41 protein-coding genes and 1 pseudogene are annotated in these 42,812 nt (G+C 71.4%); 33 read left to right on the top strand and 9 right to left on the bottom strand.

The window, feature by feature from the left end; all coding sequences use genetic code 11:
• Window positions 1–243 precede the first annotated feature (243 nt).
• The 3 genes from GEV10_16055 to GEV10_16045 all read right to left on the bottom strand — a co-directional run bounded on the left by GEV10_16055 (window position 244) and on the right by GEV10_16045 (window position 2,637).
• Window positions 244–996 carry an ABC transporter permease gene (locus GEV10_16055; GenBank protein MQA79971.1) on the bottom strand — a complete coding sequence of 251 codons (753 nt, stop codon included), beginning with the start codon at window positions 994–996 and terminating at the stop codon, window positions 244–246.
• A gap of 10 nt (window positions 997–1,006) precedes the next feature.
• Window positions 1,007–1,969 (bottom strand): ATP-binding cassette domain-containing protein, encoded by a 963-nt coding sequence (locus tag GEV10_16050; GenBank protein ID MQA79970.1) that lies wholly within the window; start codon window positions 1,967–1,969, stop codon window positions 1,007–1,009.
• Between the two features lie 83 nt (window positions 1,970–2,052).
• A complete protein-coding gene (locus GEV10_16045) occupies window positions 2,053–2,637 on the bottom strand; it encodes a PadR family transcriptional regulator (GenBank protein MQA79969.1) in 585 nt (194 codons plus the stop codon).
• Window positions 2,638–2,893: 256 nt separating this feature from the next.
• On the opposite strand from GEV10_16045, the gene GEV10_16040 reads away from it, so the two are divergent.
• The 4 genes from GEV10_16040 to GEV10_16025 are packed head-to-tail and all read left to right on the top strand — an operon-like array spanning window position 2,894 to window position 8,095.
• A complete protein-coding gene (locus GEV10_16040) occupies window positions 2,894–4,438 on the top strand; it encodes a peptide ABC transporter substrate-binding protein (protein MQA79968.1) in 1,545 nt (514 codons plus the stop codon).
• A 15-nt stretch (window positions 4,439–4,453) separates the two neighbouring features.
• Complete coding sequence (locus GEV10_16035) at window positions 4,454–5,404, top strand: ABC transporter permease subunit (GenBank protein MQA79967.1); 951 nt, start codon at window positions 4,454–4,456, stop codon at window positions 5,402–5,404.
• Entirely contained in the window at window positions 5,401–6,297 is an 897-nt protein-coding gene (locus tag GEV10_16030; GenBank protein ID MQA79966.1) for an ABC transporter permease subunit, read from the top strand. The genes GEV10_16035 and GEV10_16030 overlap by 4 nt, the downstream gene beginning before the upstream one ends.
• Window positions 6,298–6,328: 31 nt before the next feature.
• Window positions 6,329–8,095: a dipeptide ABC transporter ATP-binding protein gene (locus GEV10_16025; protein ID MQA79965.1), complete on the top strand. Its 1,767-nt coding sequence runs from the start codon at window positions 6,329–6,331 to the stop codon at window positions 8,093–8,095.
• 77 nt (window positions 8,096–8,172) lie between these two features.
• Here the strand turns inward: GEV10_16025 and GEV10_16020 are convergent, their stop codons facing one another.
• Complete coding sequence (locus tag GEV10_16020; GenBank protein ID MQA79964.1) at window positions 8,173–8,751, bottom strand: GNAT family N-acetyltransferase; 579 nt, start codon at window positions 8,749–8,751, stop codon at window positions 8,173–8,175.
• On the opposite strand from GEV10_16020, the gene GEV10_16015 reads away from it, so the two are divergent.
• Both GEV10_16015 and GEV10_16010 read left to right on the top strand, forming a co-directional pair.
• Window positions 8,669–9,319, top strand: a complete 651-nt coding sequence (locus GEV10_16015) for a DUF4870 domain-containing protein (GenBank protein ID MQA79963.1) — start codon at window positions 8,669–8,671, stop codon at window positions 9,317–9,319. The genes GEV10_16020 and GEV10_16015 overlap by 83 nt on opposite strands.
• A gap of 58 nt (window positions 9,320–9,377) precedes the next feature.
• A complete protein-coding gene (locus tag GEV10_16010; GenBank protein MQA79962.1) occupies window positions 9,378–10,463 on the top strand; it encodes a DUF2961 domain-containing protein in 1,086 nt (361 codons plus the stop codon).
• Here GEV10_16010 and GEV10_16005 read toward each other — a convergent pair.
• A complete protein-coding gene (locus tag GEV10_16005; GenBank protein MQA79961.1) occupies window positions 10,456–12,612 on the bottom strand; it encodes a hypothetical protein in 2,157 nt (718 codons plus the stop codon). The two genes, GEV10_16010 and GEV10_16005, sit on opposite strands and share 8 nt — an antisense overlap.
• Before the next feature lie 99 nt (window positions 12,613–12,711).
• Here GEV10_16005 and GEV10_16000 point away from each other — a divergent pair, with 99 nt between their 5' ends.
• The gene (locus GEV10_16000) at window positions 12,712–14,097 is read left to right on the top strand and encodes an FAD-binding protein (GenBank protein MQA79960.1); all 1,386 of its coding nucleotides are present in this window, start codon (window positions 12,712–12,714) and stop codon (window positions 14,095–14,097) included.
• Here GEV10_16000 and GEV10_15995 read toward each other — a convergent pair.
• Window positions 14,062–15,054, bottom strand: a complete 993-nt coding sequence (locus GEV10_15995) for a hypothetical protein (protein ID MQA79959.1) — start codon at window positions 15,052–15,054, stop codon at window positions 14,062–14,064. The genes GEV10_16000 and GEV10_15995 overlap by 36 nt on opposite strands.
• A gap of 217 nt (window positions 15,055–15,271) precedes the next feature.
• On the opposite strand from GEV10_15995, the gene GEV10_15990 reads away from it, so the two are divergent.
• The 11 genes from GEV10_15990 to GEV10_15940 all read left to right on the top strand — a co-directional run bounded on the left by GEV10_15990 (window position 15,272) and on the right by GEV10_15940 (window position 29,040).
• Entirely contained in the window at window positions 15,272–16,666 is a 1,395-nt protein-coding gene (locus GEV10_15990; protein ID MQA79958.1) for an extracellular solute-binding protein, read from the top strand.
• The gene (locus GEV10_15985; protein ID MQA79957.1) at window positions 16,666–17,535 is read left to right on the top strand and encodes an ABC transporter permease subunit; all 870 of its coding nucleotides are present in this window, start codon (window positions 16,666–16,668) and stop codon (window positions 17,533–17,535) included. The genes GEV10_15990 and GEV10_15985 overlap by 1 nt, the downstream gene beginning before the upstream one ends.
• Entirely contained in the window at window positions 17,532–18,383 is an 852-nt protein-coding gene (locus GEV10_15980) for an ABC transporter permease subunit (protein ID MQA79956.1), read from the top strand. Before GEV10_15985 ends, GEV10_15980 begins: the two co-directional genes overlap by 4 nt.
• A 25-nt stretch (window positions 18,384–18,408) precedes the next feature.
• On the top strand, window positions 18,409–19,227 hold the full coding sequence (locus tag GEV10_15975; protein ID MQA79955.1) for a hypothetical protein: 819 nt from the start codon (window positions 18,409–18,411) through the stop codon (window positions 19,225–19,227).
• Window positions 19,228–19,273: 46 nt separating this feature from the next.
• Complete coding sequence (locus GEV10_15970) at window positions 19,274–20,029, top strand: SDR family oxidoreductase (protein ID MQA79954.1); 756 nt, start codon at window positions 19,274–19,276, stop codon at window positions 20,027–20,029.
• Between the two features lie 13 nt (window positions 20,030–20,042).
• Window positions 20,043–21,593: a hypothetical protein gene (locus GEV10_15965; protein MQA79953.1), complete on the top strand. Its 1,551-nt coding sequence runs from the start codon at window positions 20,043–20,045 to the stop codon at window positions 21,591–21,593.
• A gap of 266 nt (window positions 21,594–21,859) precedes the next feature.
• On the top strand, window positions 21,860–24,130 hold the full coding sequence (locus GEV10_15960) for an HAD-IB family hydrolase (protein MQA79952.1): 2,271 nt from the start codon (window positions 21,860–21,862) through the stop codon (window positions 24,128–24,130).
• Window positions 24,127–25,338: an alcohol dehydrogenase catalytic domain-containing protein gene (locus tag GEV10_15955; GenBank protein ID MQA79951.1), complete on the top strand. Its 1,212-nt coding sequence runs from the start codon at window positions 24,127–24,129 to the stop codon at window positions 25,336–25,338. Before GEV10_15960 ends, GEV10_15955 begins: the two co-directional genes overlap by 4 nt.
• 46 nt (window positions 25,339–25,384) lie before the next feature.
• Window positions 25,385–26,980, top strand: coding sequence for a DUF2088 domain-containing protein (locus GEV10_15950; protein MQA79950.1), 1,596 nt, complete (start codon window positions 25,385–25,387; stop codon window positions 26,978–26,980).
• Between the two features lie 32 nt (window positions 26,981–27,012).
• Window positions 27,013–27,948 (top strand): 1-acyl-sn-glycerol-3-phosphate acyltransferase, encoded by a 936-nt coding sequence (locus tag GEV10_15945; protein MQA79949.1) that lies wholly within the window; start codon window positions 27,013–27,015, stop codon window positions 27,946–27,948.
• Window positions 27,949–28,389: 441 nt separating this feature from the next.
• Window positions 28,390–29,040, top strand: a complete 651-nt coding sequence (locus tag GEV10_15940) for a cytidylate kinase-like family protein (protein MQA79948.1) — start codon at window positions 28,390–28,392, stop codon at window positions 29,038–29,040.
• Here GEV10_15940 and GEV10_15935 read toward each other — a convergent pair.
• Window positions 28,988–29,641 (bottom strand): hypothetical protein, encoded by a 654-nt coding sequence (locus GEV10_15935; protein MQA79947.1) that lies wholly within the window; start codon window positions 29,639–29,641, stop codon window positions 28,988–28,990. The two genes, GEV10_15940 and GEV10_15935, sit on opposite strands and share 53 nt — an antisense overlap.
• A gap of 183 nt (window positions 29,642–29,824) precedes the next feature.
• Here GEV10_15935 and GEV10_15930 point away from each other — a divergent pair, with 183 nt between their 5' ends.
• The 10 genes and pseudogenes from GEV10_15930 (at window position 29,825) to GEV10_15885 (ending at window position 37,856) form a co-directional block, all read left to right on the top strand.
• Window positions 29,825–31,243 carry an NAD-dependent malic enzyme gene (locus tag GEV10_15930; protein ID MQA79946.1) on the top strand — a complete coding sequence of 473 codons (1,419 nt, stop codon included), beginning with the start codon at window positions 29,825–29,827 and terminating at the stop codon, window positions 31,241–31,243.
• Window positions 31,240–31,560: pseudogene (locus GEV10_15925) on the top strand (VanZ family protein). Before GEV10_15930 ends, GEV10_15925 begins: the two are co-directional and overlap by 4 nt.
• The gene (locus GEV10_15920) at window positions 31,529–32,149 is read left to right on the top strand and encodes a YqgE/AlgH family protein (GenBank protein ID MQA79945.1); all 621 of its coding nucleotides are present in this window, start codon (window positions 31,529–31,531) and stop codon (window positions 32,147–32,149) included. Before GEV10_15925 ends, GEV10_15920 begins: the two are co-directional and overlap by 32 nt.
• 39 nt (window positions 32,150–32,188) lie before the next feature.
• Window positions 32,189–32,452, top strand: a complete 264-nt coding sequence (locus GEV10_15915) for a DUF3039 domain-containing protein (GenBank protein MQA79944.1) — start codon at window positions 32,189–32,191, stop codon at window positions 32,450–32,452.
• Between the two features lie 178 nt (window positions 32,453–32,630).
• On the top strand, window positions 32,631–33,530 hold the full coding sequence (locus GEV10_15910) for a zinc metalloprotease (GenBank protein ID MQA79943.1): 900 nt from the start codon (window positions 32,631–32,633) through the stop codon (window positions 33,528–33,530).
• Window positions 33,531–33,690: 160 nt separating this feature from the next.
• Window positions 33,691–34,650: a zinc metalloprotease gene (locus GEV10_15905; protein MQA79942.1), complete on the top strand. Its 960-nt coding sequence runs from the start codon at window positions 33,691–33,693 to the stop codon at window positions 34,648–34,650.
• A 117-nt stretch (window positions 34,651–34,767) separates the two neighbouring features.
• Entirely contained in the window at window positions 34,768–35,700 is a 933-nt protein-coding gene (locus GEV10_15900; protein ID MQA79941.1) for a zinc metalloprotease, read from the top strand.
• A 39-nt stretch (window positions 35,701–35,739) separates the two neighbouring features.
• Complete coding sequence (locus tag GEV10_15895) at window positions 35,740–36,099, top strand: hypothetical protein (GenBank protein MQA79940.1); 360 nt, start codon at window positions 35,740–35,742, stop codon at window positions 36,097–36,099.
• 19 nt (window positions 36,100–36,118) lie between these two features.
• Window positions 36,119–36,946 (top strand): TIM barrel protein, encoded by an 828-nt coding sequence (locus tag GEV10_15890; GenBank protein ID MQA79939.1) that lies wholly within the window; start codon window positions 36,119–36,121, stop codon window positions 36,944–36,946.
• A gap of 25 nt (window positions 36,947–36,971) precedes the next feature.
• Window positions 36,972–37,856 (top strand): 2-hydroxy-3-oxopropionate reductase, encoded by an 885-nt coding sequence (locus GEV10_15885; GenBank protein MQA79938.1) that lies wholly within the window; start codon window positions 36,972–36,974, stop codon window positions 37,854–37,856.
• Window positions 37,857–38,006: 150 nt separating this feature from the next.
• Here GEV10_15885 and GEV10_15880 read toward each other — a convergent pair whose 3' ends face one another.
• Together GEV10_15880 and GEV10_15875 are read right to left on the bottom strand one after the other, a co-directional pair.
• A complete protein-coding gene (locus tag GEV10_15880; protein ID MQA79937.1) occupies window positions 38,007–38,585 on the bottom strand; it encodes an isochorismatase family protein in 579 nt (192 codons plus the stop codon).
• A gap of 16 nt (window positions 38,586–38,601) precedes the next feature.
• Window positions 38,602–39,882 (bottom strand): nicotinate phosphoribosyltransferase, encoded by a 1,281-nt coding sequence (locus GEV10_15875; protein MQA79936.1) that lies wholly within the window; start codon window positions 39,880–39,882, stop codon window positions 38,602–38,604.
• A 95-nt stretch (window positions 39,883–39,977) separates the two neighbouring features.
• On the opposite strand from GEV10_15875, the gene clpS reads away from it, so the two are divergent.
• From clpS to GEV10_15850, 5 genes are all read left to right on the top strand, one after another.
• Window positions 39,978–40,268, top strand: a complete 291-nt coding sequence (gene clpS / locus GEV10_15870) for an ATP-dependent Clp protease adapter ClpS (protein MQA79935.1) — start codon at window positions 39,978–39,980, stop codon at window positions 40,266–40,268.
• Between the two features lie 13 nt (window positions 40,269–40,281).
• Entirely contained in the window at window positions 40,282–40,830 is a 549-nt protein-coding gene (locus tag GEV10_15865) for a DUF2017 family protein (GenBank protein ID MQA79934.1), read from the top strand.
• Window positions 40,831–40,859: 29 nt separating this feature from the next.
• A complete protein-coding gene (locus GEV10_15860; GenBank protein MQA79933.1) occupies window positions 40,860–41,285 on the top strand; it encodes a peptidase in 426 nt (141 codons plus the stop codon).
• A gap of 62 nt (window positions 41,286–41,347) precedes the next feature.
• Window positions 41,348–41,626: a molybdopterin synthase sulfur carrier subunit gene (locus GEV10_15855; GenBank protein MQA79932.1), complete on the top strand. Its 279-nt coding sequence runs from the start codon at window positions 41,348–41,350 to the stop codon at window positions 41,624–41,626.
• 11 nt (window positions 41,627–41,637) lie between these two features.
• Window positions 41,638–42,585, top strand: a complete 948-nt coding sequence (locus GEV10_15850) for a cysteine synthase (protein MQA79931.1) — start codon at window positions 41,638–41,640, stop codon at window positions 42,583–42,585.
• Window positions 42,586–42,812 lie beyond the last annotated feature (227 nt).

Raw genomic sequence — 42,812 nt, 5'->3', positions numbered from 1 at the left:
CTGGCAACACGGTGCACTCCCCAGCGGCTCGACGACGGGAGCCGTGTGACGCGAGAGTGTCACGCACGGTTCTACGAGCGGCGGCGGGTGCAACTCCCGCCGCCGACTCACCACCGGCTCAAGGACGAGAACACCGGCTGGTCCCTGAAAGCCCACCCCGACGGCACCGTCACCTGGACCACACCCGCTGGACGGCACTACACCCAACAACCCCACGATTATGGCGACACCTGAGGCAGGACCCTAGGCCGGGGAGCGGCGGAAGGCTCGGACGCCCCATGCCGTGCAGACGACGACGAGGCCTGCGGTGACGAGCGCCCCCACCATCACGGCGCCCGCGCCGTACCGGCCGAGCGTCAGCGCGCGCTCGGCGTCGACGACGTGACTCAGCGGGTTGAACCGCGAGACGACGTAGAGCCAGCGCGGGCCGGCGTCCATCGGCAGCAGGATCCCCGAGAGCAGCATCAGCGGTACGACCGTCGAGCCGAGTGCGGGCGCGAACTCGTACTCGTTGCGCAGGTGTGTCGCCAGGGCGTACGACGCCGCGCCGATCGCGACGCCCAGCGCCGCCAAGAGCAGCAGGCCTAGCAGGGCCGCAGCGAGCGGCACGCGGAATCCGAAGGCCAGTGCCGGGAGGACGAGGAGAACCGCCTGCGCCACGAGCATGACCACGTTCGACAGCACGCGGCCGAGCAGGAGGGCGAGGCGGCTCACGGGCGTCGCCCGGAGCCGTTCCTGGGCGCCTGACCGCTGGTCGGGGATGAGCGAGAAGCCGGCGTACGCGGTGGTGAAGAGGACGAGCTGGACCAGCAGGCCGGGGACGAACCACTGCCAGGAGGTCGCGCCGCCCGGTCCGCCGACGTCGGCGAGCAGTGGTCCGAAGAGGGCGAGGTAGAGCACCGGTTGGGCGACGCCGAACAGCAGGGTCGAAGGGCTGCGCAGGGTCGGGCGGATCGAGCGGACGAAGATGAGCCGGGTGTGGCGGAGTGCGGTCACGGTGACCTCTCTAGGCTGCGGCCGCCGCGCCGTCGGGTTCGCGCAGGCTGCGGCCGGTCAGGGTGAGGAAGACGTCGTCGAGCGTCGGCCGATGCGTCTGGACCGACGAGACCGTGACGCCGGCGCGGTTGAGGTCGCGCAGGAGGAGCGGGAGGGCGGTGTCGCCCCGTGGCACGCGGAACGTCACGCGCTGCCCGGCGGGCTCGACGTCGGTGGTCCCTGGCAGTGCCGCGGCGACTGCGACGGCGAGGTCGGGCCGGTCGACGTCGACGCTCACCAGGTCGCCTGAGACACCCGCCTTCAGCTCGTTCGGCGTGCCCGTCGCCACGATCCGCCCGTCGTCGATCACGAAGATCCGGTCGCACAGCTCGTCGGCCTCCTCGAGGTAGTGGGTGGTGAGGAACACCGTCGTGCCGTACGTGTCGCGCAGGTCGCGTACGTGCGCCCACAGGTTGCCCCTGCTCTGCGGGTCGAGACCCGCAGACGGCTCGTCGAGGAAGACCAGGGGAGGGCGGTGCAGCACGCCCATCGCGATGTCCACGCGACGTCGCTGCCCGCCGGACAGGGTGCCGGCGACGCGACCGGCCGCCTCGGTCAGGTCGAACCGCGCGAGGAGCTCGGCGGTGTGCCGGCTGGCCTCGTGCCGCGACAGGCCGTGGAGCTCGCCCTGGAGGACGAGCTCGTGGTCGACCCGCTGGTCGAGACCGCAGCCGTTGCCCTGGGCGATGTAGCCGATCGACCGCCGCACGCTTGCCGGGTCGCGGACGAGATCGTGGCCGGCGACGGTCGCGGTGCCCGCCGTGGGGCTGAGCACGGTGGTCAGCAGGCGCAGCGTGGTCGTCTTGCCGGCGCCGTTCGGGCCGAGGAAGCCGACGAGCTCGCCCGTGTCGACGTCGAGGTCGACGCCGCGGACGGCCTCGACGGTGCGGCGCCGCGAGGTGAAGGAGCGGGCGAGAGCCCGGGCGTGGATCACGGAGACCCTCCGTTGGTCAAGTTTGACTAGCTGGGTGAGCGTGACATGCCCATCTGGTGCTAGTCAAGTTTGACCAACGGAGCTCAGGTCGGCGGGTGGCCGAATCCGGCGCCGTCGTCCGCCATCACGTACGCACCGTCCTCGAGGCGGGCGACGAGATCCCTGGTCCAGCGGATGTCGCCCTCGCCGGCGATGCTCCAGAGTCGGGCCAGCTCGGTGACGTGCTCCGGCTTGCCCATGGTGGACCACGTGTCGACCATGTGCTTCGCACTCGCCAGGTCGCCTTCGAGCGCCACGAGGCGGTGGTTGAGCAGGGCGACCGCGTCGGCGCGGGGGAGGGTGGTGAGGAAGGTGACCCCGGCGCTGAGGCCGTCGACGCCGCGGTCCGGGCGGCTGAGGGCCTCGGCGAGCAGCGCGAAGAACTCGGTCTCGCCGTCCGGCGTGATCCGGTAGACGGCCCGCTCGGGACCGGCCGCCGGCTCCGCGGTGCCCGCGTCGGTCAGCAGCCCGTCGCGGGCGAGCTTCTTCAGTGCGTGGTACACCGATCCCGGCTGGACGTTGGCCCAGCTGTCCGCGGCCCAGCTGCGCAGGTCGCGGCGTACCTGGTAGCCGTGTGCCTCGCCGCGCACGCGGACGACGCCCAGCACCAGCAGTCGTGTCGCCGACATGTCGGAATCCTCGCACGCCGCTTCGACCGTGCGATCGGTGCGTGGGATGCGTCGCGACGCTTGGCGGGTACGCCGGCGACCGCACTGGTATTCTGCCGCGACGCACCACTGCGGAACGTGATCATGACTTGACGTGCAGGCCGTGATCTCCGTTGACTAGGGCGCGGTCACCACGCCGGGGGGAGAACGGCTGGGCCGTGCTCGGGGGTGGAAGGAGCATGGTGTGACGCCCGCGAGCCAACCAAGCAGGCGGGCGGTGCTCAGGGGAGCAGCGGCCGGAGTCCTCGGACTGTCCGCTGTCCCGCTGTTGACTTCGTGCGGTACGCAGCCGCCCGCGGCCCGGGGCAACCCGACCGGGCCACCTCGGCGGGGCGGCGTCCTGCGGGTCGGCACCGCCGGTGGTGGTTCGAGCGACAGCCTCGACGTGCACAATCCGATCACGCACCCGGACATCTGCCGCGGGCTCAACCTCTACGAGCCGCTCCTCTACCGCAAGCGCGACTACACGCTCGAGTCATGCGTCGCCGAGTCGGTCGAGGTGTCGAAGGACGGCCTGTCGTGGGTCATCCGCATCCGTGACGGCATCCTGTTCCACAATGGCAAGCCGGTACGTCCCGAGGACGTCATCTACACCTACCGCCGGGTGACCGACCCGAAGAAGCCGCAGGCCGCGGCCAACCTGCTGTCGTCGGTCGACCGCGACGGGTTCAGCAAGATCGACGACCGCACGCTGCGCATCAAGCTGAAGGCCCCCGATGTCTCGATCCACGACGTGTTCGCCGACTACCGCATCGGCATCGTGCCCGAGGGCTACGACCCGAAGAAGCCGATCGGCACCGGGCCGTTCACGTTCGTCAACTTCACCCCGGGCCAGGAGAGCACGTTCGCGCGCTTCAGCGACTACTGGCGGGAGGGACAGCCGTACGTCGACGAGCTGCGCATCATCAACTTCACCGACGACTCCGCGCGCACCAACGCGCTGCTCGCCGGGCAGGTCGAGGCGATCGAGTCGCTGCCATACGCCGAGGTACGCGTGATCGAGGCCGACCCCACGCTGCGGGTGCTGAAGTCGCGCACCGGCAACTGGAACCCGTTCACGATGCGGGTCGACGTCGAGCCGCTGCGCGACGTGCGGGTGCGGCAGGCGCTGCGCCTCAGCATCGACCGCGAGGAGATGGTCAACCAGGTGCTGTCCGGTCACGGCCGGATCGCCAACGACATGTACTCGCCGTTCGACGACAGCTACGCCGCCGACCTGCCGCAGCGCACGTACGACCCGGACGAGGCGAAGTCGCTGCTCAAGGCGGCGGGCCACGAGAACCTCCAGATCGAGCTCGTCACCTCGCCGGTGTCGCAGGGCATCGTCGAAGCGGCCCAGGTGATGCAGCAGCAGGCCAGGTCCGCCGGCATCGGCATCAAGCTCAACCGGGTCGACACCGGCGTGTTCTACGGCGACGACTACCTCAAGTGGCACTTCGCGCAGGACTTCTGGGGCACCTGGCCGTACCTCGTGCAGTCGGCGCTCGGCTCGCAGCCGTCGTCGCCGTTCAACGAGTGCCACTGGGTCGACCCCACCTACCTCGACCTCGTCGGCAAGGCGAAGCAGACGGTCGACGACGACAAGCGCAGCCGGCTGCTCGAGCAGGCACAGGAGATCGAGTACGAGCGGGGCGGTTACATCGTCTGGGGCTTCCTCGACCTCGTCGACGCGTACTCGCGCCGGATCACCGGACTCAAGCCGTCGGAGAAGGGGATCTTCCCGCTCGACGCGTACCGGTTCCGCGAAGTCTGGTTCGTGTGAGGGTGAGCTGACGACATGTTGCGACTCATCGCGCGCCGCCTGCTGGTCGGCCTCCTCGTGCTCTTCGTCGTGTCGTTGCTGGTGTTCGGCGCGAGTCTCCTGCTGCCCGGCGACGCCGCACAGGCGATCCTGGGGCGGACGGCGAGCCCGGACCGGCTCGCCGTGCTCCGTGAGCAGCTCCACCTCGACCAGCCCGGGTACCAGCGCTACCTGAGCTGGCTCGGCGACCTGTTCACCGGCAGCCTCGGCGACTCGCTGGCGAACGGCCAGCCGGTCGCCGAGCTCGTCGGCCAGCGCACGGCCAACTCCGCCGTCCTGCTGCTGTGCTCCGCGGTCATCGCGACTCCCCTGTCGATCATCGCCGGCACCTGGAGCGCGCTGCGCAGGGGACGCGCGGTCGACAACGTCGTGTCGACCGGCACGCTCGTGCTCGCCGCCCTTCCCGAGTTCGTGATCGGCATCCTGCTGATCCTGTTCTTCTCGACCACGGTGCTGCACTGGTTCCCCGCCGTCGCCCTGGTCGACGAGAACAGGTCGCTGTTCGCCCAGAGTGCCGTGCTCGTCCTGCCCACGCTCACGCTCGTGCTGGCGGTGTCGCCGTACATCACCCGGATGATGCGGGCGACGATGCTCGAGGTGCTCGACAGCGAGTTCGTCCAGCAGGCGCGGCTGAAGGGACTACCCGAGCGCGTCGTGCTCGTGCGCCACGCGTTGCCCAACGCCATCGGACCCGTCGCCCAGGTCATCGCCCTGCAGCTCGCCTGGCTCGCTGGTGGCGTGGTCATCGTCGAGTACCTCTTCCGCTTCCCGGGGATCGGGCAGGGCCTCGTCGACGCCGTGACCAACAGGGACCTGCCGACGCTGCAGGCACTGGTGATGCTCATCGCGTTCGTCTACGTGCTGTGCAACCTCCTTGCCGACGTCGTGAGCATCCTGTCGAACCCGAGGCTGAGGACGGCGAGATGAGCGCAGGAGTGACGGAGGTCCAGCCGGACAGCCCGGCGGTGACGGCGTCCGGCAAGGGCAAGGGACTGCTGCGCCAGTCGCTGCGCTACCACCGCACGAAGGTGGGGCTCGTGTTCACCGGCGCGGTCGTGCTGCTCGCGATCGCGGGTCCGCTCGTCGCGCCGTACTCGACGACGGAGTTCGTGGGCCAACCCTTCTTCGCGCACACGGCGGACGCCGTCCTCGGCACCGACAACCTCGGCCGGGACGTGCTGAGCCGCTTCCTCGGCGGCGGGCGGTCCGTGCTGCTGTTCGCGGTGCTGGCGACCGTGCTGGGCGTGGGCGTCGGCGTCGTCGTCGCTCTCGTGGCCGGCTACACGCGCAGCTGGATCGACGAGCTGCTGATGCGGTTCAGCGACATCGTGCTGGCCTTCCCGCAGATCGTGCTCGCGCTGCTGTTCCTCAGCGTCTGGGGGCCGCAGCCGTGGGTCATCGTCGTCACGGTCGGCCTGTCGCACGCCCCCCGCACCGCCCGGATCATCAGGTCGGCGGTGCTCGGTGTCGCCGGACGCGACTACGTCCGCGCCGCCGAGGCCATCGGCCTGCGTCGCTGGCCGGTACGGGTCGGCGACCTGCTGCCCAACGTCACCGGGCCGCTGATGGTCGAGACCGGCCTGCGGTTCACGTACTCGATCGGTCTCGTCGCGGGCCTGGGATTCCTCGGGCTCGGACTGCAGCCGCCGGCGGCCGACTGGGGGCTGATGATCAACGAGAACCGGATCGGACTCGTCGTGCAGCCGTGGGCCGTCCTGCTTCCCGTGGCCGCGATCGGCCTCATCGCGGTGGGCACCAACCTGATCAGTGACGGGATCGCCCAGGCGTCGGCGGGCCTCGACAGAGAGGTCGAAGGATGAAAGCGCACGAGCGAGGAAGCGGGCGCGCATGATGACGAACGCGCGCGCCAAGGGCGTCCTCGTCAAGGACCTGCGCGTCGAGACCACGAACGGCACGGCGATCGTCGACGGGCTCGACCTCGAGATCGCCACCGGCCGCATCCTCGGACTGGTCGGCGAGTCCGGGTCGGGCAAGACGACTGTCGGCCTGGCGATGCTCGGACTCGCGCGCCGCGGCATGCGGATCGCGGGCGGGCAGATCTGGCTCGACGGCACCAATCTGCTGGCGCTGTCCCCGCGCGACCTCCGGTCCTGGCGTGGCAAGCGGGTGAGCTACGTCCCGCAGGATCCCGGCGCGGCGCTGAACCCCGCCATGCGGGTGGGCCGACAGGTGTACGAGGCGCTCACCGTGCACGGGTGGGACGAGCCGCACGACCGGGTCAAGGAGGCGCTCCAGGAGGTCGACCTCCCGACCGACGACGCCTTCCTGCGCCGCTGGCCGCACCAGCTGTCCGGCGGCCAGCAGCAGCGCATCGGCATCGCGATGGCGTTCGCGTGCCGGCCCACGCTGGTCGTCCTCGACGAGCCGACCACCGGTCTCGACGTCACCACGCAGGGCCACGTCCTCGACACCGTGCACGACCTCGCCGAGCGGTACGGCTGCGCGGCGCTGTACATCAGCCACGATCTGGCCGTCGTCGCCGACGTCGCCGACGACGTCGCGGTGCTCTACGCCGGCAGCCTCGTCGAGCAGGCGACGACCGACCTCATCGTCCGCGACCCAGGTCACCCGTACACGGCGCGGCTGGTGGCGGCCGTCCCCGACCTCGAGGGCAAGCGCGAGCTCCGCGGCATCCCCGGCACCGCTCCGACGCCGTCCGAGCGGCCGCACGGCTGCCGGTTCTCGCCCCGGTGCACCCTGGCCACCGCCGAGTGCGAGGTCGCGCTGCCGCCGATCGAGGAGTTCGAGGAGGGCCACCTCGTCCGGTGCGTCCACACCGAGCAGGTGACGGCGGCGTTCAAGACCCGCTCGGGGGCGGCGCGGGGCGGCAGGTACTCGAAGGTGCTGCTGCACATCGTCGGTCTCACCGCCAGGTACGGCCAGGTCGAGGTGCTCCACGACCTCGACCTCACCGTGACCGAGGGCTCGTGCACCGCACTGCTCGGCGAGTCGGGGTCGGGCAAGACCACCCTCGCCCAGACCGTCGCCGGCCTGCATGACGACGCCACCGGCGAGATCATGCTGCACGGCAAGCCGCTGCCGTTCGGCGTCGCCCGGCGGCCGCCCGAGGTGCTGCGGTCGGTCGCGTACGTCTTCCAGAACCCTTACGCGTCGCTCAACCCGCGCCGCACCATCGGCGAGTCGATCGCCCGGCCGCGGCGGGTGCTGTTCGGCACGACGCTCGACGCGGCGATGGACGTCGCGCGCCAGAACCTGGAGCGCGTCGGTCTCTCCGGCGCGCTCGCCGACCGCTACCCGGACCAGCTCTCCGGCGGCGAGCGGCAGCGCGCCGCGATCGCCAGGGCGCTGGTGACCGAGCCCGACCTGCTGATCTGCGACGAGGTGACCAGCGCGCTCGACGTGTCGGTCCAGGCGACGGTGGTCGAGCTCCTCGCCCAGCTCCGCGACGACATGGGGCTGACCCTGCTGTTCGTCACCCACGACATCGCCCTGGTACGCAACATCGCGCAGGAGGTCGCGGTGCTGCAGGACGGTCACATCGTCGAGCACGCCAGGGTCGAGCAGCTGTTCGCCACGCCCGCGCACGAGTACACCCGTGAGCTCCTCGACACCACGCCCACCATCGTCGTCCGATGACGGTGCTTCACCTCGTGGACCGGGACTTCACCTCGTCCCTGCACGAGGTGAAGTCCGCGTTGATCACGTTGACGTGATCAACGGGAGACGCTCGGCTGCGACAGGTCCTTGCGGAGGAGTGCGACGGTCTTGGTGCCGCCCTCGGTGTCCTGGGTGCCGACCTGGCGGAAGCCGCGGTGCTCGTGGAACGCCAGCGAGTCGCCGTTGAGCGGGCGGATGTTGACCTCGCACAGCAGCACGGGCGCGCCGCACAGCCGCTCGACCTCGTCGTAGAGCCCCGACCCGAGGCCACGGCGGTAGTAGGTCGGGTCGACGACGATGCGGTCGAGGTAGTGGAAGTCGTCGAACCGCTCGGCGAAGTAGCGGTAGTTCTCGCTCGTGTACTCCTGGCCGGGCGGCAGGCCGAGGGCGAATCCCACGACGGCGTCGTCGGTGACGGCGACGATCCGGACCGAGGCCATGGCGACGAGGCGCTCGAGATCCGGGAGGGTGAGCCTGCCCACGCTCGGCGTGGCCGCGTTGTTCAACTCGAGGACGCGCGGCAGGTCCTCGGGTCCGAGGGTGCGATAGGACATGTCCCGCACCGTACCGGGCCGCGGGAAATCAGGGTCTTCCCGGATGTCACATCGCGCGTGCGCGGGGGAGGATCGACGCATGAACCCCGCGGTGAGCTCGCCAGGTCCCTTCGTCCGTCAGCCGTCGTTGCGCGTCTCCGACGTCGACCGTGACCACGTCGTCGACGTCCTTCAGGACGCGTATGCCAAGGGACGCCTCGACGAGACCGAGTTCGACGCGCGGGTGGAGCAGGCGCTCGCCGCCAGGACGTTCGGTGAGCTGCAGCTCCCGCTCCGCGAGCTGGTGCTGCCCGAGCAGCCGCGGCCGCACGCGGCTGCGGTGCCGCTTCCGTCCAGTGGCGACCGGGTCGCCTCGCTGGTCGTGCACCTGTCCGGGTACCTCACGTCCTTCCTCGCCCCGCTCATCGTCTACCTCGCCGAGGGGCGCCGGCCGTCCTACCTGAGGAGCCAGGCGGCCGAGGCGGTCAACTTCCAGCTCACGTTCGTGCTGGCCAACATCGTGCTCGGCGTGGCCAGCGTGCTGGTCCTCCCGGTGATCCTGTTCCCGGTCATCTGGGTGGGCTGGCTCATCCTCACCTTCGTCGGCGGCGTCGCCGGTGCGGCCGGGTCGCGCTTCAGGTACCCGCTCACGCTCCGCATCCTCCGCTGACCGTCGGTCGACGGTCCCTCCGTCCGACCCGCTAGCCTCCGGCGCGGAGGTGGTGCAGGTGACGCTCGGTCTGGGCGGTCTCGATCAGGTCTGGCGACTGTCGAACGCACGTACGCGGTCGATCAGCGCGGAGAACCTCAGCGGGGAGAAGGGTGCGGGCGGCCGCGCGACGACGGGAACCGGTGCCGGCCCGTCCCGTGATCTCGGGGTCGGGTGGAAGGTGTCCCCGTCGATCCGCGTCGAGCCCGGCGAGACGGTCGTGCTCGCCGACATCGATGGTCCGGGCATCGTCTCGCACGTGTGGTGCACCGTCTTCCCCGACTGGTGGCGCCGGCTCGTGCTGCGCTGCTACTGGGACGGCGAGGCCGAACCCTCCGTCGAGGTGCCACTCGGCGACTTCTTCTGCAACGGCTGGGGCGAGCGCAGCAACGTCGCGTCGCTGCCGATCGCGGTCAACCCGGCCGGCGGGTTCAACTCGTACTGGCCGATGCCGTTCCGCGGTTCGGCGAAGATCACGCTGGAGAACGTCTCGCCCGACGAACGTTGCGAGGCGTTCTACTACCAGGTCGACTACGCGCTCGACGACGTCCCCGACGACGCCGCGTACCTGCACGCCACCTGGCGGCGCACCAACCCGGTGCCGCAGGGCGAGGTGCACACGATCCTCGACGGTGTCCGCGGGCGTGGCCACTACGTCGGCACGTACCTCGCCTGGCAGTCGAACAGCACCGGCTGGTGGGGCGAGGGCGAGCTGAAGTTCTTCCTCGACGGTGACGACGAGTACCCGACGATCTGCGGCACCGGCACCGAGGACTACTTCGGTGGCGCCTGGAACTTCGAGGACCCGCCCGGGCAGTACGGCGTGTACACGACGCCGTACCTCGGCCTCAACCAGGTGATCGGCGCGGGCGCGTCCGGGATGTACCGCTCGCAGCAGCGGTTCGGCATGTACCGCTGGCACCTGCCCGACCCCATCCGCTTCACGGAGGACCTCCGCGTGACCGTGCAGGCCCTCGGCTGGCGGCGTGCTGGGCGGTACCTCCAGCTGCGCGACGACCTCGCCTCCGTCGCCGTCTGGTACCAGACCGAGCCGCACGTGCCGTTCCCCGCCATGCCGGGAGTGGACGAGCTCGAGGTCACGTAGCGGGCTCGTCCTCGTCCCGGTCGCCGCGCAGGGCCGCGGCGAGGGCGGTGAGGCTCCGCGCGATCTCCTCGGTCGACTCGACGAGGGCGGCCGCCGTCCGGTCGGTGGCGCCGAGGTCGTCGTGGTCGGTCAGATCGGCCCTCGTGGCGTCGGCCTCCGCGGGCACGTCGGGGACGTCGGCCAGGGGCGCGCCGTCGCGGACGGCCGTCGCCATGGCGTCGAGCGCGGTGCAGGCGTGCTCGACGAACGCCGCGAGCGCCGGTGTCTCCGGTAGCCGTGCGGCGTCGCGCCTGGCGGCCTCGAGGCGCATGGCCGCGTGGACGAGCGGCAGCGAGCCTGCGAACACCGACTCGGCGAGTTCGACGAGGTCGTCGCGGTGCGTGCGGTCGGGGTCGCCGGAGAACCGTTCCAGCGATGCCTCCGCGTTCGTCCTCGCGACCCGTGCCGCCGAGCGGGCGGACGCGACCTGCGCGGGCGTCGCCTCGTCGTCGGCGACGAGCGCCAGGTACTCCCGGTAGGCCGTCAGCAGCTCGGCCAGGCGGGGGCGTACCCGCGAGCGCTCCCAGGTCGGCCAGGCGAGGTAGACGCCGAGCGCGATGGCGCCGCCCGCGGCCGTGTAGATCCCCCGTTCGAGGATCGTGCTGGTCGGATCCACGTCGATGAGGGAGAGCAGGACGACCACGAGCGCGGTGAGGAACGCGACGGACAACCCGAAGCTCGCGAGGAACAGCGCGCGGAAGCCGAAGAACAGCAGGCCGACGAGCAGGAAGTCCAGCCACACCGAGTCGGGCAGGATCGCGACCAGGCCGGTCACCACGCCGAGGCCGACGATCGTGCCGGTGATCCTGAGCAGGCCGCGGCTCAACGTGGCGGCGAACCCCGGCTGCAGCGTGATCAGCACCATGAGCGGCAGCCAGTAGCCGCGGGGGAGGTCGGCGGCCCTGACGACCACGTCGCAGCAGGTGAGGCACGCCGCCAGGCGTACGGCGTGCCGGAACGCCGACGAGGTCGGCGTGAGGTTGGCACGCACGGTCTGGAGCGGGTGGTCGAAACGCAGGCTCGCCGGCAGGTGCACCGCGGCGGAGCCGCCCGGCCGCTCGTCCTCCTCGTAGCGCCACGTCGAGGCGGTGCCGATCGCGATGCGCAGCTGCTCGTCGAGCGCGTCGGCCCTGGCCACGGCGGCGCGCAGGGTGACGAGCACCGCGAACGAGCTGTCGGACGACTGCCGTGCCAGGGTCTCGAGCGAGCGGATCGCCGTGGTGAGCTCGCGCGCCGCCAGGGTGACGTGCGCGGGCGGGTCCGCCGTGGCGAGCGAGTCGCCGATGCGCCGCAGCAGGGTCGCGGCGGCCGTGAGCACGTCGAGCACCCGGTCGCGCGAGGAGTTCGCGCCGAGCTCGCCGAGACGCTCGGCGTGCGCCCCGAGGGCGAGCAGCTCGATGCGGATCCGCTCCGCCTCGTCGAGGAGCACGCGGAACGCGACCATCGTCGCGCTCCGGTTGCGCCCGATGCCGCGGATCGTGCGGTGGACGGAGTCGAGCGTCGCACCGGCCGCCGGACCGACGTCGGTGCCCGGCGCCTCGGTCGCCGTGGTCGCCAGCTCGGTGTACGCGGAGGCGAGCGCCAGGCGTTCGGGACGGTACCGCCGCAGTGGCCATCCCGCGACCGCGAACAGGGCCTGCAGGGCGCCGCCGGCGAGGATCTGCAGGGCCGTGAACGCGGCCGCGGCCGGCCCGGCGGCGTCGGTGAACTGCGCCCGGCCGGCCAGGACGAGCATGAGGATCGTGCTGGTGATGCCCACCTGCGTGGCGGTCGGCCCGAGCGAGACGAGCAGGCCCGCGCCGAACGCCCAGCAGGCGGTGAGGATGATCGCGGCGACATCCCACCTGCCCACGAGGATCCCCGCCCCCGCGCCCACGGCGGCGACGGCCGCGGTGAAGAGGAGGCGTGCGAGGCGGAGCCGGTACGGCCCCGGTCGGTCGGCGAGCGCGACGTTCTGCGCGCCGATGGCCACCGTCACGCCCGCGACCAGGTGCCCGCTGAGCGCGCCCACCACGAGGGGGAGGACCACGCCGACCGTGTTGCGGGCGGCCGCGTTGACGGCGAGCCGGCTGCGGTCGACGTGGACCGCGTCACGCAGTGCCTGCCGCATGCCCGGAGCATAGGCGACCGAGAGGCCATGCCGCGAAGGGTTGACGTTCAACGTTGAACGATCAGTATCCTGACTACTGATGTGTAGAGCGGAGTGCCGATGACTCGAGCGGTAGCGGCCGAGGGCGCGGGAGAGGTCATCGCGCTGATGGATGCGACGCCCTCGAGGATCAAGGCGCGGGCCGCGGGTCGTCCGACCCGGACGGTCGACGTCCATCGCCCCAGGTCGTTCGACGAGCTCGTGAGCGTGGTAAAGGCGCTCGCGGCGGCGCGCAGGTCGTACACGGTGGTGGGCGCGCGCAGCAACGTCGTGGGAGCACTCGACACCGACGCGGACGTCGCGCTGTCGACCGAGCTCCTCACCGGGGTGCTCGCCCTCGATCCGGTGTCCCAGCAGGTGCGGGTCGGTGCGGGCATGCTGGGGGGAGCGCTCGAGAGCCGGCTCGCGGAGCAGGGGTTCACCCTCGGGCAGTACCCGCAGTCGCTCCACCTCTCGACCGTCGGTGGCTGGGTGGGCACGCGTGCGTGCGGATCGTCGTCGGCGATGTACGGCGGTGTCGAACGGTCGATCATCGGTGCGCGCATCGTCGTCCCGTCCGGGGAGGTGCTCGAGTTCGGACCGCGGGTCCGACCGGCGGGAGGGCTCGACGGCCTCGCGGCGTTCGTCGGCAGTGAAGGCAGCCTGGGCGTCGTCGGCGAGGTCACGTTGCGCGTGTACCGCCGCCTGCCGGAACGCGTCGTCTGCTTCTCGTTCGCCGATCTCGGTGCGCTGATCACCGCGCAGCGGGAGCTCGTGCAGGGTGGCTACCCGGTCGCCATGCTGCGTGGTCACAATCTCGCCGAGAGCGCGCACATCCTGGGTGATCGGTCGGTGGGCGGCTGCCTACTCATCGCCACCACCGTCGGGCCGGCGTCACTCGTCGACGCGCAGTGCGCGGCGATCGTGGAGCGGCTGCGGGAGCTCGACGGTGTCCGCCTCCCCGACGACGCCGCGTCTCGCTGGTTCGAGGAGCGGTACGCGGTCGACAGCATGATGGAGGACCGCAACCGTGCCGTGGGCAGGGCGTTCGACACGGTCGAGGCGTCGGTGCCGTGGTCGAGCGCGCCGGCCTGTGCGCGCGAGCTCGACGAGACGTTCTCCGGCAGCGCCGATCGCTACTTCCTGCACCTGTCGCACGCGTACGAGACGGGCGTGTGCTTCTACAGCCTGCTGTGGCTGAGCGACGAGGCCGGCGACAGCGCGGTGCTGGCCCGCCTGCGCGACGCGTGGGATCTCGTGCTGCGCAGCGTCGAGCGGCACGGCGGCACCGTCGGGCACCACCACGGCATCGGTGCGGTGCGCGCGGACTGGTACCGGGGAAGCGACGACGCACGCGTCCACCGTTCGCTCAAGGACGCGTGGGACCCCGACGGGCTGCTGCGGGCGCGCCTGCTCGCCGGTGAAGGGCGCTCAGCGCATCCAGACCTGGGTGTGCAGCTCGGGTGAGGCGGGGTCCATCCCCAGCAGCGTGCTCTGCGCGGCGACCAGCACCGACACGTCGATACGCTCGACCAGGTGCCCGAGTGCGTGGTCGTCGCGACGCAGCAGCAGCACGGCCTCGGACACCGAGTCGATCACCCCGCCGACCTGCGCGGAGGTGAGCGGCGTGACGGTGAGACCCATCGCCGCGAGCGGAACGGGCAGCAGCGTGTTGTGCCACACGCCGGCGTCGATGCGGTTCTCGAGCAGCGCGGTGAGCACCTCGGGATAGGGACAGTCGACGTAGGCGTGCTTGGGTCCGGGCGGGAACTCGGCCTCCGTCAGCACGTGGTGGTCGTGCGATGCGCGGTCGATCGCCACCCGGAGCCTGCGCGGACGCTTCGGTCCCGAGGCGCGGCGCACGACGCTGAGCGAGCCGGGCGCGTAGTAGATGCCGGCACCGAGCTCGACGGTGCGCAGCTTGCGGCGCAGTGGACGGCGCAGCGAGCCGGCCGCGCTGGCCGACAGCACGGCGAGGTCGACGGTGCCGTCGGTGACGAGCTCGGCGCGCGCCTCGCCTCCCTGCAGGTAGCGCACGTCGAGCGGCACGCTCAGCTTGTCGAACTCCGTGTGCAGGCCCTGGAGCAACCCGAAGCCGTCGATCGCTCCCGGCGGGTGCAGGACCAGCCGGACCTGGCCGCGACCCGACACGCTCCAGAGCACGCCCTCGTCCTGCTCGAGGAGCCTGGTGCCCAGGTGACCGTGCCGTGACAGCGTGACGGCGCCGCTGTTCTCCAGGATCGCCATCGCCTTCTGGACCGTGCCGGAGCCCACCCCGAGCTGCTTCTGGTACTCGATGGTCGTCGGTATCCGGCTGCCGGCGGCCCTGCCGAGCATGTCCTGGGCGAGGAGCTGGACGGACCTGAGGTTCTTCGACCGCATGTCGGCCGGGGGGTCCGGCCGGCCGGCCACCTTGTTGCGCATGACGGAAAGATACCGGTCTGGATGACGCTGCGTGGACGGTACCGGGCAGAAGGGCGAGCCTTCGAGAGAAAGCAGTCCCCTGAATATTGACCCGATGCGCGCCGCGGACTAGCGTCGGGCACGATCGACCCGCCGTGCGGGGGCAGGTCGGTGTAAGGCCCCATGAGGGCATCTACCCAGTACGACGTCCTCCCAAAGGTGGGAGAGGTGCGCATCGATGAGTCAGCGGACATCGGCGCGGAGCTGGCGACCGTCGAGGCGCGCGTTGCTGGAGTCAGGCGCCAAGGCGACCGGACTCGCGGCGGCGGCCGCGCTGCTCGCCGGCTGCGGTGTGGGCGGCGGCGCGGGCAGGGATGGGGCAGAGGTCTCCGACGACGACCTCGCGCCCTGGCGCGAGGCGGACCTCGACTGGGAGCAGCAGACCGGCGCGTCCCTGGTGTTCGGAGCGCAGCAGCATCCGTGGCTGCAGGGCGTCAGAGGTCACCTCCCCGTGTTCGAGGCCCTGACAGGGATCAGCGTCGAACTGCAGGTGTCGGGCGAGTCCGACTTCACGACGAAGCTGCCGGTCCAGCTCGGCGGCGGCAGCCCCACTCCCGACGTGTTCTTCATCCCGTCGTACCCGCAGTACGTCGCGAGCAGGTGGATCGAGCCGCTGCGGTCGTACCAGGACGACCGCGACCTGACTGACCGTGCCTTCTACGCCGGTGACGACCTCTTCGACTCGGCCCGGTCGTTCGTCGAGTGGTCGGACGGCAGGGACTACGCGGTGCCGATCACCGCCGAGGTGCAGACCGTCTTCTACCGGTCCGACCTCGTCGGGGAAGACCTCGCCTCCTTCGCCGCGCTCGCCGCCGCGGCGAAGGAGGCGAAGGGCGACGGCATCGCCGGCATTGCGATGCGCGGCAAGGCGGAGGCGACGATGGCGTGGACCTGCCAGGGCTTCGTCTTCGCGCACGGCGGATACGTCATCGACCCCTCGGGTAGGCCCGCCTTCGACAGTCCGGAGTCGATCACCGCGGTCGACTCCTACGCGTCACTGCTGCGTGACGCGGGACCGCCAGGCGCGGCCGCCTGGGACTGGCAGCAGGTCAACCAGGCCTTCGAGGGACGCAAGGCGGCGATGGTCATCGAGTCGTCCGTCTTCGGGGCCGAGTACATGGACCCGGAGAGCAGCCGTGAGGCGGACGAGGTGCGCGCGGCACCCTTCCCTGCCCTGGACGGTGAGCTGCGGCCGAACTTCTGGCACTGGGTGCTCGGGATGAACCGCCGCTCCAAGAAGAAGACGGCGGCGTGGCTCTTCCTGCAGTGGGCGACCAGCCCGCCCACCGCCGCGCTGCTCGCCGGCGCGGGGGTCTCCGTGCCGCGCCGGTCGGTCTGGCGGGCCGATTCGTTCCGCAAGCGGTATCCGGCGCACGCGGCCGACGTCGTGCTCGCCATGTTCGGCAAGGCGGACTCCAAGCCGTACGACGCGTTCTACCTGCATCCGAAGTGGCCGGAGGTCGGCACGCTCTTCGCCTCGGCCATGAGTTCGGTGATCGCGGGTGGAGCCACCGCACGCGACGCGATGAGACGCGCACAACGTCGGGCCGAGAAGGTCCTCGGTGACGGCTGATGACTCCGCAGCGCGGCTACCGGGCGGTGTTCCTCGGCCCGATGACCGCGCTCCTCGCTATCGTCACGCTCACGCCCTTCCTGTACGGCCTCTACCTGTCGCTCACCGACACGACGCCCACAGCGGGAACGTCGGACTTCGTCGGTATGGCGAACTTCGTCGCGCTCGTCGGCGACCCGGCGTTCTGGCGGGCGCTGCGCCTGACCGTCCTCTTCACGTTCTTCGCCGTGTCGATCGAGGTGGTCGTCGGCCTCGCCCTCGCGATGACGCTCGCGACGCTGCGCCGCGCACAGCACCTGCTGCGCGCCCTGCTGCTCCTGCCGCTGGCCGGCACGCCCGTCGCGGTGTTCTACTCCTGGCGGATCATGCTCAACCCGTCGTACGGGGTGGTCGACCACCTGCTCGGGCTCGCCGGGATCGCGCCGGTGCCGTGGCTCGGTCACCCCACGACGGCAGTGGTCTCGCTGCTCGTCGTCGACGTCTGGCAGTGGACGCCGTTCGTCATGGTGATCCTCTACGGCGGGGTCGTCGCGATCCCCGCCGAGGTGCGCGAGGCCGCGGAGGTCGACGGCGCGCGAGGACTGTCGATGTTCCGCCACGTCACGCTGCCGATGCTGCTCCCGTACCTCGGGCTCGCACTGCTGTTCCGCACGATCGACGCGCTGAAGACGTTCGACTCGATCGCGGTGCTCACCTCGGGCGGCCCGGGTGACGCCACCGTCACGCTCAACCTGCTGTCGTACCGGCAGGCGATCACCAACCTGCAGTTCGGCAAGGGCGCCGCGTCCGCGATCCTGCTGCTCGTCCTCGCGATGGTGGTCGGACGCGTGCTCGTCGGCTCCCTCTACCGGGTGCGGGACGCGCGATGACGTCCGCATCGCGGGCGAGGCGGCGCCGGCTCGGTGGCTGGGCGGTCGCGGGCCGCGTCCTGCTCGCCGGGTGGCTCGTGTGGAGCGTCGCGCCGATCTACTGGCTGCTGCAGATGTCGATGCAGACCAACCTCGACGCGACGGCCAGCCCGCCGGTCTGGACCTGGTTCCTCGACCCGACCGTCGAGGCGTACGCGGCGGTGATCCTGGAGTCGGGGCTGGTCGCCAACCTGGTGAACAGCCTGATGGCCGCGGTGGGCACGGTCGCGCTCGCCCTGGCGGTCGGCATCCCCGCCGCGTACGCCCTGGTGCGCTGGCCCTCACGGCACCAACGGCACTACGAGTTCTGGGTGCTCTCGACCCGGATGGCCCCGCCGCTGGCGGTCGCCCTGCCCTTCTTCATCCTGTTCCGGAAGGTCGGCCTGGTCGACACCGTCGCTGGCGTCATCATCCTGCACTCGTCGATGGTGGTGGCGATCGTCGCGTGGATGCTGATGGAGACGTTCCGTACGGTGCCGGCCGAGATCGAGCAGGCCGCGATGCTGGACGGCTGCTCGGCCGCGGGGGCGTTCGCGAGGGTCGCTCTGCCGCTGGCGCGCCCCGGCATCGTGGGCGCCGCGGTCCTCGCGTTCCTGCTGTCGTGGAACGAGTTCTTCCTGGCCCTGATCGTGACCGACAACAGGGCGGTCACGGGGCCCGTGGGACTGTACAACTTCCTCGGGTACGCGGCGGACGAGGTGAACCAGCTGGCCGCCGGTTCGGTCGTGCTCCTCGTCCCGGCGTTCGTCGTGGTGTGGTTGTTCCAGCGCCAGCTGGTCACCGGTCTGAGCTTCGGTGCGGTGAAATGACGATGCGGTTGAGGAGAAGTGCGGCATGAGCGATCTCGGTGTACGGCGGCGGTTGGCGAGGTTCCGGCACCCGGGCACCGGCCGCAGCCTGGTGATCGCGCTCAGCCACGGCATGCTGATGGGACGGGTCGCCGGCCTGGCCGGGGTCAAGACACGGATCGGGCTGGTCGAGCGCGCGATCAGGGCGGGCGTCACCGGGCTCATCCTCAGCCCTGGGCAGCTGCGCGAGTGCGCCGATCAGCTCGCCGCACCGGGCGGCCCCGGCGTCTGGCTCACGGCCGGGTGGACGAACCTGTGGCGCAGCGAGGAGGCGGCCGGGCTCGCCCAGGACTACGCCGAGGGCACCTACCGGTCGGTGGTCGACCCGCAGACGGCGAGCGTGCTCGGCGCAGACGGCTGTCACGTCTACCTCCTGGTCGGGGCGATGGACCCCCAGGTCGAGGCCGACGACGTCGAAAGGGTGGCGAGGTACATCCACCGCGCACACGCGCACGGCATGCCGGTGCTCGTCGAGGCGATGGTGCGCGGGCCAGAGGCCGTGGGCACCGAACGGGACCCCGGGCACGTCGCCTTCGCCGCCCGCGTCGCCGCGGAGCTCGGCGCCGACATGCTGAAGATCGAGTACCCGGGGTCGGGCGAGGAGCTGTCGCGGATCGTCGCGGACGTCGCGGTGCCCGTGCTCGTCCTCGGCGGGTCGCGGCGGCCGTTCCACGAGGTCAGGGCGGAGGCGGCGGACGTCGTCCTCTCCGGGGCGCAGGGCATCGTCTACGGGCGCAACGTCTTCCAGGCCGACGACCCCGACCGCGCCCTCGCCGACCTCGTCGAGGTCGTGCTGAGTGACTGAGTCGGAAGATCCGTCCGTGCTGTCAACCGGGGGAGGGGAGCGAGGCGTGGAAGCGCTCGAAGGCAGGGTCGCGGTCGTCACGGGTGCCGCCACGGGCATCGGCCGGGCCATCGCCTTCGGTCTGGCGTCGGCCGGTGCGGCCGTCGTGGTGGACGACGTCGACGGAGCGGGGGCGCGGGACGTGGCAGCGGGCATCCGCGCGCACGGGGGACGCGCGGAGCCCTGCCCGGTGGGCGTGGGCACCGACGACGCGGCGCGCGAGATCGTGGCCTGCGCCGAGCGGTCGTTCGGCGGGCTCCACCTGCTCGTCAACAACGCGGGGATCGGCGGCGACACCCCGCTCGTCGACCTCGCCGAGGAGCACGTCGTCCGCTCGGTCACCGTCAACCTCGTCGGCCCGATCCTGCTCGCCAAGCACGCGGCCCGGATGATGAAGGAGCAGCGCTACGGCAAGGTCGTCAACATCACCTCCCGCTCCGGCCTGCGCGGCAAGTACGGCGAGAGCGCGTACTCCGCGTGCAAGGCGGGCATCGCCGGCTTCACGCTGACCATGGCGATCGAGATGGCGCCATACCACGTCAACGTCAACGCGGTCGCGCCCGCGGCGTGGACCGCGTTGCTGGAGAACATGCCCGAGCCCGAGCGCAGCCGCACGATCGCGAAGCGCGAGGACAACGTGCTCGGCCGGGTCGCGCAGCCCGAGGACGTCGTGCCGACGGTGGTGTTCCTGCTGTCCGACGCGGCCGCGTACGTCACCGGGCAGGTCATCGAGGCGACCGGCCAGCAGGCGTCGCTGATGTAGGAGGTTGTGGGGAATGTCCGACGAGCTCTTCGTCGCGGTCGACGCGGGGACGACCGGCACCAAGGTTGGGGTGGTCGACCGGGCGGGCGCGGTGGTCGCCGCCGCGTACCGCGGCTACCCGTGCGAGTACCCCGGGCCGGGCCGGGTGGAGCAGTCGGTCGACGCGCTGTGGGCGGCGGAGTGCGAGGCGATCGCCGAAGTGCTCACGCGGGTCGACGCGAGCCGGGTGGTGTCGATCGCCTGCTCGTCGCAGCGGGCGACCGTGGTGCCGGTCGACGGGTGCGGCAACGCGCTCGCGCCGTACCTGGGCTGGCAGGACCGGCGCGGCACCGCGTACTGCGACGAGCTGGAGCGACTGGTCGGCGCGGAGGCGTACTACGCGATGACCGGTATGGCGATCGACCCGGTCGCGTCGCTGTCGAAGATCCGGTGGCTGCAGGACGAGCGCGACGACCTGCGCGGTGACCTGTCGTGCTTCGCTGCCCACCAGACCCTGCTGCTGCACCAGCTGGGCGTTCGCGACCACCTCGTCTCCCCGTCCGAGGCCTCGTACCTCGGCCTGCTCGACGTCCGCCGGCGCCGGTGGCACGACGACCTCGCGGCCGAGCTCGGCGTGCCCGTCTCGCTGCTGCCCGAGGTCGTGGAGTCGGGGACGATCGTCGGCGCGGTCTCCGCGGACGCCGCGGCGTCCACCGGGCTGCGCGAGGGGCTGCCGATCGTGCTGGGCGGCGGCGACCTGCAGCTCGGCGCCCTCGGCGTCGGCGCGACCGAGGGCGTGGTCGCCGTCGGCATCGGCACCGGCGGGCACTGCGTCGCGGTGGCGCCCGCGCCCCGCCTCGACCCCCGGCGCCGGCTGAGCTGCCTCGCGCATGTCGTGCCCGGCCACTGGGAGCTCGAGGGTCTCGGCCGTGCGTCCGGCGGCACGTTCCGCTGGTTCAAGGACCAGCTCGGCGACCTCGAGTCGGTGCTGCAGCAGCGTGCGCACCGCGACGCGTACTCCCTGCTCATCGACGAGATGCCGACCGGCGTCGGCGGGTCGCGCGGCATCGTCGTGATCCCGGCCTGGGCGGGACTCGGCGCGCCGTACAACGACGGCGGGTTCCCCGGCATGATCCTCGGCCTGCGGCTGGAGCACGACCGTGGCGCGCTGATCCGTGCGTTCGTCGAGGGCATCACGTTCGAGCAGCGGATCATCCTCGACGCCGTCCGCGAGGTCGTCGACGACGTCGCCGAGGTGCGCGCCTGGGGCGGCGCGGCCAAGGCCGACGCGTGGTGCCAGATCGAGGCCGACGTCTTCGGCGTGCCGGTCGTGCGCACCCGCCAGCCCGACGCGTCCGTCATCGGCGCCGCCGTCTGCTCCGCCGTCGCCGTCGGCGCGGTCGCGGACTTTACCGAGGGCATCGCGACGCTCGTCTCGCCGGGCGAGACCTTCGAGCCCGACCCCGCCGCGGTGGCGTCGTACGAGCGCTACGCCGACGTCTACCGCCGCGCGATCGACGCCCTGCGCGCCGCCGGCATCGGCGACGCCCTGACCGACCTGGCGTCCGATGCGCCCGACACCTGACATGGCACTACCGGTTCCTCCGCCACCTCACATGGCACTACCTGGTCGAATGCCACCTATGTCCCGGTTCGTCGCCGGTAGTGCCATGTGAGGTGGGTGATGTGGACGGCGTGACGTCCGCGAGTGAGCTGCGGTCTGACCGTGCGTAGGGTCGTCGGTACAGTCGGCGACGAACCCCGCCCAAGTGGCTCGCCGCCCGGTGCTGCTGGTTGTATGTCCGGATACCGGCCGGCCGTCCCGGCCACACACATTCGGAGGGGGCAGGGTTGTCGCTGCGAGAGCGTCTCGCTGGAAAGCGCATCTTGCTGACGGGCGCCACGGGCTTCGTGGGTGAGGCGCTGTGCCAGCGGATCCTCGAGGACCTCCCCGACACCAACCTCGTCGTCCTGGTGCGCCCGAAGGGCACCACCAGCGGCCGGCGCCGCATCGAGCAGCTGCTCGGCAAGCCGGCGTTCGGCGCGCTGCGCGAGCAGCACGGCGGCGACCTCACCGCCGTGATCGACGAGCGGATCGAGGTGATCGAGGGTGACCTCGCCGCGATCCCCGACCTGCCGTCCGACCTCGACGCCGTCGTCCACTGCGCCGGTGACGTCTCGTTCGACCCCACGATCGAAGAGGCGTTCACCACCAACGTGCAGGGCACGCTCGGCCTGCTCGACAAGGTCAAGGCGAGCGGCAGCCGCCCGCACTACGTGCACGTGTCGACGGCGTACGTCGCCGGTCGCAGGCGCGGTGCGATCCCCGAGACGTCGGTCGGGCACGACGTCGACTGGCGCACGGAGATGGCGTACGCCGGCCGGCTGCGCGAGCGCATCGAGGAGGCGTCCCGCGCCGCGGGCACGCTCGCTCGGCTCCGCCGCGAGGCCGAGAAGGAGCACCACCGCGCCGGGCCGCTGACCGCCGCCGGCGACGCCGAGCGGCGGCGCAAGGAGTGGGTGACCGAGCAGCTCAAGGAGGCTGGTCGCGAGCGCGCGAGATCGCTCGGCTGGACCGACGTCTACACGTTCACCAAGGCGATGGGCGAGCGCGTCGTCGAGGAGCACGTCGCCGACTTCCCCGTCACGATCTTCCGGCCGTCGATCATCGAGAGCGCCTACGTCCGGCCGTACCCCGGCTGGATCGAGGGCTTCAAGATGGCGGAGCCGCTCATCCTCGCGTACGGCAAGGGCGAGCTGCCGGAGTTCCCCGCGTCCCCCGACAGCGTCATGGACATCGTGCCGATCGACCACGTGGTCGCCGCGATGCTCGCCGTCATCGCCACGCCACCCGACGACGGTGGCGCGGGCTACTTCCACCTCACGTCGGGATCGCGCAACCCGCTGACGTTCCGCGAGCTCGTCGCCCACGTCAGGTCGTACTTCGAGCAACACCCGTTCGAGGGCACCGACGGCCGCGGGGTACCGCGCCTGCCGTCGTGGAGCTGGCCGGGCGGCGAGGCCGTCGAGCGGCTGCTGCGCACCGGCGAACGCGTCACGTCGCTCGCCGACAAGGTGGTCACCAAGCTGCCGCGGTCCGACCGCGTGCGCCGCATGGCGAGCGACCTCGGCCGGCAGCAGCGGCGCCTGGAGTTCCTGCGCAAGTACATGGACCTCTACCGGCCGTACGCCGAGTGCGAGCTGGAGTTCCGCGACGAGCGCACGATGGCGCTCTTCGAGTCGCTGTCGGAACAGGACCGCGAGACGTTCGCGTTCGACACCTCGGTCGTCGACTGGAAGCACTACCTGGTCGACGTGCACTGCGCGAGCGTCACGCAGCCGATGCGCGCGCTCGACGCGGCACGGCGCCGCCGCGGCAACACCGCCGTCAAGACCAAGACGCTCGTGCCGAGCGAGACGGTCGTCGCCGCCTTCGACATGGACGGCACGCTGCTCTCGTCCAACGTCATCGAGACCTACCTGTGGCTGCGGCTGCCCGAGCTCGCCGGGCTGCAGCGCGCGAAGGAGGTCGGGGCACTCGCGCGCAAGCTGCCCTCGTACCTGATGGCCGAACGCCGCGACCGCGGCGGGTTCCTCCGCGCGGTCTACCGGCGCTACGAGGGGGCGTCGCTCGCGGAGCTCGACGAGCTCGTCGACGAGCATCTCGCCGCCCACGTGCTGGAGCGGCTGTCCGGGGGAGCCGTGCGCCGCATCCGCGAGCACCGGGCCGCCGGACACCGGCTCGTCCTCATCACCGGAGCCATCCGGCCGCTCACGCGCCCGCTGGCCCCGCTGTTCGACGAGATCGTCGCGGCCGACCTCAGCGTCGACTCCGAGGGTCGCTGCACGGGGTTCCTCGCCTCGCCGCCCCTCGTCGGCGAGGCACGCGCCGCCTGGCTCAACTGGTACGCGGGCCAGAACGGCATCGACCTGTCCCAGTCGTACGCCTACGCCGACAGCCACTCCGACCTGCCGCTGCTCAAGGCGGTCGGCAACCCGGTCGCCGTGAGCCCCGACGTTCCGTTGTGGCGGGAGGCGCGCAGGAGCAGGTGGCCGGTGCAGGACTGGGGCGCGCCTACGAAGACCAGCTCGCGGCTGAGCATCCCGGGGAGGCACTCATGATGCTCGCCCTCGAGCTGTACCGCTCGCTGCCGAGATACGTCGCCAGCAAGGTCGTCACGCGCCGGCTGTCCGCGGTCTCGGCCGGCCCGCTCACCCCGCTGCGGCTCGTCACCAAGGACGAGCCGCGGGTGCCCAAGAGCGACGGTTGGGCGCGCGTACGCCCGCGGCTGTCCGGCATCTGCGGCTCCGACCTCGGTGCGCTCTACGGCTCGACGAGCCTGTACTTCTCCGCGCTGGTGTCGATGCCGTTCGTCCCCGGTCACGAGATCGTGGGCGACCTGCAGGACTCCTGCGGCGACCTGCCGGCCGGCACCCGGGTCGTCATCGACCCGGTGCTGACCTGCGCCGCGCGCGGCGTCGAGGCGTGCGACTCCTGCGCGCAGGGCAACACCAACCGCTGCGACCGGGTCACCGTCGGACACGTGTCGCCCGGTCTGCAGACCGGCTACTGCGCCGACACCGGCGGCGGCTGGGGTGCCCAGCTCGTCGCGCACCGGTCGCAGCTCCATCCGGTGCCCGACACCATCGAGGACCGCAGGGCCGTGCTCGTCGAGCCGCTCTCCTGCGCGGTCCACACGGCGTTGCGCGCCAACGTCCCCGACGGCGGTTCGGTGCTGGTGGTGGGCTCGGGTGCCGTCGGCCTGCTGACCACGCTGGCCCTGCGCGAGCTCACCAACGTCGGCACGCTCACCGTGGTCGCCAAGCACCCGCTGCAGCGCGCGCTCGCGAAGCGGTTCGGCGCGACCGACGTCCTCGCGCCGAGCGACGTGATCGGCGGGGTGCGCCGGGCGACCCGCGCGCTGCGTCTCGATCCCGAGCACGACGCGCCGTACCTCCTCGGCGGCGTCGACGTCGCGATCGACGCCGCGGGCTCGGCCGAGTCGCTGCGCACCGCGCTGCGCACCGTCCGTGCCGGGGGCCGCGTGGTGCTGTCCGCGATGCCGCCGGCCGGCGCCGACCTCTCGCCCGTGTGGTTCCGCGAGCTCGAGGTCGTGGGCACGTACGCCAGTGCCAGGTCCGAGCCCGTCGACTGCGGCCGCGCGGGAGCGTTCGACCTCGCGATGCGCCTCGCCGCCGCCGCGCCGCTCGACGGGCTCGTCGGCGACACCTACCCGCTGCACAGGTGGCGGGAGGCGCTCGACCATGCGTCGTCCGCCGGCCGGCTCGGTACGGTGAAGGTCGCCTTCGACCTCAGGAGCAGGTCATGACGCCCACATTGACATCCGTCGACCGTGCCACCCTGACATTCTCCGAATGGAGGAACGCGCAGTGACCCGTCCGGGATTCGTGCTCGAGGTGGACGAACGCACGCCACCGATGGTGGTGCACGAGGGCGAGGGGTTCCGGCTCGAAGAGTTCCCCCTCGGCACCAGGGTGGTCTACCCGCCCGAGATGACGCCGGGCATCCCCGACGTCGACGGCGCCATCCGCGACGCCCTGCTGCAACCGGTCGACAGCGAGCCGCTGCCGGCGCTGCTGCGGCCGGACATGAAGCTCACCATCGCGTTCGACGACATCTCGCTGCCGCTCCCGTCGATGCGCAAGCCGGACATCAGGCAGCGCGTGCTCGAGCAGGTGCTCGAGCTGGCCGCCGCGGCTGGCGTCGACGACGTCGAGATCATCTCCGCCAACGCGCTGCACCGCAGGCTCACGCCCGCCGAGCTGCGGCACATCGTCGGCGAGCGGGTGTTCCGGTCGTTCTTCCGCGAGGGCAGGCTCTACAACTTCGACGCCGAGGACCGCGACAACGTCAAGCACCTCGGGGTCACCGAGAAGGGCGAGGACGTCGAGATCAGCAAGCGGGCGGCCGAGTCCGACCTGCTCGTCTACGTCAACGTCAACATCGTGCCGATGGACGGCGGGCACAAGTCCGTCGCGATCGGTCTGGCGTCCTACAACTCGCTGCGGCACCACCACAACAGCCACACGATGGTGCACTCGCGCTCATTCATGGACAAGGACAACTCGGCGATGCACTCGTCCGCCTGGCGGATGGGTCGCCTCATTGGCGAGCAGGTCAAGGTCTTCCAGATCGAGACCACGCTGAACAGCCACTCGTTCCCGAAGCCGTACGACTTCCTCAACCGGCGCGAGTGGGAGTGGTCGCTGCGCGACCAGGGCACGGTGCTCGCCGCGCGCCGCGGACTCGCGGTCGCGCCGGCCGGTGCGAAGCGCAAGATCTTCCAGGGCATGCGCGCGCCGTACGAGCTGACCGGCATCACGACGGGCGCGGTCGAGCCGGTGCACGACCGCACGCTCGAGCGGGTGTACCGGCAGCAGCTGACCGAGGTCGAGGGGCAGTCCGACGTCCTCGTGCTCGGTGTGCCGTACATCTGCCCGTACAACGTGAACTCGGTGATGAACCCCATCCTCGCCGCGTGCATGGGGCTCGGCTACATGTTCAACTCGTACAAGGGCAAGCCGCTGGTCCGTAAGGACGGCGCGGTCATCCTTTACCACCCGGTGCCGTACGAGTTCAGCCAGCTGCACCACCCGAGCTACGTCGACTTCTTCGAGGAGGTGCTCGCCGAGTCGACCGACCCGGCGGTCATCGAGGCGAAGTTCGAGCACCAGTACGCCACCGACCCGTGGTACATCCACCTGTACCGCACGTCGTACGCGTACCACGGGGTCCACCCGTTCTACATGTGGTACTGGATCGCGCACGCGCTCGACCACGTCGGCCAGGTGGTCTGGATCGGCGGCGACCGGCGCGCCGTACGCCGGATGGGCCACCGCGCGGCGTCGAGCCTGCAGGACGCGCTTGAGATGGTGAGCGACACCGTCGGGTCCGCCCCGTCGATCACCTACATGCACCACCCGCCGTTCACGATCGCCGACGTGCGATGAGAGCGGGTGCGTAGGCGATGAGCAGGCGCAGGATCGGCACGGAGCTCGTCCGCGGCACCGCGAAGGAGGTGCGGCTGTTCGCGCGCGGCTGGCGCTGGGGGCGGCGGCCGCTGGTGCCGAGGTCGGCGGAGCCGCACACGCCGGACCGGGGCAAGCGGGAGTTCCCCACCCGCTGGGCGCGTTCGCCCGCGGGCATCGCGTTGCGCGACGTCGTGCAGCGCGTCGGGCTGGGGCCGCTGCTGCGGTTCGAGGTGGAGCCCAGGGTCTCCGGCCTCGACGTTCTCGACGGCCTGCGACCCCCGGTGATCTTCGTGGCCAACCACTCGAGCCACCTCGACACCCCGCTCGTGCTGTGCACCCTGCCGAACCGCTGGCGCAGGCGTACGGCCGTGGCCGCCGCCGCCGACTACTTCTTCGACACGTGGTGGCGCGCGACCGGCTCGGCCATCGTCTTCAACACGTTCCCGATCGAGCGTCGCGGCGGGCAGCTGGCCACGACGCCGGGCTCGGTGCTCGAGGAGGGGTGGAACGTCGTCGTCTTCCCCGAGGGCACCAGGTCGCCCGACGGTTGGGGTGGACGCTTCCGCCTCGGCGCCGCCTACCTCGCCGTGCAGCACAACGTGCCGGTCGTGCCGATCGCGTTGCGCGGCGCCTATGCCGCCATGCCGCGTGGCCGCGGCTGGCCGGTGCCGGGCCGGCCGCCCGTCCGGGTGCGCTACGGCCGCGCCCTCGTACCCGGCGCTGGCGAGGAGCCGCGGGCGTTCGGCAAGCGGGTCAACGACGCCGTGGCCGAGCTGCTCGACGAGGACCGCACGACCTGGTGGGAGGCCAGGCGCCGGGCGGCGACCGGCACGACCCCGTCGCCGTCGGGTCCCGACATCGCACCCTGGCGTCGCATCTGGGCGCAGACCGCCCCGCCGGAGGCACCCCGCCGCCGGGCGTGGGCGAAGAAGCGCCGGATCGACTGAGCCTCCTGTCGTCCGGACGCCGGAACGCACGGTGATCATGGGGGACGGCGCGGGTGACCGAAGACTGCGTGGGACCCTTCGTCCCGCAGTTCGCGGACACGGCGTGACACGTGTTGACGAACCGGTGCGGAGCCGACAGGCTTATCGCCGGCGCGTTGCCCCGGCGCGTCAACCCGACAGTGTCATGCTGCGTCTCAGCATCAGGTGTCGGGCGCCCCCGCAGCGACAGGAAGGTCGCCATGCTGAAGTTCGTCCTGTTGTTCTTCGTGGTCATCCTGGTGGTCGGTGTCGTGCACACGATCGTCCGCAGGCCGCAGACCAGGCGGCAGGAAGAGAGCTAGCCCTCGTTCAGGGGGACATGTCCGCGCCGTTCTGTCGATTCCCGCGTGAGCGCGTTACCGTTCGGTATATGGACGCCCGCGGACGGATCGAGGGGTCGACATGCGAGTGGTGACGATATCGGCGGAGTACGGCGCCGGCGGCAGCATCATCGCGCCGCAGGTGGCCCAGCGGCTCGGTCTCCCGTTCGTCGACCGGGCGATACCCGAGGGCGTGGCACGTGACATCGGCTGCTCGCTGGAGTCGGCGCTCGCGCATGACGGCAAGGCCGAGCACGGCCTCGGACGGCTGCTCGCGGGCGCGGCCCGGCTGCCCAACGTGACCCTCGGCGGCATGGAGGCCTACCTACCGGTCGGTGACCTCGTCTCCGAGGACGAGTTCGTCGTGCGTACCGAGAAGGCGATCCGCGAGGTCGCCGCGACCACGGGCGGCGTCCTGCTCGGGCGTGCCGCCGTGCTGGTGCTGAAGGACGTGCCATACGCGCTGCACGTGCGCATCTACGGGCCCAAGGACCGCCGGCTGGCGCGGGTCATGCGTACCTCGGGGATCGACGAGAAGCTCGCGAGGCACCGGCTGGAGGACGCCGACCGCGCGCGTACCGCGTACGTCAAGCACTTCTACCGCGCCGACCCCACGGACTGCTCCCACTACCACCTGACCCTCGACAGCACGGTCGTCGCGATCGACGACGTCGTCGAGATCATCGTGCGGGCGGCCCAGGGGGAGACGGCGGTCGCGTCGAGTACGGCATAGCGGGCGTCGTGTCGAACGCCGGCGGCTGCGGCGTGTAGCGCACGTCCGAGCGGTGCACCACGAAGGTGCCGGCCACCTTGTCGTGCAGGCACTGGCGGTACGGCTTGTCGAAGAGGCACCACAGGTAGTTGACCAGCATGAACAGCGAGCCGATCACCGGCACCACGTTGACGCCGTAGAACACCAGGTAGCGCAGCAGCGCCCGGCCGAGGCCGATCTTGCGCGCTCCGGTGAACCGGACGATGCGGATGCCGAGCACCCGGTGGCCGATGGTGCGGCCGAAGCCCGCCTCCTGCGGAACGCGGTAGAGGCCGAAGACCACCACGGTCACGATGCCGACGAACCACTCGGTCGCCCAGAACGGCAGCGGCGCCACCTGTTGCGCCAGGGGGTTGCTCGCCGCGATGGCCAGCTCCTCCTGGTGGGCCATCCGGATGGCGACGGCCGGGATGAGGAGCGGCAGCAGCAGGACCGTGAGGATCGCCACGTCGATGACGAAGGCACAGAGCCGTCGCCACGGCGGGGACAGGTCGCGTGGCGGGAGCTGGCCCATCTCCCCGGTCAGCGACACCGGGCTGGTGACTTCTCCGCTCGATGACATGGACCGATTGTGGCGGACGGCGCGAACGGTGGGGAACCGGGCGCGCCGCCGGGTCACCGCGGCCGGACCCGTGAGGGGCACCCCGACCGGGTCAGAGCACGGTGAGGGGTCCCCTCACGGGGCCGCTCCTCCGGACCGCGTGGGACCATGTGGGGGTCGTCCCACCTGCCGAGAGGAGCAGCGGTGCCACCGTTGCCGAGCGTGTCGTACTCCATCGTGGTCCGCTTGGAGGTCCCGGCCCAGGGCAACATGGTGGGGCTGCTCACCAGCGCCGTGGAGAAGTCCGGCGGCATCGTGACGGCGCTCGACGTCACCAGGTCGGGCCACGAGCGGCTGCGCATCGATGTCACGTGCCAGTGCCGCGACACCGAGCACGCCGAGTCGGTGACCGAGGCGCTGCGGGCACTGCCCGACGTCTCGATCCACAAGGTGAGCGACCGTACGTTCCTGCTGCACCTCGGCGGCAAGATCGAGATGCGGTCGAAGGTCCCGCTGCGCAACCGCGACGACCTGTCGATGGCGTACACGCCCGGTGTCGGACGGGTCTCCCTCGCGCTCGCGCGCAACCCCGAGGACGCCCGCCGGCTGACCATCAAGCGCAACACCGTCGCGGTGGTGACTGACGGGTCCGCGGTCCTCGGACTCGGCAGCATCGGGCCGGTGGCGGCGCTGCCGGTGATGGAGGGCAAGGCCGCCCTGTTCAAGCAGTTCGCCGACATCGACGCCTGGCCGATCTGCCTCGACACCCAGGACACCGACGAGATCGTGTCGATCGTCCGCGCGATCGCCACCGGGTTCGGCGGCATCAACCTCGAGGACATCGCGGCGCCCCGGTGCTTCGAGGTCGAGCGCAGGCTCCGCGAGGCGCTCGACATCCCGGTGTTCCACGACGACCAGCACGGCACGGCGATCGCGGTGCTCGCGGCGCTGGAGAACGCCCTGCGGTGCGTCCGCAAGGAGCTCGGTGCGGTGCGCATCGCCATGTCCGGCGCCGGCGCGGCGGGCACTGCGGTGCTCAAGCTGCTGCTCGCGGCCGGGGTGCGCGACGTGGTCGTGTGCGACGTCCACGGTGCGCTGCACGCCGGCAGGAGCGATCTCGACGACAGCCTGCGCTGGATCGTCGAGCACACCAACACCGGCGGCTACTCCGGTGACCTGCGCGGGGCCGTCGCCGGCGCCGACGTCTTCATCGGGCTGTCCGCGCCCAACCTGCTGACCGGTGACGACATCGCCACGATGAACGACGACGCCGTGGTCTTCGCCCTGGCCAACCCCGACCCCGAGGTCGAGCCGAGCGCGGCGCTCGAGCACGCGGCCGTGGTGGCGACCGGCCGCAGCGACTACCCGAACCAGATCAACAACGTGCTCGTGTTCCCCGGCGTGTTCCGCGGGCTGCTCGACGCCGGCAGCCACGAGGTGACGACGCCGATGATGCTCGCCGCGGCCTCGGCCCTGGGCGGCACCGTGACCGACGAGGAGCTGAACACCAGCTACATCGTCCCGAGCGTGTTCCACCCGGACCTGGCGAAGACGGTCGCGGCCGCGGTGCAGCGCTCGGCGGAGGAGGCGCGGGAGCGGGAGAGCGGCGCCCCCGCCTCGTGAGGCAGAACGTCGCATCGCTCGTCCGCTGGGGAGCGTTCGCGCTCGCCGTCGCGATCCACCTCGTCGTGCTGTACTCGCCCGACTCCGGTGGCACGCCTCCGTTCGCACACGCCGACAAGGTCGTCCACGTCGGTGTCTTCGCGATCGTCGCGGTCACCGGTGTGCTCGCACGCGTGCGGCCGGTGACGCTCGGCGCCCTGCTCGTGGCACACGCGGTGGTCAGCGAGCTCGTGCAGGCCCTCGTCCTCCCCGGCAGGTCGGGGAGTCCGTGGGATGCGGTCGCGGATGTCGCGGGTGCTGCGCTCGGACTGCTTCTGGCAGCATCATGGACCCGTGGACCTCACCGGCAGCCTGCTCGTCGCGACACCCCTGCTCAGTGACCCCAACTTCGGCCGTACGGTCGTGCTGGTCGTCGAGAACGAGCCGTCGGGCACCCTCGGCGTCGTGCTGAACCGTCCCACCCAGGTGCCGGTGTCCGACGTCCTCGAGCCGTGGGGCGAGCTGACGAGCGGTCCGCAGGTGATGTTCCAGGGCGGCCCGGTGGCGCTCGACAGCGCGCTCGCGGTGGGTGGGGTGTCGGCGCCGGCGAACGACGAGGAGGAGCCGCTCGGCTGGCGGCGGATCTCCACGGACCGGTCCCGTGGTCTCGGGCTCGTCGACCTCGACGCGCCGCCGGAGGTCCTCGCGGCGGAGCTGAGCTCACTGCGCATCTTCGCGGGCTACGCGGGCTGGTCGGCCGGGCAGCTCGAGGGCGAGATCGACGAGGGTTCCTGGTATGTGGTCGAGGCGAGCCCCGGTGACCCGTTCACCGGGGAGCCGGCACGCCTGTGGCGCGACGTGCTGCGCCGCCAGCCGGGTGACCTCGCCCTGCTGGCCACGTTCCCCGAGGACCCGACCCAGAACTGACCGGCGGCGTGCCGTCGCCGGGATCGGTAGGGTTGTGGCGTGGAGACATCCGGACAGACGACGGTCATACCCGAGGGCGACACCGACGCCAAGCTGTCGCACGGCGACGGCGACCACGAACGGTTTGCGCACTACGTGCGCAAGGACCGCATCGTCGAGTCGTCCGTGACGGGTACCCCGCTCGTGGCGCTGTGCGGGAAGGTCTGGGTCCCCAGTCGCGACCCGAGCCGCTTCCCCGTCTGCCCGGAGTGCAAGGAGATCTGGGAGTCGCTGCCGAAGGGCGGCGGCGACGACGAGTCCTGATCCGCTGCCGGACCCGCGCATGCGCGCACGAACGCGACACTGTGTGAGTATCCCGCACGGACGTTCCGTCGAGACCTCACGCAGCGCATCACGGGTTCCGCACGTCTCGTCACCTCGAGTAACTTCGCGGGGTTGATCGCGCGGCCGCCCGGGCGGCGCGACGCGGACGGAGGAACCCATGCAGCGAACGTCTGTCTACGCGCTCGCAGGTGCCTCGGCCCTGGTGCTCGCCGGACTGCTCCCCGCCGGCGCGCAAGCGAGCAGCGAAGTGACCACGTCGGCGGCCTGTGCCGACGTGAGCTCCGGTGCTCGCGTGGCCCACGGCTCCCATGCGCACGAACCGAACCAGGTCTCCAAGGCCGAGCGCAACGCGATGGAGAGGGACTTCACCAAGCGGCTGGCGGCGCGTGGCACGACGGTCACCGCCGCCGCGGCGACGGTCGACGTCTACGTGCACGTCGTCACCGACGGCGCCGAGGGTGACCTCTCCGACGCGGCGATCGCCGACCAGATCGACGTGCTCAACGGGGCGTACGGCGCAACCGACTTCTCGTTCCAGCTGGCCGGCACCGACCGCACTGACAACGCCGAGTGGTACACGGTGCAGCCCGACACCAAGGCCGAGACGGACATGAAGAGCGCCCTGCGCAAGGGCGACAAGGGCGACCTCAACCTCTACACCGCCAACCTCGGCGGTGGCCTGCTCGGCTGGGCGACCTTCCCCGAGTGGTACGAGGGCGACCCGCAGGACGACGGCGTCGTCGTGCTGAACACCTCGCTCCCGGGTCAGGGTGCCGAGAACTACGACGAGGGCGACACCGCCACGCACGAGGTGGGGCACTGGCTCGGGCTCTACCACACGTTCCAGGACGGCTGCTCCGGCGGTGACGAGGTCGACGACACCGCGGCGGAGGCCGAGCCGGCGTACGAGTGCCCGACGGGACGCGACACCTGTCCCGCCGAGGGTGCCGACCCGATCCACAACTTCATGGACTACACCTACGACAGCTGCATGACCGAGTTCACCGCAGGTCAGGCCACCCGCATGGCCGACCAGTGGGCGGCGTACCGCGGTTAGCGCGGCCCGCAGGACCGAGACCGAGGGCTCACCCCGTGCGGGGCGGGCCCTCGTGTCGTCCGCCCCCGCTGTGTGCCCGAATGACGACACACAGTAGTTTCGTGGGCGGTGCCTGCTCTGCCGGCCAGGGGTGGAGCGTCGATTTTTCGAGGAGTGAACGATGCGGCGAAGGACGTTTCCCCTGCTCGCGGCTGCCGCGGTCATCGCGTGCAGTGCCCTCCTGCCGGCCGGTCAGCGCGACGGCGGCGACGCCGCCGCGTCGGTGAGCAGGTCGGCGGACGGGTCGTCCGCGCACTGCGCCCCGTCCGGCACGGCCCGGGTGCCGATCGGCGCCAAGGTCCGCGAGCCGCGGCTGCTCACCGAGGCGAGGCAGGCCGCGATGGAGCTGGACTTCCAGCGGCGGCAGCGCGACATGCGGCACCAGGGCGTGCAGGTGCGCGCGGCGGCCATCAAGGTCGACGTGTACGTCCACGTCGTCCACGACGGCGGCACGGGCAACGTCGGCAAGGCGCAGATCACCGAGCAGATCAAGGTGCTGAACGACTCGTACTCCGGCAAGACCGGAGGCGACGCGACATCGGTGAGCTTCTCGCTCGCCGGCACCGACCGCACCGACAACTCCACGTGGGCCACGGCGAAGCCGAACAGCTCGGCGGAGAGGTCGATGAAGAAGAAGTTGCGCCGGGGTGGCGCCTCCGACCTCAACCTCTACATCGCCGAGCCCGCCGGCGGCCTGCTCGGCTGGGCGACCATGCCGTCGTGGTACGAGAAGCACAAGAAGAGCGACGGTGTGGTGGTGCTGTACTCCACTCTGCCGGGCGGCTCGACGGCCGACTACGACGAGGGCGACACTGCCACGCACGAGATCGGGCATTGGCTCGGGCTCTACCACACGTTCGAGGGTGGCTGCACCGGTGAGGGCGACCACGTCGCCGACACCCCGGCCGAGGCGACCGCGGCGTACGAGTGCCCGACCAGCAGGGACAGCTGCGCTACCGCGCCGGGCAACGACTCGGTCCACAACTTCATGAACTACGTGTACGACCAGTGCATGAACGAGTTCACCGCGGGGCAGGCCGACCGCATCGGCAAGCAGTGGCAGGCGTACCGCGCTTCGTGACGCGGTCACCGTTCGTCGTAGTTCTCCGTAGCGCTTACGTCGTCGCTCCGTGACGCAGTACGGTCCGCAGGGTCCCGCCGATCCGGCTGAGGCGGGCCGGTCGGAACGGAGAACCACATGCGGCGCAGGGTGTTCCATGTCCTGGCGGGTGCGTCCGCCCTCGTCCTGAGTGCCCTGGTCCCCGCGGCCGGCGGCTCGACCGGCGCCGCCGCCGCGACGGGCGACGACGCGCGTGCCTGCGCTCCGGCGAGCGCCGCTCGCGTGGCGCACGGCGCGGAGGTCCGCGAACCCGACGACGTCAGCGCCGCGAAGCAGGCGGCCATGGAACGCGACTTCTCCGCGAAGCTGGCGAAGAAGGGCGGCGCCTCCGTGACGGCCGCGACAGTGACGGTCGACGTCTACGTGCACGTCATCTACTCCGGCACCAAGGGCAACCTCACCAAGAGCAGGATCAACAGCCAGGTCAAGGTGCTCAACGACGCCTACGCCGGCAGCACCGGTGGTGCCGCCACGCAGTTCGCGTTCCGGCTCGCGGGCACCGACCGCACCAAGAGCAAGGCGTGGTTCGGCCTCGACTACGACTCGGCCGAGGAAGCCGCGATGAAGAGGAAGCTCCGCAGGGGCGGCGCGGCCGCGCTCAACCTCTACACCGCCAACCTCGGCGACGGCCTGCTCGGCTGGGCGACGTTCCCCGCGTGGTACGCCGGCAACCCGAAGGACGACGGCGTCGTCGTCCACTACGAGTCGCTGCCGGGCGGCGCGTTGACCAACTACGACAAGGGCGACACGGGCACGCACGAGGTGGGTCACTGGCTCGGGCTGTACCACACGTTCGAGAACGGCTGCGCAAGCCCGGGTGACGCGGTGAGCGACACGGCGGCGGAGGGCGAGCCCGCGTTCGAGTGCCCGACGGGCCGCGACACCTGTCCTGCCACCGGGGCGGACCCGATCCACAACTTCATGGACTACACCTACGACGCGTGCATGTACGAGTTCACGCCGGGGCAGTCGACCCGGATGACCAACCAGTGGGCGGCCTACCGCGCCTGAGCGGGCCCGCGCCCGCCGCGGTATGCGAAGATCGGCGCCATGGCGACGTATACCTACCACCTGTCGGGTGACCCGAGGGCGGCGTTCGACACCGCGCTGAAGGTGCTCGGCGACCAGAAGTACACGGTCAGCAAGGACTCCGAGTGGTCGGCGACCGCGGAGGTCGGCAGCACGGGCAAGGTGGCGCTCTTCGGCGCGTTCTCGCCGCACATCCGGCTCGGTGTCACCGTCGCGACCAACGCGGACGGTGCGGTGCTCAGGCTCGTCCAGTCGACCACCGGCGCCGCCGGTGGGCTCATCGGCCTGAGCAAGGTGAAGAAGGCGGTGAAGACCGCGGGCGAAGGCGTCCAGCAGGCGCTGCAGTCCGCGGGCACGCTGGCGAGCGTCCACGTCGGCTGACGGTCGCCGGGAGGCAACGATGACGGGTCACCGGCTCCCGTTCGACGTCAACTGCTCGATCCTCTTCACCGAGCTGCCGCTGCTCGAACGTCCCGCCGCTGCCAAGACGGCGGGATTCGACGCGGTGGAGTTCTGGTGGCCGTTCGCCGAACCGGTGCCGGCCGAGCGCGACGTCGACGCGTTCGTCACGGCGATCGGTGATGCCGGGGTGCGGCTGGTGGGCCTCAACTTCTTCGCCGGCGACATGCCGGCCGGCGATCGCGGGGTGCTCTCGTGGCCCGGCCGCGAGGCGGAGTTCCGTGCCAACGCCGACGTCGTCGCCGGGATCGGCCAGGTCACCGGATGCCGCGCGTTCAACGCGCTGTACGGCAACCGCATCGCGGGCGAGGACACCGCGAGGCAGGACGACCTCGCGGCGGAGAGCCTCGCGTACGCCGCACGCGCCGTCGGCGAGCACGGCGGCGTGGTGCTCGTCGAACCGGTCAGCGGCGTGGCGGCGTACCCGCTGAAGACCGCGGACGACGCGGTCGCCGTGATCGACCGGGTGACGGCGGACGGCGGCGCCGGCGAGGTGCGCCTGCTCGCCGACCTCTACCACCTGAGCGTCAACGGCGTCGACCTCGACGACGCGATCGCCCGCCACGCGCACCGCGTCGGGCACGTGCAGGTCGCCGACGCTCCCGGCCGGCACCAGCCGGGCACCGGTGCGCTCGACGTCGACGGTCGGCTGGCGCTGCTCGAACGGTCCGGATACACCGGCTGGGTCGGACTGGAATACGTCCCCGCCGGGCCGACCGCCGACAGCTTCGACTGGCTGCCCCGTGATCGCCGGGCAGCCGGCGACTGACCGTCCACCATCTCGGAGGAAGTGCATGAAGACCGTCGGATTCATCGGCCTCGGCATCATGGGCGGCCCGATGGCCGCCAACCTCGTCCGCGCCGGCTTCGACGTCGTCGGCTACAACAGGAGCAGGGCCAAGGTCGACCGCCTCGTCGAGGAGGGCGGGCGCGCGGCGTCGTCGATCGCCGAGGCCACGCGCGGTGCGGACGTCGTCGTCACGATGCTCCCCGACTCACCGGACGTCGAGGCGGTGGTCCTCGGTGACGACGGCGTGTTCGCCAACGCCGACCCCGGCCTGCTCCTCGTCGACTGCAGCACGATCAGGCCCGACACGGCGCGGACCGTGGCGGAGGCGGGACGTGAGCGCGACGTGCGGGTGCTCGACGCGCCTGTCAGCGGCGGCGACCAGGGCGCGATCGACGGCACGCTGGCCATCATGGTGGGCGGCGACCAGGTCGACTTCGCCGCGGCGGGCGAGGTGTTCGACGCGGTCGGCAAGACCATCGTGCACGTCGGGCCGCACGGCGCGGGCCAGACGGTGAAGGCCGCCAACCAGCTCATCGCGGCGGGCACCCTCGGCCTCGTCGCCGAGGCGCTGGTCTTCCTCGAGGCACACGGCGTCGACACCGAGGCGGCGGTACGCGTGCTCTCCGGCGGCCTCGCGGGCAGCGCCGTGCTCGACCGAAAGGCGCCGGCCATGCTGGCCCGCGACTTCCGGCCGGGCTTCCGGCTCGAGCTGCACCACAAGGACCTCGGTATCGTCCAGGCGGCGGCGCGGGAGGCCGGCGTCGCGCTCCCGCTCGGGACGGCCGTGGCGCAGCTGGTCGGCTCGCTCGTGGCGCAGGGCAAGGGCGACCTCGACCACACGGCGCTGCTCGACATCGTCGAGCACCTCTCCGGCCGCGCCCTCGACTAGCCCGGGACCCCGGCGGGGGTGCGAGCACCTGCTGGGGACCCCGGCGGGCGGGCATCACCGTTGGGGACCCCAGCGGGGGTGCGGGCCACCGTTGGGGACCCCAGCGGGGGTGGGAACCACGGGCGGGGACCCCAGCGGTGCGGTGGTCGGTCAGGTGCGCAGCACGGGGGTGCCGGCCAGCTCGACGCCGGCGGCGCGGAGCTCGTCGAGCGCCTTGTCGGTGGTCTCGCGTGAGACGCCCGCGGTGAGGTCGAGCAGCACCCTCGTGGTGAACCCGGCGCGGGCGGCGTCGGCGGCGGTGGCGCGCACGCAGTGGTCGGTGGCGATGCCGACGACGTCGAGGGTGTCGACGTCGCGGTCGTGCAGCCACTCGTCGAGCGGTTCGGCGTCGTGGGTCTCGCCCTCGAAGCCGCTGTAGCCGGCGGTGAACTCGCCTTTGTTGAAGACGGCGTCGACCCGGGAGGCGTCGAGCGCGGGGTGGAACTCGGCGCCGGGGGAGCCCGCGACGCAGTGTCGCGGCCAGGAGTCGACGTAGTCGGGCTCGTCGGAGAAGTGCGAGCCGGGGTCGATGTGGTTGTCGCGGGTCGCGACGACCTGCGCGTAGTCGGACCGGCGCTGCACGATCAGGTCGGTGATCGCGGCGGCGACGTCGCTGCCGCCGGCGACTGCGAGCGCGCCGCCCTCGCAGAAGTCGTTCTGCACGTCGACGATGACGAGAGCCTTGGCCATCGTTGGTACCCCCTCTTCAGCCTTCCACGTAGTACGTGGGGATCGCCGGCTCGCCCTGGGACAGCTGCACCGCCGTCGGCGGCAGGCCGGCCAACGAGTTGCGGCGCCGGGTGCGCGCCTCGTCGAGTGTGCCATTCCACACGATTTCGCCGCTTTTGACGAGGGGGACGAGCAGCGGCCTGGCGTCGTCGCCGGCCTGTGCCGGGTCGGTGCAGAGCAGCTCGGCGTCCGCGACCCCGGCGCCGTTGGTGCGCCGGAACGCCCACTTCCGTCCCCCGTGGGTGGGCTTGCCGATCGAGCGCTTCGCGACCGGGCGCAGCGGCGCGCCCGCGTCGTCGCCCCCGGCGCGGGCGACGAGCTTGTAGACGAGCTCCGCGGTCGGCGCACCCGAACCCGTGACGAGGGACGTGCCGACGCCGTACGCGTCCGCGGCCGTGACCGCCAGTGCGGCGATCTGGTGCTCGTCGAGGTCACCGGACACGACGATCCTCGTGCCCGTCGCACCGAGCTCATCGAGCTCCGTGCGCACCTGACCGGCGAGCGTCAGCAGGTCGCCCGAGTCGATCCGGATCGCACCCAGCGCGGTGCCCGCGACCTCGACCGCGGTGCGGACGGCCTCGCGGACGTCGTAGGTGTCGACCAGGATCGTGGTGCCCGCGCCCAGGGCCTCGACCTGGGCACGGAACGCGTCGCGCTCGGTGTCGTGCAGCAGCACGAAGGCATGCGCCGCGGTGCCCGCGGTCGGCACCCCGTACCTGCGCCTCGCCTCGAGGTTGGACGACGACGCGAACCCGGCGAGGTAGGCGGCGCGCGCGCACGCGACCGCCGCCTCCTCGTGCGTGCGTCGCGACCCCATCTCGATGACGGGACGGCCACCCGCCGCGGTGACCATGCGCGACGCGGCGCCGGCGATCGCGCAGTCGTGGTTGAAGACGCTCAGCGCGAGCGTCTCGAGGAGCACCGCCTCGGCGAACGTCCCCTCCGCCACGAGCAGCGGGGAGCCGGGGAAGAAGGCCTCGCCCTCGGGATATCCCCAGATGTCGCCGCCGAACCGGAAGGACGCCAGCCAGTCGCGGGTCGTCTCGTCGACGATCGCCTCGTCGGCGAGGAACCGAAGGGCATCATCGTCGAAGCGGAACCGGCGGAGCTGGTCGAGGAACCGCCCCGTGCCCGCGACGACGCCGTAGCGGCGGTTGCCCGGCAGCCGCCGCGCGAAGAGCTCGAAGACGCAACGCCGCGCGGCCGTCCCGTCACGCAGGGCCGACATGAGCATCGTCAGCTCGTACTGGTCGGTCATCAGCGCGGTGCTGGGTGCCTTCACGGGTGGCAGCTTAGGACGAGGCCGGTGGACCGTGCCCCGGCCGGCGGGGTCCGGCGTGTCACGATGGGACGGTGAGTGTCGCTCCCGTCGAGGTCGAGAAACCGGAGTCCGACTCCGTCGTCGAGCCCGACCTGCCGTGGGTGACGATCGTATGGAACGACCCGGTCAACCTGATGTCGTACGTCACGTACGTCTTCCAGAACTACTTCGGCTATCCGCGCGAGCACGCGGAGAAACTGATGATGGACGTCCACCACAAGGGTCGGGCGGTAGTGTCCTCGGGCACGCGGGAGGAGATGGAGCGCGACGTGACGGCCATGCACGGCTACGGACTCTGGGCGACCCTGCAGCACGACAAGTGAGGCGAGCACGAGGGTGAGCTCCGGATTCCATCGACGGCGCGGCGGGCACCTGACCGTGGTGTTCGAGCCGGGCGAGGCCGGCGTCCTGCACACGCTGTTCCGCGAGCTCATCGAGATGCTCGACGACGGCGAACGCCTGGTCGGCGACGATCCGCTCGCCCAGGCGTTCGGCAACGTCGACGACCGCAAGAAGCCCGACGACCCGGCACTCGCGCGCCTGCTGCCCGATGGCTACAGCGACGACGACGAGTCGTCGCAGGACTTCCGCAGGTACACCGAGGGTGACCTGCGCGCCGGCAAGGCGAACGCGGCGACCGTCGCGCGCGACTCCCTCGGCGATGGCGGCAAGATCGACCTCACACCCGAGCAGGGTCAGGCCTGGCTCAGCGTGCTCAACGACCTGCGCCTGACCTTCGGCGTGCGGCTCGAGGTGACCGAGGACCACGAGCTCGCGTTCTCGCTGCTCTCGGACGACGACCCGCGCAAGCAGGCGTGGTACGTCTACGACTGGCTCGGTTACCTGCAGCAGACGCTGATCGAGGCGCTCATGCGTGATCTCTGACACGTACCCGCTCCGGGTACGCTCGTCTCGTGCTGACCATCGACCAGGCCACGTATGACGCGATCGTCGCGCACGCGCGGCGCGACCACCCGGACGAGGCCTGCGGCATCGTCGCCGGGCCCGCCGGCTCGGACAGCCCGCGACGGTTCGTACCGATGACCAACGCGGAGCGCTCGCCGACGTTCTTCCGGTTCGACCCCCAGGAGCAGCTGGCGGTCTGGCGCGAGATGGACGACCGCGACGAGGAGCCGGTCGTCATCTACCACTCCCACACCTCGACCGAGGCGTACCCGTCCCGCACGGACATCTCGCTCGCGATGGAGCCGGGGGCGCACTACGTGCTCGTCTCCACGAGGGACGAGGACACGGTCGAGGTCCGGTCGTATCGCATCGTGGACGCCGTGGTCACCGAGGAGGACGTCAGCGTGGTGGCGTCGGCCGACGCGACGGAATGAATCCGCTCACCTCAGAGGTTGTCGCTGAGGACCCGTACGAGAACCCACAGGAGATCCTGGCCATGGCCATCGAGGTTCGCATCCCGACCATCCTGCGCACTCACACCGGCGGCGAGAAGGCCGTCCCCGGGGCGGGCGGCACGCTGGGCGAGCTGCTCGACGACCTGGAGGCCCGGCATCCCGGCCTGCGCGAGCGTCTTGTCGACGACCAGGGCCTGCGCCGGTTCGTCAACCTCTACCGCAACGACGAGGACGTCCGCTTCACCGGCGGGCTCGACACGCCGCTCGACGACGGTGACACCGTGACCGTCCTGCCGGCCGTGGCCGGCGGCGGCCGCTGAGCGGGTCTGCGGTGGCCACGCGCTCCCTGCTCGACAGCATCGGCGGCACCCCGCTCGTCGAGCTCACCAGGCTCTCGCCCGCAGGTGACGTGCGCCTGTACGCGAAGCTCGAGGACCGCAACCCGACCGGCTCGGTCAAGGACCGGGTGGCGCTGGCGATGATCGAGGCGGCCGAGCGCGACGGGCTGCTGGAGCCCGGCCGCACCGTCCTCGAGCCGACGTCGGGCAACACCGGCATCGGGCTGGCGATGGTGTGCCGGCTCCGCGGCTACCGGCTCGTCTGCGTGCTCCCGGAGAACACGTCGGAGGAACGCCGGCAGCTGCTCACCATGTGGGGCGCCGAGATCGTCCCGTCGCCCGCTGCGGGCGGCTCCAACGAGGCCGTGCGCGTGGCGAAGGGTCTCGCCGCCGAGCACCCCGACTGGGTGATGCTCTACCAGTACGGCAACCCGGCCAACTGGCAGGCGCACTACGAGGGCACCGGCCCCGAGGTGCTCGCCGACCTGCCGGGCATCACGCACTTCGTCGCCGGCCTGGGCACCACCGGCACGCTGATGGGCGTGGGCAGGTTCCTGCGCGAGAAGGTCCCGGACATCAGGATCATCGCCGCCGAGCCTCGGTACGGCGAGCTCGTCTACGGCCTGCGCAACCTCGACGAGGGCTTCGTGCCCGAGCTGTACGACGAGAGCGTCCTGTCCGGACGCCACAACGTCGGCCCGTACGACGCCCTACGCCGCACCAGGGAGCTGGTGTCGGACGAGGGCATCTTCGCCGGCATCTCGACCGGCGCCGCCCTGCACGTCGCGCTCGGCATCGCCGAGCGGTGCGTCAGGGCCGGCGAGCGCGCCGAGATCGCGTTCGTGGTCGCCGACGGTGGCTGGAAGTACCTCTCGACCGGCGCGTACGCCGGCACCCTCGAGGAGGCCGCCGCCGCGCTCGAGGGCCAGCTCTGGGCCTGACCCGTTGATCACGTTAACCTCGATTGTTCACGTGGGGTGGTGGTGTGGCCGTGGTGGGGTGTTGTGGGGTGTGGTTGGGTTGTTTGGGGGGTGGGGGGTAGGGCGGTGGCCCGGTTGTCGCCTGGGGTGGGCGCCGGTTCCACGGGCCGGGTGTTGTTCTGCTGGGGCGATGCGGGGTCGCGGCTGGTTAGGTGAAGGCGGCGCGGAGTCGGTCGAAGCCGGCGGCG

This window comes from Streptosporangiales bacterium (genome assembly GCA_009379955.1).
In the GTDB taxonomy this organism is placed as follows: domain Bacteria; phylum Actinomycetota; class Actinomycetes; order Streptosporangiales; family WHST01; genus WHST01.
The sequence above is the reverse complement of the archived record's forward strand: the minus strand, read 5'-3'. Positions and strand labels throughout refer to the sequence as shown.

What these genes read in the sequence shown, in the direction of transcription:
- GEV10_15885 (MQA79938.1), top strand. Translation starts at nt 36,972, where the DNA reads ATGAAGACCGTCGGATTCATCGGCCTCGGCATCATGGGCGGCCCGATG.
- GEV10_15910 (MQA79943.1), top strand. Translation starts at nt 32,631, where the DNA reads ATGCAGCGAACGTCTGTCTACGCGCTCGCAGGTGCCTCGGCCCTGGTG.
- GEV10_15985 (MQA79957.1), top strand. Translation starts at nt 16,666, where the DNA reads ATGACTCCGCAGCGCGGCTACCGGGCGGTGTTCCTCGGCCCGATGACC.
- GEV10_15990 (MQA79958.1), top strand. Translation starts at nt 15,272, where the DNA reads ATGAGTCAGCGGACATCGGCGCGGAGCTGGCGACCGTCGAGGCGCGCG.
- GEV10_15935 (MQA79947.1), bottom strand. Translation starts at nt 29,641, where the DNA reads ATGTCATCGAGCGGAGAAGTCACCAGCCCGGTGTCGCTGACCGGGGAG.
- GEV10_16000 (MQA79960.1), top strand. Translation starts at nt 12,712, where the DNA reads ATGACTCGAGCGGTAGCGGCCGAGGGCGCGGGAGAGGTCATCGCGCTG.
- GEV10_15940 (MQA79948.1), top strand. Translation starts at nt 28,390, where the DNA reads ATGCGAGTGGTGACGATATCGGCGGAGTACGGCGCCGGCGGCAGCATC.
- GEV10_16015 (MQA79963.1), top strand. Translation starts at nt 8,669, where the DNA reads ATGTCCCGCACCGTACCGGGCCGCGGGAAATCAGGGTCTTCCCGGATG.
- GEV10_15965 (MQA79953.1), top strand. Translation starts at nt 20,043, where the DNA reads ATGTCCGACGAGCTCTTCGTCGCGGTCGACGCGGGGACGACCGGCACC.
- GEV10_15995 (MQA79959.1), bottom strand. Translation starts at nt 15,054, where the DNA reads ATGCGCAACAAGGTGGCCGGCCGGCCGGACCCCCCGGCCGACATGCGG.
- GEV10_16030 (MQA79966.1), top strand. Translation starts at nt 5,401, where the DNA reads ATGAGCGCAGGAGTGACGGAGGTCCAGCCGGACAGCCCGGCGGTGACG.
- GEV10_15920 (MQA79945.1), top strand. Translation starts at nt 31,529, where the DNA reads ATGTCGCGGGTGCTGCGCTCGGACTGCTTCTGGCAGCATCATGGACCC.
- GEV10_16045 (MQA79969.1), bottom strand. Translation starts at nt 2,637, where the DNA reads ATGTCGGCGACACGACTGCTGGTGCTGGGCGTCGTCCGCGTGCGCGGC.
- GEV10_15875 (MQA79936.1), bottom strand. Translation starts at nt 39,882, where the DNA reads ATGACCGACCAGTACGAGCTGACGATGCTCATGTCGGCCCTGCGTGAC.
- GEV10_15975 (MQA79955.1), top strand. Translation starts at nt 18,409, where the DNA reads ATGAGCGATCTCGGTGTACGGCGGCGGTTGGCGAGGTTCCGGCACCCG.
- GEV10_15980 (MQA79956.1), top strand. Translation starts at nt 17,532, where the DNA reads ATGACGTCCGCATCGCGGGCGAGGCGGCGCCGGCTCGGTGGCTGGGCG.
- GEV10_16005 (MQA79961.1), bottom strand. Translation starts at nt 12,612, where the DNA reads ATGCGGCAGGCACTGCGTGACGCGGTCCACGTCGACCGCAGCCGGCTC.
- GEV10_15895 (MQA79940.1), top strand. Translation starts at nt 35,740, where the DNA reads ATGGCGACGTATACCTACCACCTGTCGGGTGACCCGAGGGCGGCGTTC.
- GEV10_15890 (MQA79939.1), top strand. Translation starts at nt 36,119, where the DNA reads ATGACGGGTCACCGGCTCCCGTTCGACGTCAACTGCTCGATCCTCTTC.
- GEV10_16025 (MQA79965.1), top strand. Translation starts at nt 6,329, where the DNA reads ATGACGAACGCGCGCGCCAAGGGCGTCCTCGTCAAGGACCTGCGCGTC.
- GEV10_15950 (MQA79950.1), top strand. Translation starts at nt 25,385, where the DNA reads ATGGAGGAACGCGCAGTGACCCGTCCGGGATTCGTGCTCGAGGTGGAC.
- GEV10_15880 (MQA79937.1), bottom strand. Translation starts at nt 38,585, where the DNA reads ATGGCCAAGGCTCTCGTCATCGTCGACGTGCAGAACGACTTCTGCGAG.
- GEV10_15855 (MQA79932.1), top strand. Translation starts at nt 41,348, where the DNA reads ATGGCCATCGAGGTTCGCATCCCGACCATCCTGCGCACTCACACCGGC.
- GEV10_16020 (MQA79964.1), bottom strand. Translation starts at nt 8,751, where the DNA reads ATGCGTCGATCCTCCCCCGCGCACGCGCGATGTGACATCCGGGAAGAC.
- GEV10_15905 (MQA79942.1), top strand. Translation starts at nt 33,691, where the DNA reads ATGCGGCGAAGGACGTTTCCCCTGCTCGCGGCTGCCGCGGTCATCGCG.
- GEV10_16035 (MQA79967.1), top strand. Translation starts at nt 4,454, where the DNA reads ATGTTGCGACTCATCGCGCGCCGCCTGCTGGTCGGCCTCCTCGTGCTC.
- GEV10_15955 (MQA79951.1), top strand. Translation starts at nt 24,127, where the DNA reads ATGATGCTCGCCCTCGAGCTGTACCGCTCGCTGCCGAGATACGTCGCC.
- GEV10_15900 (MQA79941.1), top strand. Translation starts at nt 34,768, where the DNA reads ATGCGGCGCAGGGTGTTCCATGTCCTGGCGGGTGCGTCCGCCCTCGTC.